Source organism: Streptomyces rhizoryzae (assembly GCF_023155275.1).
GTDB classification, from domain to species: domain Bacteria; phylum Actinomycetota; class Actinomycetes; order Streptomycetales; family Streptomycetaceae; genus Streptomyces; species Streptomyces rhizoryzae.
The window spans coordinates 1-55,499 of sequence record NZ_JALMUV010000017.1 but is presented as its reverse complement, the minus strand read 5'-3'; the positions used below and the strand labels follow the sequence as shown (position 1 = coordinate 55,499).

General features: G+C 74.1%; 54 protein-coding genes and 1 pseudogene (1 of these 55 running past the window's edge). 26 read left to right on the top strand and 29 right to left on the bottom strand.

All coding sequences use genetic code 11. The features are described from left to right. The 5 genes from MUU72_RS16000 to MUU72_RS15980 form a co-directional block, all read left to right on the top strand. A protein-coding gene (locus tag MUU72_RS16000) for an RsiG family protein (protein ID WP_248013922.1) crosses the window boundary here: on the top strand, nucleotides 1-423 show its 3' portion. Its footprint begins 123 nt before the window's first position; 423 of the gene's 546 nt are visible here — the last part of the coding sequence; its start codon lies off the left edge, out of view; its stop codon occupies nucleotides 421-423. 52 nt (nucleotides 424-475) lie between these two features. Next, nucleotides 476-1,498 carry an asparaginase gene (locus tag MUU72_RS15995; protein ID WP_372503120.1) on the top strand — a complete coding sequence of 341 codons (1,023 nt, stop codon included), beginning with the start codon at nucleotides 476-478 and terminating at the stop codon, nucleotides 1,496-1,498. Between the two features lie 142 nt (nucleotides 1,499-1,640). Beyond that, nucleotides 1,641-2,072 carry an ankyrin repeat domain-containing protein gene (locus MUU72_RS15990; protein ID WP_248013921.1) on the top strand — a complete coding sequence of 144 codons (432 nt, stop codon included), beginning with the start codon at nucleotides 1,641-1,643 and terminating at the stop codon, nucleotides 2,070-2,072. 176 nt (nucleotides 2,073-2,248) lie between these two features. Then, nucleotides 2,249-2,818 (top strand): NADPH-dependent FMN reductase, encoded by a 570-nt coding sequence (locus tag MUU72_RS15985; protein ID WP_248013920.1) that lies wholly within the window; start codon nucleotides 2,249-2,251, stop codon nucleotides 2,816-2,818. A gap of 155 nt (nucleotides 2,819-2,973) precedes the next feature. After that, nucleotides 2,974-3,420, top strand: coding sequence for a winged helix-turn-helix transcriptional regulator (locus tag MUU72_RS15980; RefSeq protein ID WP_248013919.1), 447 nt, complete (start codon nucleotides 2,974-2,976; stop codon nucleotides 3,418-3,420). On the opposite strand, the pseudogene MUU72_RS15975 reads toward MUU72_RS15980, so the two are convergent. Further along, a pseudogene (locus MUU72_RS15975) lies at nucleotides 3,371-3,775 on the bottom strand (VOC family protein); the annotation flags it as partial. The gene MUU72_RS15980 and the pseudogene MUU72_RS15975 sit on opposite strands and share 50 nt — an antisense overlap. 494 nt (nucleotides 3,776-4,269) lie before the next feature. Here MUU72_RS15975 and MUU72_RS15970 point away from each other — a divergent pair. Beyond that, the gene (locus MUU72_RS15970; RefSeq protein WP_248014002.1) at nucleotides 4,270-4,866 is read left to right on the top strand and encodes a TetR/AcrR family transcriptional regulator; all 597 of its coding nucleotides are present in this window, start codon (nucleotides 4,270-4,272) and stop codon (nucleotides 4,864-4,866) included. Then, entirely contained in the window at nucleotides 4,866-5,240 is a 375-nt protein-coding gene (locus MUU72_RS15965) for a VOC family protein (RefSeq protein WP_248013918.1), read from the top strand. The genes MUU72_RS15970 and MUU72_RS15965 overlap by 1 nt, the downstream gene beginning before the upstream one ends. An 83-nt stretch (nucleotides 5,241-5,323) precedes the next feature. Here the strand turns inward: MUU72_RS15965 and MUU72_RS15960 are convergent, their stop codons facing one another. From MUU72_RS15960 to MUU72_RS15950, 3 genes are all read right to left on the bottom strand, one after another. Continuing rightward, on the bottom strand, nucleotides 5,324-6,310 hold the full coding sequence (locus MUU72_RS15960) for an aldo/keto reductase (RefSeq protein WP_248013917.1): 987 nt from the start codon (nucleotides 6,308-6,310) through the stop codon (nucleotides 5,324-5,326). 160 nt (nucleotides 6,311-6,470) lie between these two features. Further along, nucleotides 6,471-6,803 carry a winged helix-turn-helix domain-containing protein gene (locus MUU72_RS15955; RefSeq protein WP_248013916.1) on the bottom strand — a complete coding sequence of 111 codons (333 nt, stop codon included), beginning with the start codon at nucleotides 6,801-6,803 and terminating at the stop codon, nucleotides 6,471-6,473. Then, nucleotides 6,800-7,219, bottom strand: a complete 420-nt coding sequence (locus MUU72_RS15950) for a hypothetical protein (protein WP_248013915.1) — start codon at nucleotides 7,217-7,219, stop codon at nucleotides 6,800-6,802. The genes MUU72_RS15955 and MUU72_RS15950 overlap by 4 nt, the downstream gene beginning before the upstream one ends. A 375-nt stretch (nucleotides 7,220-7,594) precedes the next feature. Between MUU72_RS15950 and MUU72_RS15945 the strand changes: the two genes are divergently transcribed. Together MUU72_RS15945 and MUU72_RS15940 are read left to right on the top strand one after the other, a co-directional pair. Beyond that, the gene (locus MUU72_RS15945) at nucleotides 7,595-8,524 is read left to right on the top strand and encodes a putative protein N(5)-glutamine methyltransferase (RefSeq protein WP_248013914.1); all 930 of its coding nucleotides are present in this window, start codon (nucleotides 7,595-7,597) and stop codon (nucleotides 8,522-8,524) included. 32 nt (nucleotides 8,525-8,556) lie between these two features. Next, nucleotides 8,557-9,435 (top strand): maleylpyruvate isomerase N-terminal domain-containing protein, encoded by an 879-nt coding sequence (locus MUU72_RS15940; protein WP_248013913.1) that lies wholly within the window; start codon nucleotides 8,557-8,559, stop codon nucleotides 9,433-9,435. A gap of 39 nt (nucleotides 9,436-9,474) precedes the next feature. On the opposite strand, the gene thrS is transcribed toward MUU72_RS15940, so the two are convergent. The 3 genes from thrS to MUU72_RS15925 form a co-directional block, all read right to left on the bottom strand. Further along, nucleotides 9,475-10,731, bottom strand: coding sequence for a threonine--tRNA ligase (thrS, locus tag MUU72_RS15935; protein WP_308403826.1), 1,257 nt, complete (start codon nucleotides 10,729-10,731; stop codon nucleotides 9,475-9,477). Between the two features lie 286 nt (nucleotides 10,732-11,017). Beyond that, nucleotides 11,018-12,202, bottom strand: coding sequence for a glutathionylspermidine synthase family protein (locus MUU72_RS15930; protein ID WP_248013912.1), 1,185 nt, complete (start codon nucleotides 12,200-12,202; stop codon nucleotides 11,018-11,020). Between the two features lie 5 nt (nucleotides 12,203-12,207). Continuing rightward, nucleotides 12,208-12,480: a hypothetical protein gene (locus MUU72_RS15925; protein WP_248014000.1), complete on the bottom strand. Its 273-nt coding sequence runs from the start codon at nucleotides 12,478-12,480 to the stop codon at nucleotides 12,208-12,210. Between the two features lie 377 nt (nucleotides 12,481-12,857). Between MUU72_RS15925 and MUU72_RS15920 the strand changes: the two genes are divergently transcribed. From MUU72_RS15920 to MUU72_RS15910, 3 genes are all read left to right on the top strand, one after another. After that, nucleotides 12,858-13,313, top strand: a complete 456-nt coding sequence (locus MUU72_RS15920) for a helix-turn-helix domain-containing protein (RefSeq protein WP_248013911.1) — start codon at nucleotides 12,858-12,860, stop codon at nucleotides 13,311-13,313. Between the two features lie 32 nt (nucleotides 13,314-13,345). Beyond that, entirely contained in the window at nucleotides 13,346-13,984 is a 639-nt protein-coding gene (locus MUU72_RS15915; protein WP_248013910.1) for a hypothetical protein, read from the top strand. Between the two features lie 145 nt (nucleotides 13,985-14,129). After that, nucleotides 14,130-14,474 (top strand): DUF2516 family protein, encoded by a 345-nt coding sequence (locus tag MUU72_RS15910; RefSeq protein WP_248013909.1) that lies wholly within the window; start codon nucleotides 14,130-14,132, stop codon nucleotides 14,472-14,474. Nucleotides 14,475-14,504: 30 nt separating this feature from the next. Here the strand turns inward: MUU72_RS15910 and MUU72_RS15905 are convergent, their stop codons facing one another. Next, nucleotides 14,505-16,016 carry a PP2C family protein-serine/threonine phosphatase gene (locus MUU72_RS15905; RefSeq protein WP_248013908.1) on the bottom strand — a complete coding sequence of 504 codons (1,512 nt, stop codon included), beginning with the start codon at nucleotides 16,014-16,016 and terminating at the stop codon, nucleotides 14,505-14,507. Nucleotides 16,017-16,400: 384 nt separating this feature from the next. After that, entirely contained in the window at nucleotides 16,401-17,426 is a 1,026-nt protein-coding gene (locus tag MUU72_RS15900) for a C40 family peptidase (RefSeq protein ID WP_248013907.1), read from the bottom strand. A gap of 438 nt (nucleotides 17,427-17,864) precedes the next feature. Here MUU72_RS15900 and pstS point away from each other — a divergent pair, with 438 nt between their 5' ends. The 4 genes from pstS to pstB all read left to right on the top strand — a co-directional run bounded on the left by pstS (nucleotide 17,865) and on the right by pstB (nucleotide 21,965). Continuing rightward, nucleotides 17,865-18,992, top strand: a complete 1,128-nt coding sequence (gene pstS, locus MUU72_RS15895) for a phosphate ABC transporter substrate-binding protein PstS (protein WP_248013906.1) — start codon at nucleotides 17,865-17,867, stop codon at nucleotides 18,990-18,992. Between the two features lie 95 nt (nucleotides 18,993-19,087). Then, a complete protein-coding gene (pstC, locus tag MUU72_RS15890; protein WP_248013905.1) occupies nucleotides 19,088-20,077 on the top strand; it encodes a phosphate ABC transporter permease subunit PstC in 990 nt (329 codons plus the stop codon). Continuing rightward, on the top strand, nucleotides 20,074-21,153 hold the full coding sequence (pstA, locus tag MUU72_RS15885) for a phosphate ABC transporter permease PstA (protein ID WP_248013904.1): 1,080 nt from the start codon (nucleotides 20,074-20,076) through the stop codon (nucleotides 21,151-21,153). Before pstC ends, pstA begins: the two co-directional genes overlap by 4 nt. Before the next feature lie 35 nt (nucleotides 21,154-21,188). After that, nucleotides 21,189-21,965 (top strand): phosphate ABC transporter ATP-binding protein PstB, encoded by a 777-nt coding sequence (gene pstB, locus MUU72_RS15880; protein WP_248013903.1) that lies wholly within the window; start codon nucleotides 21,189-21,191, stop codon nucleotides 21,963-21,965. 134 nt (nucleotides 21,966-22,099) lie between these two features. Here the strand turns inward: pstB and MUU72_RS15875 are convergent, their stop codons facing one another. After that, the gene (locus MUU72_RS15875) at nucleotides 22,100-23,098 is read right to left on the bottom strand and encodes an inorganic phosphate transporter (RefSeq protein ID WP_248013902.1); all 999 of its coding nucleotides are present in this window, start codon (nucleotides 23,096-23,098) and stop codon (nucleotides 22,100-22,102) included. A gap of 9 nt (nucleotides 23,099-23,107) precedes the next feature. Then, entirely contained in the window at nucleotides 23,108-23,728 is a 621-nt protein-coding gene (locus tag MUU72_RS15870; RefSeq protein ID WP_248013901.1) for a DUF47 domain-containing protein, read from the bottom strand. Between the two features lie 203 nt (nucleotides 23,729-23,931). On the opposite strand from MUU72_RS15870, the gene MUU72_RS15865 reads away from it, so the two are divergent. Further along, a complete protein-coding gene (locus tag MUU72_RS15865; RefSeq protein WP_248013900.1) occupies nucleotides 23,932-24,348 on the top strand; it encodes a metal-sensitive transcriptional regulator in 417 nt (138 codons plus the stop codon). A gap of 30 nt (nucleotides 24,349-24,378) precedes the next feature. Here the strand turns inward: MUU72_RS15865 and MUU72_RS15860 are convergent, their stop codons facing one another. Together MUU72_RS15860 and MUU72_RS15855 are read right to left on the bottom strand one after the other, a co-directional pair. Beyond that, nucleotides 24,379-24,591, bottom strand: a complete 213-nt coding sequence (locus MUU72_RS15860; RefSeq protein WP_372503119.1) for a hypothetical protein — start codon at nucleotides 24,589-24,591, stop codon at nucleotides 24,379-24,381. A 153-nt stretch (nucleotides 24,592-24,744) separates the two neighbouring features. Next, a complete protein-coding gene (locus tag MUU72_RS15855) occupies nucleotides 24,745-25,602 on the bottom strand; it encodes an SCO4651 family lipoprotein (protein ID WP_248013899.1) in 858 nt (285 codons plus the stop codon). A gap of 171 nt (nucleotides 25,603-25,773) precedes the next feature. Between MUU72_RS15855 and MUU72_RS15850 the strand changes: the two genes are divergently transcribed. Both MUU72_RS15850 and MUU72_RS15845 read left to right on the top strand, forming a co-directional pair. Continuing rightward, nucleotides 25,774-25,983 carry a hypothetical protein gene (locus MUU72_RS15850; RefSeq protein WP_248013898.1) on the top strand — a complete coding sequence of 70 codons (210 nt, stop codon included), beginning with the start codon at nucleotides 25,774-25,776 and terminating at the stop codon, nucleotides 25,981-25,983. Between the two features lie 225 nt (nucleotides 25,984-26,208). Continuing rightward, nucleotides 26,209-27,795 (top strand): FAD-binding oxidoreductase, encoded by a 1,587-nt coding sequence (locus tag MUU72_RS15845; protein ID WP_248013897.1) that lies wholly within the window; start codon nucleotides 26,209-26,211, stop codon nucleotides 27,793-27,795. A gap of 97 nt (nucleotides 27,796-27,892) precedes the next feature. Here MUU72_RS15845 and MUU72_RS15840 read toward each other — a convergent pair whose 3' ends face one another. After that, nucleotides 27,893-28,618 carry a phosphatase PAP2 family protein gene (locus tag MUU72_RS15840; protein WP_248013896.1) on the bottom strand — a complete coding sequence of 242 codons (726 nt, stop codon included), beginning with the start codon at nucleotides 28,616-28,618 and terminating at the stop codon, nucleotides 27,893-27,895. Between the two features lie 223 nt (nucleotides 28,619-28,841). Then, on the bottom strand, nucleotides 28,842-29,843 hold the full coding sequence (locus MUU72_RS15835; protein WP_308403825.1) for a C40 family peptidase: 1,002 nt from the start codon (nucleotides 29,841-29,843) through the stop codon (nucleotides 28,842-28,844). Nucleotides 29,844-30,232: 389 nt separating this feature from the next. Between MUU72_RS15835 and MUU72_RS15830 the strand changes: the two genes are divergently transcribed. From MUU72_RS15830 to MUU72_RS15805, 6 genes are all read left to right on the top strand, one after another. Further along, complete coding sequence (locus tag MUU72_RS15830; protein ID WP_248013895.1) at nucleotides 30,233-30,541, top strand: DUF8827 family protein; 309 nt, start codon at nucleotides 30,233-30,235, stop codon at nucleotides 30,539-30,541. A 583-nt stretch (nucleotides 30,542-31,124) separates the two neighbouring features. Further along, nucleotides 31,125-31,979 carry a DUF8175 domain-containg protein gene (locus MUU72_RS15825; RefSeq protein ID WP_248013894.1) on the top strand — a complete coding sequence of 285 codons (855 nt, stop codon included), beginning with the start codon at nucleotides 31,125-31,127 and terminating at the stop codon, nucleotides 31,977-31,979. Beyond that, nucleotides 31,969-33,240, top strand: coding sequence for a hypothetical protein (locus tag MUU72_RS15820; RefSeq protein ID WP_248013893.1), 1,272 nt, complete (start codon nucleotides 31,969-31,971; stop codon nucleotides 33,238-33,240). Before MUU72_RS15825 ends, MUU72_RS15820 begins: the two co-directional genes overlap by 11 nt. Continuing rightward, nucleotides 33,237-34,802: an SCO6880 family protein gene (locus MUU72_RS15815; protein ID WP_248013892.1), complete on the top strand. Its 1,566-nt coding sequence runs from the start codon at nucleotides 33,237-33,239 to the stop codon at nucleotides 34,800-34,802. The genes MUU72_RS15820 and MUU72_RS15815 overlap by 4 nt, the downstream gene beginning before the upstream one ends. Nucleotides 34,803-34,856: 54 nt before the next feature. Next, nucleotides 34,857-36,350, top strand: a complete 1,494-nt coding sequence (locus MUU72_RS15810) for a putative type IV secretion/conjugal transfer ATPase (protein WP_248013997.1) — start codon at nucleotides 34,857-34,859, stop codon at nucleotides 36,348-36,350. Then, nucleotides 36,347-38,074, top strand: a complete 1,728-nt coding sequence (locus tag MUU72_RS15805; RefSeq protein ID WP_372503118.1) for a type IV secretory system conjugative DNA transfer family protein — start codon at nucleotides 36,347-36,349, stop codon at nucleotides 38,072-38,074. Before MUU72_RS15810 ends, MUU72_RS15805 begins: the two co-directional genes overlap by 4 nt. A gap of 60 nt (nucleotides 38,075-38,134) precedes the next feature. On the opposite strand, the gene MUU72_RS15800 is transcribed toward MUU72_RS15805, so the two are convergent. The 14 genes from MUU72_RS15800 to MUU72_RS15735 all read right to left on the bottom strand — a co-directional run bounded on the left by MUU72_RS15800 (nucleotide 38,135) and on the right by MUU72_RS15735 (nucleotide 54,571). After that, a complete protein-coding gene (locus MUU72_RS15800; protein WP_248013891.1) occupies nucleotides 38,135-38,986 on the bottom strand; it encodes a thioesterase II family protein in 852 nt (283 codons plus the stop codon). Next, complete coding sequence (locus tag MUU72_RS15795) at nucleotides 38,976-39,785, bottom strand: SDR family NAD(P)-dependent oxidoreductase (protein WP_248013890.1); 810 nt, start codon at nucleotides 39,783-39,785, stop codon at nucleotides 38,976-38,978. Before MUU72_RS15795 ends, MUU72_RS15800 begins: the two co-directional genes overlap by 11 nt. 11 nt (nucleotides 39,786-39,796) lie before the next feature. Beyond that, a complete protein-coding gene (locus MUU72_RS15790; RefSeq protein ID WP_248013889.1) occupies nucleotides 39,797-40,543 on the bottom strand; it encodes a 3-oxoacyl-ACP reductase family protein in 747 nt (248 codons plus the stop codon). 105 nt (nucleotides 40,544-40,648) lie between these two features. Beyond that, on the bottom strand, nucleotides 40,649-43,543 hold the full coding sequence (locus MUU72_RS15785; protein ID WP_248013888.1) for an aminotransferase class III-fold pyridoxal phosphate-dependent enzyme: 2,895 nt from the start codon (nucleotides 43,541-43,543) through the stop codon (nucleotides 40,649-40,651). A 1-nt stretch (nucleotide 43,544) separates the two neighbouring features. Next, nucleotides 43,545-44,897, bottom strand: a complete 1,353-nt coding sequence (locus MUU72_RS15780) for a beta-ketoacyl synthase N-terminal-like domain-containing protein (RefSeq protein WP_248013887.1) — start codon at nucleotides 44,895-44,897, stop codon at nucleotides 43,545-43,547. Further along, nucleotides 44,887-46,176 (bottom strand): beta-ketoacyl-[acyl-carrier-protein] synthase family protein, encoded by a 1,290-nt coding sequence (locus MUU72_RS15775; RefSeq protein WP_248013886.1) that lies wholly within the window; start codon nucleotides 46,174-46,176, stop codon nucleotides 44,887-44,889. Before MUU72_RS15775 ends, MUU72_RS15780 begins: the two co-directional genes overlap by 11 nt. Continuing rightward, nucleotides 46,173-47,345: a beta-ketoacyl synthase N-terminal-like domain-containing protein gene (locus MUU72_RS15770; protein ID WP_248013885.1), complete on the bottom strand. Its 1,173-nt coding sequence runs from the start codon at nucleotides 47,343-47,345 to the stop codon at nucleotides 46,173-46,175. The genes MUU72_RS15775 and MUU72_RS15770 overlap by 4 nt, the downstream gene beginning before the upstream one ends. Further along, nucleotides 47,342-48,673 carry a beta-ketoacyl-[acyl-carrier-protein] synthase family protein gene (locus tag MUU72_RS35620; RefSeq protein WP_248013884.1) on the bottom strand — a complete coding sequence of 444 codons (1,332 nt, stop codon included), beginning with the start codon at nucleotides 48,671-48,673 and terminating at the stop codon, nucleotides 47,342-47,344. The genes MUU72_RS15770 and MUU72_RS35620 overlap by 4 nt, the downstream gene beginning before the upstream one ends. A gap of 61 nt (nucleotides 48,674-48,734) precedes the next feature. Next, nucleotides 48,735-49,313, bottom strand: coding sequence for an acyl carrier protein (locus tag MUU72_RS15760; protein ID WP_248013883.1), 579 nt, complete (start codon nucleotides 49,311-49,313; stop codon nucleotides 48,735-48,737). A gap of 689 nt (nucleotides 49,314-50,002) precedes the next feature. After that, the gene (locus MUU72_RS15755) at nucleotides 50,003-51,256 is read right to left on the bottom strand and encodes an NAD(P)/FAD-dependent oxidoreductase (protein WP_248013882.1); all 1,254 of its coding nucleotides are present in this window, start codon (nucleotides 51,254-51,256) and stop codon (nucleotides 50,003-50,005) included. A gap of 3 nt (nucleotides 51,257-51,259) precedes the next feature. After that, entirely contained in the window at nucleotides 51,260-51,451 is a 192-nt protein-coding gene (locus MUU72_RS15750) for a ferredoxin (protein ID WP_248013881.1), read from the bottom strand. A gap of 119 nt (nucleotides 51,452-51,570) precedes the next feature. Continuing rightward, complete coding sequence (locus MUU72_RS35300; protein ID WP_282504142.1) at nucleotides 51,571-52,758, bottom strand: cytochrome P450 family protein; 1,188 nt, start codon at nucleotides 52,756-52,758, stop codon at nucleotides 51,571-51,573. A gap of 146 nt (nucleotides 52,759-52,904) precedes the next feature. After that, a complete protein-coding gene (locus MUU72_RS15740) occupies nucleotides 52,905-53,549 on the bottom strand; it encodes a TetR/AcrR family transcriptional regulator (protein ID WP_248013880.1) in 645 nt (214 codons plus the stop codon). Then, nucleotides 53,546-54,571, bottom strand: coding sequence for a saccharopine dehydrogenase family protein (locus tag MUU72_RS15735; protein ID WP_372503124.1), 1,026 nt, complete (start codon nucleotides 54,569-54,571; stop codon nucleotides 53,546-53,548). The genes MUU72_RS15740 and MUU72_RS15735 overlap by 4 nt, the downstream gene beginning before the upstream one ends. A 157-nt stretch (nucleotides 54,572-54,728) precedes the next feature. Between MUU72_RS15735 and MUU72_RS15730 the strand changes: the two genes are divergently transcribed. Then, on the top strand, nucleotides 54,729-55,394 hold the full coding sequence (locus MUU72_RS15730) for a 4'-phosphopantetheinyl transferase family protein (protein ID WP_248013878.1): 666 nt from the start codon (nucleotides 54,729-54,731) through the stop codon (nucleotides 55,392-55,394). Nucleotides 55,395-55,499 lie beyond the last annotated feature (105 nt).

Here is a 55,499-nt window from a genome sequence, read left to right as displayed (position 1 = left end):
TGCCAGCAGGAGGAGGCCGACCTCAGCTACCTGCGGCGGCTCCTGCAAGGCCGGATCGACATCCTGCGCGCCGAGATCGCCCGCCGCACCGGGCCGCACTCGCCGCTGCTGGACCGGCTGCCGGAGATCCTCACCGACCTGCCGTCCCGCCAGCGCTCGTCCGCCCGGCACGTGACGCTGGGCACCCCGCACAGCGAGGAGTACCGCCGGCTGGCCGACGAGATGCTCGGCGACGTCGAGCTGTCCGACCTCACGGCCCGTACGGACCGGGAGCTGGACGACGCGATGGCCCGGCTGATCCGCTACGAGCGGCAGATCTCGCAGCGCCGCCAGTCCCTCCAGCGCACCACCGACGATTGCAGTGCGGAAATCGCGCGCAGGTACCGTGAAGGTGAAGCGCAAGTAGACGACCTGCTGTCCTGACCGGCCACAAGCCGCCTCCGGGGCCGCGGGTCCCGTCCCCCGGAGGCCGGCCGTGACCTCGACGAAGACCTCGTCCTCACCCACCCCGATACCGAAGCAGCCGTCGTCCGCGGCGGCCGGCCCGGCGGCCGGCGAGCCGTCGCCGGTGCTCGCCGAGGTCGTCCGCTCGGGGTTCGTCGAGGGCCGGCACCGGGGCTCGCTGGTCGTCCTGGCCGCCGACGGCAGCGTGGAGCTGGCCATGGGCGACGTCGCCGCCCCGGTCTTCCCGCGCTCGACCAACAAGCCGATGCAGGCCGCGGCGATCCTGCGGGCCGGCCTGGACCTCTCCGGCGAACGGCTGGCGCTCGCCGCGGCCAGCCACTCCGGCGAACGGTTCCACCTCGACCTGGTCCGGACCATGCTCACCGAGCACGGCCTCGCCCCCGAGCAGCTCCAGACCCCGCCGGACCTGCCGCTGGACCCGGAGGAGGCGGAGCACTACCTCGCCGCCGGCCGGGTCCGCGACCCGCTCACCATGAACTGCTCCGGCAAGCACACCGCGATGCTGGCCGCCTGCGCGCGCAACGGCTGGTCCCTGGAGACGTACCTCGCGGCGGACCACCCGCTCCAGCAGCTGGTCCTGGAGGACGTCCGCACGGCGGGCGGCGAGGAGGTCGCGCACATCGGTACGGACGGCTGCGGCGCGCCCCTGATGTCGCTGTCCCTGACCGGCCTGGCGCGCGCCTACCGCCACTTCGTGCTGGCCGCCCCGGGCACGCCGGAGCGCCGGGTCGCCGATGCGATGCGCGCCCACCCCGAGTACGTCGCGGGCACCCGCCGCCCCGACACCTGGCTGATGCGGGCGCTGCCCGGCACGCTGTCGAAGATGGGCGCCGAGGCGGTGCAGGCGCTGGCGCTGCCGGACGGCCGGGCGCTCGCCTTCAAGATCGACGACGGGGCCACCCGCACCCTCGGCCCGGTCCTGGCCCGGGTCCTGCGCGGTCTCGGCATCGACGACCCGGTCCTCGCGCGGATCGAGGACGTGCCGCTGCACGGCGGCGGCAGCCGGGTGGGGGAGATCCGGGCGGCGTTCTGAGGGCCCCGCGGGCCCGTCCGGCCGGGCGGGCCCGCCGGACTCGCGGACCGGCCGCCACCAGGGCGCGGGCGGTCCGGCAAACCTGCATAAGGTGGCGGTGACCCGCAACACACATCCCGACCACAGCAGGAGGCCGGCGACCATGAGCGACGCGAATTCCCAGCCGCAGGGACCCGAGGCGATCGAGCACGCGCACGACCCCGAGGTGCTCCAGCTCGCGGCCAAGGTGTTCGACCTGGCGCGGCACGGTGACACCGACACCGTCGCCGCCTACGTGGACGCGGGCGTGCCCGCCAACCTCACCAACGACAAGGGCGACTCCCTCGTCATGCTCGCCGCCTACCACGGCCATGCCGCCACCGTGGAGGCGCTGCTCCAGCGCGGCGGCGACGCCGACCGGGCCAACGACCGGGGCCAGACGCCGCTGGCCGGCGCGGTCTTCAAGGGCGCGGACGAGGTGGTCAAGGTCCTGCTGGCGCACGGTGCCGACCCGGCGGCCGGGGCGCCGTCGGCGGTGGAGACGGCCCGGATGTTCCAGAAGACGGAGCTGCTGAAGCTGTTCGGCGCCCAGTGAGCACGGGGCCCGCCCCGGGCCCGTGACGCGCGGCGGCGGGCACCGGGGCGGGCCGTGGCGGCCCGCCCCGCCCCGCTCTCACTTGACCTCAACTTTAGTTGAGGTCCTAGCGTCTGCGGATGTCAGGGATCACCCGTCCCGCCGACTCCACCGCAGCACGCCACGAAGGGGCCCCCATGTCCGCAGAGCGCTACACCCTCGCCGTCCTCGTCGGCAGCACCCGCGAGGGCCGCTTCGCCCCGGTCATCACCGACTGGTTCACCCGGCACGTCGCCGCGTCCCACCCGCACCTCTCCCTCGACGTGATCGACCTGGACACCGTCCGCCCGTACGAACTCCGGCCCGGCAGCGAGGAGTTCCTCGCCTACGCCAAGCGCGTCGAGCAGGCCGACGCGTTCGTCGTGATCACGCCGGAGTACAACCACTCGTTCCCCGCGCCGCTCAAGCACGCGCTGGACCTGCTGCGCGCGGAGTGGCAGGCCAAGCCGGTCGGCTTCGTGTCGTACGGCGGGATCTCCGGCGGCCTGCGCGCGGTGGAGCAACTGCGACTGGTCTTCGCGGAGTTGCACGCCACCACGATCCGCGAGACGGTCAGCTTCGCGCTGCCGGCCGGACCCTTCGACGGCGAGGGCCGGCTGCACGACCCGGAACCGCCGGCCCGGGCCGCCGACGCGCTGCTCCAGCAGCTGACCTGGTGGGCGGTGACCCTGCGCGACGCCCGCCGGGACCGGCCGTACGGCGGCTGACCGGGGCCCGGCCGCCCGCTCTCCCGTCCCGGCCCGGCATGCTCGCCGATCACCGATACTGGGGTCCCGGGGGCGCGGGGCCGCGTGCGGTGCGGCGCGCCCCCCGGCCGCCACCGGGCGGCCGGGACTCCGGGGCAGAGGGGGAGGGAACGCCGATGGGCGGACGCAAGGGCTTCTACACGTGCGGGCTGGACGCCGCCGTGGACGTCATCGGCGGCAAGTGGAAGGTCCTGCTCCTGTGGGCGCTCGCCCAGGGCCCCCAGCGGTTCGGGCAGCTCCGCCGGGAGCTGCCGAAGATCAGCGAGAAGGTGCTCACCCAGCAGCTCCGCGAACTGGAGGCGGACGGGATCGTGCACCGCGAGGTGTACGCCGAGGTGCCGCCGCGGGTGGAGTATTCGCTGACCGGGCGCGGCGCCTCCCTCAACGAGGCCCTGGCTCCGCTGGGCGCCTGGGGCCGTCTGCACATGGCCCATCTGGAGGCCACGTACCCGTGCCGGCATCCGGACGAGGACGGCGCGGCGGCTCCGGCTCCGGCTCCGGCTCCGGCTCCGGCTCCGGAGGACCCTGCTGCACGGCCCAGCCGTTCCCGTCCGGGTCGCTGAAGTAGAGGAACGAGTTCCAGGCGCCGCCGGGTCCGTCGGCCAGCTCGCCGTTCTCCACATGCTGGACCGGCCCGACCGGGACGCCGCGGGCGAGCAGTTCCCCGTGCGCCGCCACCACGTCGGACACCACCAGCTGCACCCCCTGCACCGAGCCGGGCGGCACCGGCAGCACCCCGTCGCCGGTGCCGAGCACGATGGAGCAGCCCGAGCCGGGCGGGGTCAGCTGCACGATGCGGACGCCGCCGCCGAGCCGGATGTCCTGGTCGACGGCGAACCCCACCTGCTCGTTGTAGAACCGCTTGGCGCGGTCCACGTCGGTCACCGGAATCGGCACCAGTTCGAGCTTCCATTCCATGGCGCGCCGCCCTCGGGTCCCGGTCGACTTCCGGTCCGGCGCCCGGTCCGGTGGCCTGGCCCGTCGTCTCCCCCGGTCGCCGGCCCCGGCCGTCGTTCCCGTGGCCTGGGGTCCGCCGCGCCGGGGGCCCTCGGCCGGGCCGGCGGCCGGGCCACGGGTGCGGGCCGTGGTGGGGGCCGCGGGTGCGGGCCGTGGTGACGGGCCCACGGTGTCTGCCGGGCCGTGGTGGCGCCTCTTCCGAAAGTCTAGGGAGGCGGCCCGCGGAGCGCCTCCCGTGCCGGTCCGGCCGCCGGTCGGGACCGGCACGGGAGCCCGTGGGGCCGCGTAACCATTGACGGAGTGAGCACTCACTCCGTACCGTACGGAGCATGACGACTCCGTCACCTCCCCACGGGGACCACGGGAACCACGACAAGCACGAGAACCCCGACCACCACGGGAGCCGCCCCGCCCGGCGCCGGGCGCCCGGTATGAGCGCCGAGCAGCGCCGCGCCATGATCGTCGCCGCCACGCTGCCCCTGGTCGCCGAGCACGGGGCGGCCGTCACCACCAGCCGGATCGCCCGCGCCGCGGGGATCGGCGAGGGCACGATCTTCCGGGTCTTCAAGGACAAGGACGAGCTGCTGGACGCCTGTGTGGCCGAAGCGGTGGGCGTCGACCACGTCCTGCGCGAGATCGCGTCGGTCCCCCTCGACGAACCGCTGGCCGTCCGGCTCACCGAGGCCGCCGAGGCCGTCTGCGCCCATATGGAGCGCATGGGCACCGTCGTGACCAGCCTCCACGCCACCGGGCACCGCCGCGGCCGGGAACAGCCGCCGGACCGGCCGCGGACGGACGGCGAACCGCCGCAGGACGGGCGCACCCGCTCCTTCCTGGCGCTGCGGGACGCCGTGGTGGAGCTGCTCGAACCGGACCGGGCGGCGCTGCGGCTGAGCCCCGAGCGGGTCGCCGCCGCCTTCCTGGGCCTGCTCTTCAGCCGGCTGCCCACCCCGGCCGCCGGCGCGGCCCACGACCCGCTCAGCCCCGAGGAACTGATCTCCGTCCTGCTGCACGGCAGCCTCACCGACCCCGCCGACCCCGGGAGCGCCTGATGCCCGTCACCCTCAACCACACGCTCGTACCGGCCACCGACCACCGTGCGGCGGCCCGCTTCTTCGCCTCGGTGATGGGCCTGGCGGAGCTGCCGCCGGCCGGCCGCGACGGCCACTTCGCCCCGGTGCGGGTCAACGACACGCTCACCCTGGACTTCATGGCCGTCCCCGAGCCGGAGGGCCACCACCTGGCCTTCGACGTCGATCCGGAGACCTTCGGTGCGATCCTCGGCCGCCTCCGGTCGGCGGGGATCCCGTACGGCAACGACCCGCGCCGGCCGGACAACGGCCGCACCGACCACCCGCTGTGCGCCCGCGGGCTGTTCTTCCTCGACCCGGACCGCAATCTGTACGAGGTGATGTCGCCGGCGTGAGACCGGTGGGCGCGGCCGGTGGCGGGGCCGGTGGCGGGGCGCCGCGACCCGGCCGCCGGGCGCCGGCCCGGCCCGCTTCCGTGTCACCTGTTGACGAACGTCAGGCTCACCTCGTCGTAGCGGGTGCCGGCGACCTGGCCGGCCGGGGCCGCGGCGTCGATGGCGGCCAGCTCCTCGGCCGAGAGCGCCACCTCCAGGGCGGCGAGGTTCTCCTCCAGGTACTTCTGGCGGCGGGTGCCGGGGATCGGCACCACATCGTCGCCGCGGTGCTGCACCCAGGCCAGCGCCAGCTGGCCGGTCGTGACCCCCTTGGCCGCGGCGAGTTCGTCGAGCTCGGCCACGATGGCGAGGTTGCGCTCCAGATTGCCGTCGGCGAAACGCGGCTGGGTGCGGCGCACATCGGTCTCCGCCAGGCCCTCGACGGAGGTGTACCGGCCGGTCAGGAAGCCGCGGCCGAGCGGGGAGAACGGCACCAGGCCGATGCCCAGTTCCCGGCAGACCGGGGCGACCTCCTGCTCCGGATCGCGGGTCCACAGCGACCACTCGCTCTGTAGCGCGGCGATCGGGTGGACCGCGTGGGCCCGCCGGATGGTCTCCGCGCCGGCCTCGGAGAGGCCGAGGTGGCGGACCTTGCCCGCGGCGACCAGTTCAGCCATCGCGCCGACGGTCTCCTCGATCGGTACGTCGGGGTCGACCCGGTGCTGGTAGTAGAGGTCGATGTGGTCGACGCCGAGGCGGCGCAGCGAGGCGTCGCACGCCTGGCGGACGTAGGCGGCGTCGCCGCGGATCCGCGTCGGCTCGCCGAGGCGGTTGGCGAAGCCGAACTTGGTGGCCAGCACGACCTCGTCGCGCCGCCCGGCGATGGCCCGGCCGATCAGCTCCTCGTTGTGGCCCGCCCCGTAGAAGTCGGCGGTGTCCAGCAGGGTGACGCCGAGGTCGAGCGCGCGGTGGAGGGTGGCGATCGACCGGTCGTCGTCCGAGGCGCCGTAACCGTGGCTCATCCCCATGCAGCCGAGCCCCTGCGCGGACACCGCGAGCCCCCCGAGGTGGCGGGTGGGAATCTGCGTCATGCTGCTACCTCCTGGCACGTGCTCCGGATGAACGGGCCGGGGAGGGGCCGCCGGGCTGCCGGCCGGGCCCTTCTCCCCTCGACCCGTGCACGACGGTAGGAGTTGGAGCGCTCTCCAAGTCAACCGGCGCCACCGGCGGCACCCCGTCCCCGCCCCGGTGTCAGCCGGGGCCGCCCGCTATGGCGCGCAGGGCCCGGCAGTGGGCGGCGAACACCTCCCGCCCGTGCGGGGTGAGGGAGAGCCAGGTGCGCGGGCGCTTGCCGACGTACCCCTTGGTGACCGCGACATAGCCGGCCTTCTCCAGGGTGGCGGCCTGCCGGGACAGGACCGAGTCGCTGACCTCGACGGTGTCGCGGACGAAGGCGAACTCCGCCTTGTCCGCGGCCGCCAGGGCCGCCACGATGGAGAAGCGGACCGGGGCGTGGATGACCTCGTCCAGTCCGTGGCGCGGATGGCTCCCGGACCCTGCGGCGGTCTCCTGTGCTTCCGTCACCGCCTGGCCTCCAGAAAGCCGCCTATCAGCCCGGGCAGGGCCACCGCCACGGCTCCCGCCACCCACCAGGCGGCGACACCGGGGAAGAAGATGAGCCCGAGGCTGAGCACCACCCCGTAGAGCACCCCCCAGCTGGCGACCAGGACGGCGTGCCACCGGCCGAAACCCCGCCGGGCGACGCGCTGCCGGGCCGCGTAGAGCGAGAGCCCGGCGATCACGGCGGCCCAGAACGTGCCGCCGAACGCCGTCCCCCACGGCGCCTTCACCAGCCCGATGGCGAGCACCATCAGTCCGGCGGCGACGCCGAAGACGAGCTGATACCACACGTACCACCGGGTGCTCTTGCGCACCGTGATCCCCAGCTCTTCGGCGCGGGTCAGCGCCGCCGCCGCGTCGCCGGCCGCGAACTCCCCCATGACATCCCCCTCTCGTTGCGTGCCGTCAGGCGCCCTCGCGCAGATCGCGCGGCACCGCACGGCATCGCTCACGCTTTCGACACCCACCATGCTGACAAGAACTTTCCGAACTGACAAGTACTTTCCGGCCATTGGGCGGAGCGGCCGCGCCATGACCGGGTCCGGCGGGTCGGGTACTGTTGCCCCGGCCACCGGCGCGCACCGCCGCACCGGTACGCAGGCCGTCCGTGCAGTCCGCGCCCGTAGGAGGTGAGACCGATTCCCCGCCAGTCCAGGCAGGTGCTCCCGTCTCCCGTCCGGGCGTCCACCGGATCCAGGTGACCGTCCGACATCCGTGACCGGGGAGCGCCGTCGGCGCCCCGAAAGGTTCACCCCATGTCGTCGTCCCTCTCTGCGCGTTCCGCGCGCACCGCACCCTCCCCGCACGCCCCCGTCCCGGGCCCCGGTACGTCCGCCGTCGTCGCCAGGCTCCGCGCCGCCGGGTGCGTCTTCGCCGAGGACGAGGCCGCCCTGCTCCTCGCCACCGCCCGCACCCCCGGCGACCTCGCCGCCATGGTGGAGCGCCGGGTGGCCGGCCAACCCCTGGAACACGTCCTGGGCTGGGCCGAGTTCGGGGGTCTGCGGGTCGCCGTGGACCCGGGGGTGTTCGTGCCCCGGCGGCGTACCGAGTTCCTGCTCGGCGAGGCCGTCGCCCTCGGCCGCCGGGCCGCCGAACGGGCCGGACAGGCCGGACCGGACGGACCGGACGGACCGGCCCGGCGGCCCGTCGTGGTGGTCGATCTGTGCTGCGGTTCCGGGGCCGTGGGGGCCGCGCTCGCCGGTGCGCTCGCGGGGGCGCCGGGCGGTGTCGAGCTGCACGCCGCCGATATCGAACCGGCCGCGGTCCGCTGCGCCCGCCGCAATGTGGCCGCGGCCGGCGGGCGGGTCCACGAGGGCGACCTGTTCGCGCCGCTGCCCGTCCGCCTCCGGGGCCGCATCGACGTGCTGACGGCCAACGTGCCCTACGTCCCCACCGAGGAGGTGGGCCTGCTGCCCCCGGAGGCCCGGGAGTTCGAACCGCTGGTGGCGCTCGACGGCGGGGCGGACGGGCTCGACGTGCTGCGCCGGGTGGCGGCGGCGGCCCCGCGGTGGCTGGCGCCCGGCGGCCACCTGCTGGTCGAGACCGGCGAACGCCAGGCCGCGCGGGCCGTCGAGACGTTCCGGCACAGCGGTCTGCGGCCCCGGGTGGCCACCTGCGGCGAACGGTCCGCGACCGTCGTGATCGGGACCCGGCCGCCCGCCCCGGCACGGCCCGAAAGCCGCTGAGCATTGTCCGTGGCGCGCCGTACCGTTGGGACATGGCTTCGTTGAGCTACGAACGTCACTGTGCCGAAATCGTCGCCCAGACCGCCCTGTTGCGGACCCGCATCGAGGGTGCGGACGTCTCGGTGCCGGTGCCCACCTGCCCCGGCTGGTCCCTCGCCCGGCTGGTGCGCCACCTCGGGGAGGCGCACCGCACGGCCGAGGCGGCCGTCCGGAACGGGGCGCCCGACCCGGCCGGCGGCCCCCCGGCCGCCGGCGCCCCCGGCTACGACCACGCGGACGCCGCCACGCTCGGCGCCTGGCTGACCGAGGGCGCCGGCCGGCTGGCCGAGACGCTGCGCGCCGCCGGCCCGGACGCCGTGGCGGGGGCGGCTCCGGAGGGGACGGCCCCGGTCGGGACGGCCGCCTTCTGGGCGCGGCGGATGGCGCACGAGACGGTGGTCCACCGCGCGGACGCCACCTTCGCGACCGCGCAGGCCCCGGGCGGGACGGCCGCGGCCGAGCGCCCGTTCGCCGTCGTGGAGGACGTCGCGGTGGACGCCCTCGACGAGTGGCTGACCTTCGCCACGCGGCCCGAGGTGGTGGCGCGCCTACCGCGGCCGGCCGACGTCCTCGGCCCCGGCCGCACCCTGCGCCTCCAGGCCGACGACGGCACCCCGGAGGCCGCGCCGGACTGGCTGGTGGTCCTGGCGCCCGACGGCGTCACCTGGCAGCGGCCGCCCGCCCCCGCCGGGCCCGCCACCACCACCGTCCGCGGCCCGCTGAGCGAACTCCTGCTGCTGGTCTACGGCCGGCTGCCGCTGCTGGGCGCCGCCCCCGGCCCGGTGGGCGGCACCGGCGCGGTCGTCGTCCACGGGGAGATACCCCCGCTGCACGCCTGGCTGGCGGCCGCCGGCCGCTGGCACCGGGAGTGAGGCCCGCCGCCCGGTACGGCCGCGCCGGGCCCCGCCGTCCTAGGAGTGCGCACCCTCCGGCCACAGTTCCCGCCCCCGGCCGGCCACCACCGCGGCGATACGGGCCAGCGCCTCGCCGGCCGGCAGCGGCGGCAGCCGGCGGCCGTCCCGGAGGCGGAGCGCGAGGTGCCCGGCGGACGCCTCGCGGGGGCCGATGACGGCCTGGTAGGGGACGCGGCGGGCGTCGTGGATCCGGGCGCCGAGGCTGCCCAGGGCCGGGTCGGCGAGTTCGGCCCGCAGCCCGCGGTCGCGGCAGCGCCGTACGAGGTCCTCGGCCGGCGCCAGTTCGCCCGGGGAGACCGGCAGGACCGCGAGCTGGACGGGGGCGAGCCAGGCCGGGAAGGCGCCGCCGTGCTCCTCGATGAGGTGGGCGACGACCCTCTCCAGGCTGCCGAGGACGGCCCGGTGGACCATCACGGGCCGGTGCCGGGCGCCGTCCGCGCCGGTGTAGGACAGGTCGAAGCGGCGCGGCTGGTAGAGGTCGACCTGGAGGGTGGACAGGGTGGCCTCGCGGCCGGCCCGGTCGGCGATCTGCACGTCGATCTTCGGCCCGTAGAAGGCGGCCTCCCCCTCCGCGGCCTCGTAGGCCACGCCCGCGCCGTCCAGCACGTCGGTGAGCAGGGCCGCCGCGCGCCGCCACATCGCCGGGTCGTCGACGTACTTGCCGCCGTCCCCGGGGAGCGAGAGCCGGTAGCGGGCGGGCCGGATGCCGAGGTCGGCGTAGGTGCGGCGGATCAGCTCCAGGGCCGCGCGGGCCTCGTCGGCGACCTGGTCGAGGGTGCAGAAGATGTGCGCATCGTTGAGCTGGATGGCCCGTACGCGGGTGAGGCCGCCGAGCACTCCGGAGAGTTCGGCGCGGAACATCCCGCCCAGTTCGGCCAGGCGCAGCGGGAGTTCGCGGTAGCTGTGCGCCCGGGAGCGGTAGATCAGGGCGTGGTGCGGGCACAGGCTGGGGCGCAGGACGACCTGTTCGCCGCCGAGGTCCATGGGCGGGAACATGTCCTCGCGGTAGTGGTCCCAGTGGCCGGACAGCTCGTACAGCGCGCGTTTGCCGAGGACCGGCGAGTGGACGTGCCGGTAGCCGGCGCGGGCCTCGGCGTCGCGGATGTACTCCTCCAGGACGTGCCGTACGGCCGCGCCGTCCGGCAGCCAGTAGGGCAGCCCGGCGCCCATCAGCGGGTCGGTGTCGAACAGGTCCAGCTCGCGGCCGAGCCGGCGGTGGTCGGGGGCGGGAGCGGGGGCGGGTACGGGGTTCACGGTGGTCTCCTCGCGGTGGCGCGGGCCGCCTCTCGTGGAGTGCGGGCCGCGGTTCGGCCCGGCGAGGCGGGTGACCACACGGCGAAAGCCCCGGGGCACTCGCCCCGGGGCTTTCGGATGACGTCAGGTGTCAGCGCGCCGGGACGGGGTCCGGCGTCGTCGTGGACAGATCAGCGCGCTGCATGCGGGAGACGGTAGCACCGGCCCGGCGGATCCCACCACCGGTTTTCCGTCCGCGGCCGGACCGGCCCAGCGGGACAGCGGAAACCCCTGCTCTGACGGCACGTCACTCGATCACGTGGGGCAGGAACCGCGCGTACTCGTCCGTGATCAGCCCCGTCGACTCCCGGATGCCGAGCCCGGCCGCCTCGTCCTCCACGACCCAGGTGCCGAGCACCACGCGGTTGCCGTCGAAGTCGGGCAGCGGCGCCAACTCCTGGTAGCAGCACGCCTCCTCGCGCCGTACGGCGGCGGAGCCCGCCGGGTGGACGGTGACCCCTTCGCCCTCTCTGCCCAGCAGCGGCTTGGCGACGTAACCGGGGCCGGCGGCCAGCTCGCGGGGGCCGTCCAGGTAGGCGGGCAGGAGGTTGGGGTGGCCGGGGTAGAGCTCCCAGAGGACGGCCAGCAGCGCCTTGTTGGACAGCAGCATCTTCCAGGCGGGCTCGATCCACAGGGTGGTGCCGCTGGAGCCGCCGTTGTCGAGGGTGTCCAGGACGTGCGGGCCGAACGCGTCGGTGGCCAGCCACTCCCAGGGGTAGAGCTTGAAGCAGGCCCGGATGAAACGCAGCCGCTGGTCGACGAAGCGGCCGGAGAGCCGGTCCCAGCCGATCTCCTCCATGCTGATCGCCTCGGTCGCCAGGCCCGCCTGTTCGGCCGTCTCGCGCAGGTAGGCGACGGTCATCAGGTCCTCGCCGAGCTCGTCGGCGGCGGAGTGCGCGAAGTGCAGCGGGGCGCCGGGCGGCAGCAGCCCGGCCTGGCGCTTCCAGGCGGCCACCAGCCGTTCGTGCAGCGAGTTCCACTGGTCGGCACCGGGGAACCGCTCCTCCATCCAGAACCACTGGGGGCTGGCGGCCTCCACCAGGGAGGTGGGGGTGTCGGCGTTGTACTCCAGCAGCTTGGCCGGTCCGGTGCCGTCGTAGCGCAGGTCGAACCGCCCGTAGAGGGAGGGGAGTTCGGCGCGCCGGTGCCAGGCTTCGGTGACCCGGGCGGCCAGCCGCGGGTCGGTCAGGCCGAGGTCGGCGAACCGGTCGCGGGTGACGATGTGCCCGGCGGCGGCCAGGCACATGGCGTGCAGCTCCTCGACGGTCTCCTCCAGGGCGTCGATCTCGGGGGCCGTGAAGGAGTAGTAGGCGCTCTCGTCCCAGTAGGGGCGCAGGGAGTCGTCGGGGTAGCGGGTCAGCGGGTAGATCAGGCCCTGGGCCTCGACGGTGGCCTGCCAGCCGGGGCGGGGTTCGAGGGTGTGGCGGCGCACCGGCGTCAGCCGCCGGACGTGCCGTGGCCGGAGCAGCCGAAACCGCCGCGGTCCACCGCCTGGTTCCTGCTGAACGTGCCGCCCTCGGCGTAGCGCCCGGAGACCTTGGCGCCGTAGTACCAGCGGCCGGACGCGGTGCTGCCGGTGGTGGTGGTCCCCGAGCACCGGGCGGCGCTGAGGACGCGGTACCCCAGGAGGCTGTCGTAGCTCTTCGGGTCCACGCAGCGCTTGTCCGGCTCCGCCCCGCAGGAGGTGAGGGCGGCGGCGAGCGCCCCCATCGAACCGAGGATCACGGTGCTGGAGCGCAGCCGCCGCCGCACCGGTTCCCCTTCCGTCTTCCGAGCCACAGTTGGCCACCCCCGTATGTCCGAAAATGCTCTGTCGGTACGCGAACAACGTCTGCTCACCCTAGGGGCCCTGGCCCGCGGGGTACACGGGTGGGGGCCGACCTGACCGGCGGACCGGGGCTCCCGGGCCCGCTCAGCCGGTGTGCAGGACCCGGAAGCGCCCGGGCCGGGCCGGGTCCCGGTCGGCGACAGGCCGAGGGCGTCGGCCCGCAGCGCGGCGGCGCGGGCGGCAGGGCGCCGTGGCCGAGATACGCCACTCCAGCTAGCACTTGCTTGCAATAGTTAGCACTACCGTGCAGTATCGAGGCATGGCATCTCTCAACGTCGGCAATCTCGGCGAGTTCCTGCGGGAGCAGCGGCGCACCGCGCAGCTGAGCCTGCGGCAGCTGGCGGATGCCGCAGGGGTGTCCAACCCGTACCTCAGCCAGATCGAGCGCGGGCTGCGCAAGCCGAGCGCGGAGATCCTCCAGCAGCTGGCCAAGGCGCTGCGGATATCCGCCGAGACCCTCTACGTCCAGGCCGGGATCCTCGACGAGCGGCGCGGCCCGGACGCGGTCGGCGTCCACTCGGCGATACTCACCGACCCGTCGCTGAACGAGCGGCAGAAGCAGGTGCTGCTCCAGATCTACGAGTCCTTCCGCAAGGAGAACGGACTCGGCGGCGACGGCCCGGACGGCGCCGCCGCCCGGCGGCCCGCCGGCGGGTCCGGGGACGGGGAGCACCCCCATGAGGCAGAGGCCGACGGCGGCCCGCACGCCACCTGAGCAACCACGAACGTTCCAGGAGGAACCACGGCATGGCCATCACCGATGACGTCCGCAAGGCGCTGACCGACCCGACCCCGCTGTACGCCCTGGCCGGTACCGCCGACCTGGCCGCCGAGAAGCTGGGCGAGGTGCCGCAGCTGGTCGAGCGGATCCGCACCGAGGCGCCCAAGGCCCTGGAGTCGGTCCGCACCGACCCCAAGGACCTCCAGGCCCTGGTCACCAAGCAGGCCAAGGAGGCCCAGGAGAAGCTCGCCGAGCTGCTGGGCTCGCTGGACGGGGACCTGAAGAAGTTCCGCGACCAGGCGCAGGAGCTGGCGCTGCGCGGCGTCGGCCGGGCGGCCGAGGTCGCCGTGCAGGCCCGGGAGACCTACGACGGGCTGGCCGAGCGCGGCCGCGGCGCGGTGCAGAACTGGCGGGGCGGCGCCGCCGAGCAGGTCGAGGAGCTGGCGGTGGCGATCGAGCCGGAGCCGGAGCCGAAGTCCGCGCCGGCCGGCGGCGCGGAGACCGGCGGCCGCGCCAGGACGGTGCCGGCCAACGGGACCCGCCCCGAGGCCCAGGCCACCGCGTCGACCCAGCCGAAGAGCTCCGGGGCGAAGAAGCCGGCCGCGCCGCGCAAGCCCGCCGCGGACCAGGCGAAGAAGAGCACCCCGCCGTCGTCCTCGAAGTGAGCCGCCGGTGAGCGGATCTCCGCACGGGCCGGGCACGGGTGACGTGTCCGGCCCGTTGTCCGGGTACGGTGGGCCGCGAGAGGCCGCACAGACCGAGATGACAGACCGAGTTTCCTGGCCGAACGGCTAACGGGTGGTGGACGGCGTGCTGATTTACGGGTTCCAGAGCATTCTGAGCTGGGTGCAGCTCGCCCTCGGCGTGTATGCCGCCGTGATGCTGATCGACGCGGCCACCCGCCGCGAGGACGCCTACCGCGCGGCGGACAAGCAGAACAAGGCAATGTGGCTGATCTTCCTCGGTGCCGCCACGGCCCTGCTCTTCCTGCTGCCGATGCTCTCGTTCCTGCCGATCATCGGCGTGATCGCGGTGATCGTCTACACCGTCGACGTCCGCCCGGCGCTGCGCGCGGTGGCCGGCGGCGGACGCGGCCCGTACCGCCGCGGCTCCAGCTCCGACGGCCCGTACGGCCCGTACAACGGCGGCCGCTGAGCCCGCCCGGGCCGCCCGGGCCGCCCGGTCCTAGCGGCGGTCCAGCAGCAGGACCGCCACGTCGTCGGTCAGCTCCCCGCCGTTGAGGGCGCGGACCTCGCGCACCGACGCCTCCAGCAGTTCCTCACCGCGCAGGCCGTCCGCCATCTGGCGGCTGACCAGCGCGGTCATGCCGTCCTGGCCCAGTCGGCGGGTGCCCTCGCCGATCCGGCCCTCGATCAGACCGTCGGTGTACATCAGCAGGCTCCAGGCGGTGCCCAGCTCGACCTGGCGGCGCGGCCAGCGGGCGTCCGGCAGCAGGCCGAGCGCCGGGCCGCCGAACTCGTACGGCAGCAGTTCCGGCCGCTCCCCGGCGCGGGCCAGCAGCGGCGCGGGGTGACCGGCCAGGCACACCCCGGCGCGGTGACCGTCCTCGGAGATGTCGACGGTGCACAGCGTCGCGAAGATCTCGTCGTCGGCGCGCTCGTGCTCCAGCACCTTCTGGAGAGTGGCCAGCAGCTCGTCGCCGTAGAGCCCGGCGAAGGTCAACGCCCGCCAGGCGATGCGGAGTTCGACGCCGAGGGCGGCCTCGTCGGGGCCGTGCCCGCAGACGTCGCCGATCATCGCGTGGACGGTGCCGTCCGGGGTGCGGACGGTGTCGTAGAAGTCGCCGCCCAGCAGGGCGCGGCTGCGGCCGGGGCGGTAGCAGGCCGCGAAGCGGAGTTCCGAACCGTCGAGCAGCGGGGTGGGCAGCAGGCCGCGCTCCAGGCGGGCGTTCTCCTGGGCGCGCAGCCGGGACTCGGTGAGCTGGCGCTGGGCGAGGTCGGCGCGCTTGCGTTCCACCGCGTAGCGCACCGCGCGGCTGAGCACCTTGCCGTCCAGCTCGTCGCGGAAGAGGTAGTCCTGGGCGCCGACCCGCACCGCGTCGGCGGCCCGCTCGGCGTCCGTCTCGCAGGTCAGTACGAGCACGGCCTGGCCGGGGGCCATCCGCAGCACGGCCCGCAGGGCGGCCAGCTCGTCGCCGGGGGCGGCCGCGCGGCCCTCGCGGGCGGCCGGCTCGGCGGGCGTGAGGTCGAGCAGGATGCAGTCGACGTCATGGGTGAGCAGCCGCTCGGCCTCGGTGAGGTTGCGGGCGGTGCGCACCCGGACCTTGCGGCCGGCCCAGTCCCACATCTCCGGGACGTGGCTGTTGGGGTCCTCGCCGATCAGGAGGAGGGTCAGGCCCTGGGCGGGCGGTTCGGGGGCCGGCTCGGGCGCGTCGGCGGGCCCGGGGGCACCCGCCGCCGCGGAGGCCGCGGGGCCGGCGCCGTCGGGCGCCGGGCGGGCGGCGGTGCGGTCGGCCGGCCGCCGCGGGCCGGCGGGCGGCTGCGGGTGCCGGGCCTCCGGGAGGTCCCGGGGCAGCGGCGCGGGCCCGCCGGGCGGGGCGGTGGCCGTCCCGGGGCAGCCCCCGTGCGCCGGCGTGCCGGCGGCGGCCGCGCGGGCGGTTTCCGCGCAGCCGTGGTCCACCGGTCCTGCCTGGTGCGGCAGCACGGCCGTCCGCGGGTGCGGTACGGGTACGGGCATGGGTCTGCTTCCTTCCCTCCCCCCCGAGGGGTGCGGCGGGTGCCGACCGGCACACCGCCGTGCCCGGCGCGACCTCCGCTCGTCGGTCGGTCGATCGGGGCGGTTCCGGGCATCCGAAGGGCGACGATAGCGCCACCACCGCGGGGCGCGGAATGACCTTCGGCACGCGGCCTTCGTCATATGCCGGGGTGGGAACGCCATTTCACCTGGGGCGTCCCGGAACGGGAATGACGAACATCACCCCGGACAGCCGCATTCCGCTACCGGCACGTCACGGAAAGGCACCTTTTCGCGGTGCCGATTTCCGGCCGCCACGGGGCGCCGGGCAGCTGCGGAATATGTCCGGAACCACTCCCCGGTACGCGGCGGCCGCGCGCGTACCGGTCAGCCGGAATTCTCCCCGTCCGGGCGGACCACGCCGAGGATCGGCATCGTGCCGGCGCCGGTGACCGTCACCTGCCGGCCGGGCCGCGGCGCGTGCACGATCGCGCCGTCGCCGAGGTACATCCCGACATGGCTGGCGTCGGAGAAATAGATGATGAGGTCGCCGGGGCGGAGGTCCTTGAGCGCCACCCGGGGCAGCTGCCGCCACTGCTCCTGCGAGGTCCGCGGAATGGTCCGGCCGGCCGCCTGCCAGGCCCGCAGGGTCAGCCCGGAGCAGTCGAAGGTGTCCGGGCCGGTCGCGCCCCAGACGTAATCCTTGCCGATCTGTGAAGTGGCGTACGAAATCGCCTTCTTGCCCTGCTCGGAGGCTTTGCCGGTGATCTCCTTCAGGACGCCGGAATCCAGCCATTTCTGCTGGGCCAGGAGTGCCTGGTCCTCCTCCAGTTTCCGCAGCCGGTCCTTTTCCTTGGCCGCCAGCCGGGATTCCAGCTCTTTCGCCGCGTCGATCTTGTCGTTGATCTCTTTCCGCGCGGCGTCCTTCTTCTTGCGGTTGGCCTCCAGCTCCTCCCAGCGGTGGCTGGCGTCCTGTGCGTACCCCTCCAAGTCCGTTTTCAGCTGCGTGAGTTGACCGATCACGCCCTTGACGGCCTGCTGGCCCTTGCGGACCAGATCGGCGTTGGCGAGAAAGGACTCCGGATCCTTGCTGAGCGCCAGCTGCGCCCCGGGCGGGATGCCGCCGGCGCGGTACTGGGCGCTGGCCAGCGCCCCGGCCCGGCGCTTGAGGGCGGCCAGCCGGCGCTGCTCCCCGTCGATGGTGCGGGCCAGCTCGACGATCTTCTTCTGCTGGAGCTGGACCTGCTCCTCGGCGGCGTTGTACTCGTCGGTGGCCCGCTCCGCGGTGCGGTAGAGGCCCTCGATCTCCTTGCGCACCTCCTCCAGCGGCCGCGCCCCGCCACCGGGCGGCGGGGCCGGCGCGCGCTGCGCCGCCGTCGCCGGGCCGGCCAGCAGCCCGGTCGCGCACAGCACGACCGCGGTGCAGACCGCCAGTCTGCCGCCCCGTACGCCGCGTCCGCCCCGTCCCTCACCCGTGTCCCGAACGCCCTGCCGTGCCCCCTGGCTCCCCACCAGTCACCTCCGGTCGTTCCGCACCGATTCGTGCGCACCTTCGCGCGGATGCTGCCATACCGACCGGTAATGCGACAGGGCGACGGGCCGTTTCGCGGCGGCGAAGAGCGCCCGTCCGCCGGAACCGGGCACTCCCCCGGCGCACGGCCCCGCCTCCGCCGCCCCACAGCCGACGGCCGAGGTTCACCGTGCGTTCACTCCGCTCCATCGGCCGCTTCACCTGATCTGCCTAATTTCGGCCGTACCGAGTGCGCGGAACGCCGGAACGAGCCGGCACCGCCATCCCGTCACCCGCCGCACGCCGAGGAACGGCGCGCGCCCAGGAAGGAACTCTCGACAGTGAAGCTTCAGCGCAAGAACCGGGTTCGCGCCCTCGCCGTTGGCGCTCTCGCCGTCTCCGGTGCCCTGGCCCTTTCCGCGTGCGGCTCCGACAACACCAGCGGTGGCAGCGGCGGCGCCGGAAGCTCCGCGAAGGCCGCCAACATCAAGTGCGACGGCAAGGGCAAGCTGCTCGCCTCCGGTTCGTCGGCGCAGAAGAACGCCATGGACGTCTGGGTGCAGAGCTACGCGGGCGCCTGCCAGGGCACCGAGATCAACTACCAGCCCACCGGCTCCGGCGCCGGCGTCACCACCTTCCTCCAGGGCCAGACCGCCTTCGCGGGCTCCGACTCGGCGCTCAAGCCGGAGGAGATCACCAAGTCCAAGACGGTCTGCAAGGGCGGCCAGGCGATCGACCTGCCGATGGTCGGCGGCCCGATCGCGGTCGGCTACAACGTCCCCGGCGTGGACAGCCTGGTCCTCGACGCGCCCACGCTGGCCAAGATCTTCGACTCCCAGATCACCAACTGGAACGACGCCGCGATCAAGAAGCTCAACCCGGGCGCCAAGCTGCCCGACCTGAAGATCCAGGCGTTCCACCGCTCCGACGACTCCGGCACCACCGACAACTTCACCAAGTACCTCAAGGCGGCCTCCGGCGGCGCCTGGAAGCACGAGCCGGCCAAGAAGTGGGAGGGCACCGGCGGGCAGGCGGCGTCCGGTTCGGCCGGCGTCTCCTCGCAGGTCAAGCAGACCGCCGGCGCGATCTCCTACTTCGAGCTGTCCTACGCCACCTCCGGCAAGATCCCGACGGTCAAGATCGACACGGGTGCCCAGGCCCCGGTCGAGGCCACCGTCGACAACGCCTCCAAGGCGATCGCCGAGGCCCAGCCGGCCGGCCAGGGCAACGACCTGGCGCTGAAGCTGAACTACACCACCAAGGCCGCGGGCGCGTACCCGATCACCCTGGTCACGTACGAGATCGCCTGCGACAAGGGCAACAAGGCCGAGACCCTGCCGGCCACCAAGTCCTTCCTCACCTACATCTCCGGCAAGGACGGCCAGGACGCCCTGAAGGCCCTCGGCTACGCCCCCCTCCCCACCGAGATCGCCGACAAGGTCCGCAAGACCGTCGCCACGCTCTCCTGACCCGCCGGCGGCGGCCCCGGTCCGGCACCGGGGCCGCCGCCCATCCGGTGCACCGCCGCGCAGGAGCCCCGCTCGCTCCGCAGACCGGAGAAACCATGGACTTCACGACCTCGATATCCGACACACCCCCGCCACCGGCGACCCGATCGGTCTCCGGCAAGGCGGTCCGCCCCGGCGACCGGATCTTCCTCGGCCTCTCCCGGGGCTCCGGGATCATCCTCCTGGTGGTCATGGCCGCGATCGCGGCCTTCCTCACCTACCGCTCGGTGCTCGCCATCTCCGGCGACCGGGCCAACTTCCTCACCACCCTGGACTGGAACGCCACCGGCACCGAGCCGAAGTTCGGCATCGCGGTGCTGGCCTTCGGTACCGTCGTCAGCTCGGTCATCGCGATGCTCATCGCGGTCCCGGTCGCGGTCGGCATCGCGCTGTTCATCTCGCACTACGCGCCCCGGAAGCTGGCCTCGCCGCTGGGCTACGTCATCGACCTGCTGGCCGCCGTCCCCAGCATCGTCTACGGCCTGTGGGGCGCGCTCTTCCTCGTCCCGCACCTCGGCGGCCTCTACGGCTGGCTGAACGACTACCTCGGCTGGACCGGGATCCTCAGCTACGGCGGCGGGGCCGCCCGCTCGCTGTTCACCGTCGGGATCCTGCTGGCGATCATGGTGCTGCCGATCGTGACCAGCGTCAGCCGGGAGGTCTTCCTCCAGGTGCCGCGGATGCACGAGGAGGCGGCGCTGGCGCTCGGCGCCACCCGCTGGGAGGTGATCCGGATGTCGGTGCTGCCCTTCGGCCGCTCCGGCGTCATCAGCGCCTCCATGCTCGGCCTGGGCCGGGCGCTGGGCGAGACGATGGCGGTCGCCACGGTCCTCTCCCCGAACTTCCTGATCGGCGCCAGCCTGCTGGACCCGGGCGGCGGCACCTTCGCCCAGAACATCGCCAGCAAGTTCAGCGAGGCCGACACCTTCGGCCAGGACGCCCTGATCGCCTCCGGTCTCGTCCTCTTCGTGATCACCCTGCTCGTCAACGGCGCGGCCCGGCTCATCATCGCCCGCCGCAAGGAGTACTCGGGGGCCAACTCATGAGCGTCGCCACCAGCCACCGCCACCGCAAGGTCACCGAGCCCCGGACCCCGCTGGCGCTGAAGCAGTCGCGGCTCCCCCGCTGGGCGCTGCCGGCGCTGGCCGCCGCCGCCCTCGCGGCCGGCTGCGGCACCGGCCTGGCCGCCGGCCTGGACTCCACCGTCCAGTGGGGCCTGATCGCCGCGCTGCTCTTCGTCGCCGGGACGTTCGCGCTGACCGCGGCCGTCGAGGGCGTCCGGCAGGCCAAGGACCGGCTCGCCACCAGCGTCGTGTGGATCGCCTTCCTGCTCGCGGTGGTCCCGCTCGCCTCGCTGCTGTGGGAGACCGTGGCCCGCGGCAGCAAGGTCCTGGACGGCTACTTCCTGTCCCACTCGATGGGCACCCTGCCGGACGCGATGCCCGGCGGCGGCGTCTACCACGCGATCATCGGCACCCTGGAGCAGGTCGGCCTGGCGACCCTGATCGCCGCCCCGCTCGGCCTGCTGACCGCGATCTACCTCGTCGAGTACGGCCGCGGCCGGCTCGCCCGGACCGTCACCTTCTTCGTCGACGTGATGACCGGCATCCCCTCCATCGTCGCCGGCCTCTTCGTCCTGTCGGTGTGGATCCTGATCCTCGGCTTCGGCCCGTCCGGCTTCGCCGGCGCGATGGCGCTGGCGATCCTGATGATGCCGGTGGTGGTCCGCTCCACCGAGGAGATGCTCAAGCTCGTCCCCAACGAGCTGCGCGAGGCGTCGCTGGCCCTCGGCGTGCCGAAGTGGCGCACCATCCTCCGGATCGTCCTGCCCACCTCGCTCGGCGGCATCACCACCGGCGTGATGCTGGCCATCGCCCGGATCACCGGCGAGACCGCCCCGGTGCTGCTGCTGGTCTGGGGCGCCAAGACGATCAACAACAACCCCTTCGACGGCGCCCAGCAGTCCCTGCCGCTCTACGTCTTCCAGCAGTGGCAGCAGGGCTCCGACGCCTCCTACGACCGGGCCTGGGCCGCGGCACTCGTGCTGATCGCCTTCGTCATGGTCCTGAACCTGGTCGCCCGCGGCATCGCCCGCTGGAAGGCCCCCAAGGCCGGCCGCTGACCGCCCGCGGCCGACAGAAAGAAGCAGTGATCCCCATGGCCAAGCGAATCGACGTCAGCGGCCTGAACGCGTACTACGGCGCCCACAAGGCCATCGACGACATCTCCATGAGCATCGAGCCGCGCTCGGTGACCGCCTTCATCGGCCCGTCCGGCTGCGGCAAGTCCACGTTCCTGCGCACCCTGAACCGCATGCACGAGGTCACCCCCGGCGGCCGCGTCGACGGCAAGGTGCTGCTGGACGACGAGGACCTCTACGGCCCCGGCGTCGACCCGGTCGCGGTCCGCCGCACCGTCGGCATGGTCTTCCAGCGCCCGAACCCGTTCCCCACCATGTCGATCTTCGACAACGTCGCGGCCGGCCTGCGGCTCAACGGCAGCCACAAGAAGAGCCGGCTCAAGGACGTCGTCGAGAAGTCGCTGCGCGGCGCGAACCTCTGGAACGAGGTCAAGGACCGGCTGAACAAGCCCGGCTCCGGCCTCTCCGGCGGCCAGCAGCAGCGGCTGTGCATCGCCCGCGCCATCGCCGTCGAACCGCAGGTGCTGCTGATGGACGAGCCGTGCTCGGCGCTCGACCCGATCTCCACCCTCGCCATCGAGGACCTGATCGGGGAGCTGAAGGAGCGCTTCACGATCGTCATCGTCACCCACAACATGCAGCAGGCCGCGCGGGTCTCGGACCGCACCGCGTTCTTCAACCTCGCGGCGGTCGGCAAGCCCGGCAAGCTGATCGAGATCGACGAGACCGAGCGGATCTTCTCCAACCCGTCGGTCCAGGCCACCGAGGACTACATCTCCGGCCGCTTCGGCTAGGGGCCGCGCACGATCCCGGCGGCCGCTCCCGGTGTCCTGCGGTGCTGCATGGCGGTGCCACCGCAGGACGAAGGGCCCGCCCCCGCAACCCGGGGGCGGGCCCTTTCACCGTCGTGCGCGCCGGCTTCCGGCCGTCAGCCGAAGGCCAGCTTGATCAGCCAGAACGCCAGGGCGGCGACCAGCGCGGCGGCCGGCATGGTGATGAACCAGCCCATCACGATGTTCTTGGCGACGCCCCAGCGCACCGCGCGCGGCCGCTTGGTCGAGCCGACGCCCATGATCGAGGCGGTGATCACGTGGGTGGTGGAGATCGGCGCGTGGAAGAGGAACGACGCCACGTACATCACCGAGGCCGAGGTGGTCTCGGCGGCGAAGCCCTGCGGCGGGTCCAGTTCGATGATCCGCCGGCCCAGCGTCCGCATGATCCGCCAGCCGCCCGCGTACGTACCGAGCGACATGGTGATCGCGCAGGCCAGCTTCACCCACAGCGGAATGGCGTCGTCGGCCTTCTCGACGTCCGCGATGACCAGGGCCATCACCACGACGCCCATGGTCTTCTGGGCGTCCTGGAGGCCGTGCCCGAGCGCCATGCCCGCCGCGGAGACGGTCTGGGCTATGCGGAATCCCCGCTTCGCCTTGTGCGGATTGGCCTTCCGGAACAGCCAGAGGATGGCGACCATGACGAGGTAGCCGAGCACCAGCCCGATGACGGGCGAGATGAACATCGGCAGGACGACCTTCCCCACCACCCCGGACCAGATCACCTGCGTCCCGCCGGCCAGCGCCGCGCCGACCATGCCGCCGAACAGCGCGTGCGAGGACGACGACGGCAGCCCGAAGTACCAGGTGACGAGGTTCCAGACGACCGCGCCGAGCAGGGCGGCGAAGAGGATGCCCATCCCCTTGTCGCCGTGCGGGGTCGCGATCAGCCCCTCGCTGACCGTCTTGGCCACGCCGCTGCCGAGGAAGGCGCCGGCGAGGTTCATCACGGCCGCCATCGCCAGCGCGGCGCGCGGGGTCAGCGCCCGCGTCGAGACCGAGGTCGCGATCGCGTTCGCCGAGTCGTGGAAACCGTTGGTGTAGGTGAAACCGAGCGCGACCCCAATGGTCACGATGAGCGCGACAGTGTCCATGGCCGGCGCTCAGGACTCCTTGACCGCGATGGTCTCGACGGTGTTGGCGACGTGCTCGAAGGCGTCCGCCGCCTCCTCCAGGATGTCCACGATCTGCTTGAGCTTGAGCACCTCGATGGCGTCGTACTTGCCGTTGAACAGGTGCGCCAGCAGCTTCCGGTGGATCTGGTCGGCCTGGTTCTCCAGGCGGTTGACCTCGATCCAGTACTCGGTGAGGTTGGCCATCGTGCGGAGGTTCGGCATCGCCTCGGCGGTCAGCTCGGCCGCCCGCGCCAGCACCTCGATCTGCTGCTCGATGCCCTTCGGCAGCTCCTCGATCTTGTAGAGGACGACCAGGTCGACGGCCTCCTCCATGAAGTCCATGATGTCGTCGAGCGACGAGGCGAGGGCGTAGATGTCCTCGCGGTCGAACGGCGTGATGAACGAGGAGTTCAGCTGGTGGAAGATCGCGTGGGTCGCGTCGTCCCCGGCGTGCTCCGCCGCCCGCATGCGTTCGGCGATCTCGGCCCGTGCGGAGGCGTCCGCCCCGAGCAGTTCCATCAGGAGTTTGGAGCCGGTGACGATGTTGTCGGCAGACGCCGCGAACATGTCGTAGAAGCTCGTCTCCCTGGGGGTCAGACGAAAGCGCACGTGAAATCCTCGGGGTACATCGGATTCGGTCGAGTTGATGCTAGGCGCATCATCCGGCCACAGCTAACCCGGCTAACCGGCATTCCTTCAGTGTCGCCCATCGGGCAGCATGCTCTGCACGGGGTACCGCGAGTGCCCGCCACTTTCGGTACGATATACCCGCCGGGGGTATACGGATCGCCTCAATACCACGGGAGATGGCCATGACGACCACGGATGCGGACACCGGCGGCACCACCGCGGCCGCCGCGGCCTGCCACGGCCCGCGGCCGGAGACCGGCGCCCCCGGCGAGGCCGGCGCTGTGACCGATACCGCTGCGGAGAATCCGGCGCCGGGCGCCCACGGCTACGCCAAGCAAAAGGACGCGCACATCAAGCGACTGCGCCGGATCGAGGGCCAGATCCGCGGCCTCCAGCGGATGCTGGAGGAGGACGTCTACTGCATCGACATACTCACCCAGGTCTCGGCCAGCACCAAGGGCCTCCAGTCCTTCGGCCTCCAGCTGCTGGAGGAGCACCTGCGGCACTGCGTGGCGGACGCCGCCGCCAAGGGGCCGGACGCGATCGACGCCAAGGTCCAGGAGGCGACCAAGGCCATCGAGCGGATGCTCCGCAGCTGACACCGGGCGCCGGTCGCCGGGCCCGGCCGGTCAGGACGGATCCGCCGGCTCCCCGCCGGCCCCGTCCCCCCGGCCCTCCCGCCGGTCCCCGCACGGTGCCCCGGTGACGTGCAGCAGCTCGTCGATCCGGTCCGTGCTGAGCCGGTCCTCGCTCGCCGCCGCCGCGATCATCAGCTCCCCGGTGAGGTCGATCTCGGCGAGCGCCACCTGGTCCTGGAGCGCCGGTTGGCGATGGGCGGCCACGTCCGACACCTCCTCCTTCGAACGCCTCCCCACGCCGCGTGGTTAACGCCAGGGTAGGGACGGGCGCCCGCCGCGCACATGGCACGGAAGGACCATTTCCGCGCCGGGGCGCCGCCGCCGCGCACCCGGACCGCCCGGCCCGCGCCGGCGCACTCAGGTGGGCGGGGCGGCGATCTTCCCGGTGTAGAGGGACTCCCGCGCCGGCAGCCGCACCGCCACCGGCGTCCCGAACCCGTACAGCTCGGTCGTGGAGGTCACCGACGCGCCCTGGGGACGGCCGTTGGCGAACCGGAACCGCTCGCGGACCTTGCGCAGCCGCCCGGCGTCGTCCAGATACGCGTCGAACGGCACCACCCCGGTGGTGAACCCTTTTTCCGCCGCCACCAGCGCGGGGCCGGTCCGCGCCGTCGCCGCCCGGGCGGCCACCGCCAGGTCCGTCGTCCCCCGGTAGTGCCGCACCACCACCCCGCGCAGCCGCTCCTCCCCCTGGAACGTCACCTGCCGGGCCCCGCGGAGGAGTTCGGCGGCGGCCAGCGGATCGGTGGCGCCGCCGGTGACGAGATTGCCGTCCGGCAGCGCCGCGGTGTCCACCCGCACCCACTTGCCGGCCGGCACCCCCGCCCCGCGGTTCTTCATGAACAGCGCACCGGGCGCGAGGATTTCGGTGATCGGCTGGTCGCCGCCGCTGGGCCGGCCCGTCAGATCCGGCAGCACCACCCGCAACTGCCCGGTGCCGGCCGCGAAGTCGTAGCCCCCGGTGCCCCGGATCGCGACCCGGGTGCCGCCGCTGACCGTCTCCATCACCGTGCGCACCTTCGCGGTGCCGGCCCGCAGCAGCGCGTCGGCGCTGCGCCGCAGTTCCACCGCGGCCGCCGCCCGCCCGGGCGCCGCCTGGTCGTCCGCCGCCGCGCCGTCCGGCGAACAGCCCGTCGCCAGCAGTCCCGCCATCAGCCCCGTCCCGCACGCCACGGCCGCGGCGACCGCGCCGCCTCGCCTGTCCTGCACCACCATGCGTACGAGCCCCCTCGGCCGCTGTGCTCGGGACCGCCTGGGCCGGCCGGTCCGCTCGGGACGGTCACACGGCCCGCCGCCGGCTCGTCCGACGGGGCGTCGACCGATCCGTTCAACGACCGCACCGGAGCCTCGTCACGCAACGCCACCTGGGGCGCGTAGCGTGGCCCGGTGCCCGAAGACGACCCGCACCGCACCTTCACCACCGAGCGTGGTTCCTTCTGCCTGGCCCGCTGCGCCTGCGGCTGGACCGGGATGGCCCGCCGGGCGCGCTCGCAGGCGCGCACCGACGCCGAACGCCATCTGACCGCCGCCCGGGGCGCCCCGGGCACCACTTCCGGCACCGCTGACGGCACCGCCGCGGACCGCCCCGTGGAATGACGCCGTCCGTTCCGGGAACCCCGCACCCCCCGCGCCGCATCTGGAGAGTGAGGGCCACAACAGCATCGCGGGGCAACGGACTTCACCCGCGGCACCGGGCGACACGGGGGACGGGGCGCACCCGGCCGGACCGCCCGCGCTCCGGGGCCCCGCACGCCCCGGCGGCCGGTCCGACACCGCCGGCCGGGGCCCGGACCGTACGACACCCAAGGGGGAACCATCCCAGTGAAGCGGCGCACACTCCTGACGGCCGGCGGCGGACTCGCGGCCACCTCCCTGGCCTGGGCCACCGGCTGCGACGGCGCCTCGGGGGGCGCCGCCGCACGCGCCGGCGGTTCCGCCCCGGCCGGCGCCATGACCTCCGCGGCCGCCGCCCGGAGCACGGCCGGCCAGGCGGCCTGGACCGCGCTGGGCAAGGGCCTGGACGGCGCTCTGATACGCCCCTCCGACGCCGCCTACGCCACCGCCCGCCGGCTCTACAACACCCGTTTCGACGGCCTGAAGCCGTCCGCCGTCGCCTACGTCCGCCACCCCGGCGACATCGCCGAGTGCCTGGCCTTCGCCCGCCGCTACGACGCCCCGGTCGCCATCCGCAGCGGCGGCCACTCCTACGCCGGCTTCTCCAGCGGCAACGGCAAGCTCGTCATCGACGTCTCCGCGCTGAACAAGGTCGGCGCGCCGTCCGGCGGCATCACCCGGATCGGCGCCGGCGCCAAACTCATCGACGTCTACGAGGGGCTGGCCCCGCACGGCGTCACGCTCCCGGGCGGGTCCTGCCCCACCGTCGGGATATCCGGCCTGACCCTCGGCGGCGGCCACGGCGTGGTCTCCCGGGCGTACGGGCTGACCTGCGACAGCCTGGTCGGCGCCACCGTCGTCACGGCCGACGGCAAGACCGTCGACTGCGACGCCGGCCACCACCCGGACCTGTTCTGGGCGCTGCGCGGCGCCGGCAACGGCAACTTCGGCGTGGTCACCGAGCTCCGCTTCCGCACCCACCCGGCGCCGCGCGCCGTGATGGCGTACCTGACCTGGCCGTGGGCGAAGGCGGCGGCGGTGCTGGGGTCCTGGCAGCAGTGGGGCCCGGACCAGGCCGACGAGATATGGTCCACCGCGCACTTCGACGCCCGCCCGGGCGGCACCCCGGGCGTCTCCGTCGCGGCGTTCTCCCTGGGCGGCTACCGCGAGCTCCAGAACGCCGTGGACCGGCTCGCCGACCAACCCGGCGGCCCCGGCCCGGCCAGCCGCGTCAAGCTCACCCCGACCGGCTACCTGGACGCCATGGAGGCGTACGCGGGCTGCTCGGCCAAGTCCACCGCGCAGTGCCACATGCCGGGCACGCTGCCGGGCCACACCGGATCCGGCACCCTGGGCCGGGAGACCTACGCGGCCCGCTCGCACTTCTTCGACCGCTCGCTGTCCCCGGCCGGTATCCAGACCCTGCTGGCGCAGATCGAGACCGGCGGCCGCAAGGGCGTCACCGGCAACGTGGCGCTGACCGCGCTGGGCGGCGCCATCAACCGCGTGGGCACCGGCGCCACCGCGTTCGTCCACCGCCGGTCCCGGTTCCTCGCGCAGTACCTGGCGTCCTGGCCGGCCGGCGGCTCCGGCGCCGCCCGCACCGCGTGGCTGGACTCCTTCCACGGCGCGATGCGCCGCCACTCCTCGGGCGCGGCGTACCAGAACTACACCGACGCGGCGCTGACCGACTGGAAGTCGGCCTACTACGGTGCGGCCGCCGCCCGCCTGGACCAGGTCAAGCGGACCTACGACCCGCAGCGGCTGTTCAGCACCTTCGCCCAGGCCCTGTGACGCGGCGTGCCGGGCCGGGCGCCTGACGCCCGCCCGGGAACGCCGAGGGCCCGGCTCCCCGTCGGGAGCCGGGCCCTGGCCTGTGCGTCCGCGGCTGTCAGGCCGCCAGGTCCTTGTCCCGTTCGGCATGGTGACGCAGCGCCGGCTCGGCGGCCACCACCGGGCCGTGCTCCGGGCCGCGGCCGCCCGCCGCGGGCTCCGCGCCGCGGCCCGGGGCCTGCACCAGCCACCGCAGCGGCGACCGGCCGACCGCCGTCATCAGCGGCACCAGCGCCGCCTGCGCGAGCGGCGCCAGCAGCAGCGCCACGGCCGTCCCCAGGGCGAACCCGCCGATCACGTCGGTCGGGTAGTGGACGCCCATGTAGACCCGGCAGAACCCTTCGAGCAGCGCCAGTCCGATCCCGATCAGGCCGTAGCGGCGGTGCGCGAGGAAGAGGCCGACGCCGACCGCCATGGTGAGCGTGGCGTGGTCGCTGACGAAGGAGAAGTCGCTCTTCCCGGGGATCAGCACCGCCAGCCCCGCGTGGTCCTTGAACGGCCGGGGCCGCTCGACGAACCCGCGGATCGGGATGTTGGCCAGCAGCGCCAGCCCGGCGGCCAGCGGCGCCCACACCGGCCCGGCGACCGCGGCCGGGCCGTCCGGCCGCCGGCGGGCGGTCCACCAGGCGATCAGGCACAGCACTCCGAGGGCGGCGACGATGCCGTACTCACCGATGAACTCCATCGCGTGGTTCACCCACCGCGGGGCGTCCTTCGCGAGGCCGTTGATGCCGTCGAGTACGTCGACGTCGGGGTTCGGCCCCTCGAGTGCGAGTCCAGCCATCTGCGGTGGCCCCTTGTCTTCCGCGCGCGCGAGCGCCGTCGTGTGCTGCCTGCCCCCGTTGCCGATCCGTGTGGTCGCCGAGCGTGTACCGCCGTGAGCGCGGGCGCTGCCGTGTCCCCACGCCAGGGGAACGCGCCGCCCACCCCCGGCGTTCCACTCTCCACGGGATGATCACCAGGACGTTATCGAAGCTTGACCCGTCCTCGCAGTTCAGGACTTATGTTCACCCGCCGTTCCCGGAGGGGAGCGCTTTCGCGCCATCGGACGTCACCCGCGTGGCGCCGATGTAGTCCGGCGTATCGATCTTGTCGAACCGGATCACCGCCCCCGTGTAGGGCGCGTTGATCATGTAGCCGCCGCCCACGTAGATCCCCACGTGGTGGATGGAGCGCGGGTCGTTCAGGTCGTAGGCGAAGAACACCAGATCGCCGGGGAGCAGCTCGTTCCGCTTGGGGTGCGGGCCGGCGTTCCACTGGTCGTTGGCGACCCGGGGCAGCTCGATGCCCACCGAGTGGTACGCGGCCTTGGTCAGCCCGGAGCAGTCGAACCGGCCGCCCTGGTCGGCCGTGCCGTTGCCGCCCCACAGATAGGGCGTGCCGAGCTTGCCCTGGGCGTAGTAGATGGCCGCCGCGGCCTGCCGGGAGGGCGCCACCGGGGCGGTCGGCGCCGCGAAGCTCTTGGCCAGCGTGGTGATGGTCTTGACGTAATTCTGGGTCTCGCGGTACGGGGGGACGCCGTGGTATTGGATGACCCGGTACGCGCCCGCGTTGTACGCCGCGAGCATGTTGGCGGTGGCGTCGCCCGGCGCGCCCTTGACGTAGCGGGCCAGTTCGCAGTCGTACGAGGCGGCCGACGGAATGGCGTCCTCCGGGTCCCAGATGTCCTTCGTGCCGTCGCCGTTGCCGTCGATGCCGTGGGTCGCCCAGGTGCCGGGGATGAACTGCGCTATCCCGCGGGCGTCCGCCGGGCTCTGCGCGCGGGCGTTCCAGCCGCTCTCCTGGTAGAGCTGGGCCGCCAGCAGCGCCGGGCTGATCTCCGGGCAGAGCGTGCCCCACTTCTGCACCAGCGACTGGTAGGCGGCCGGCACCGCGCCCTTGGCCAGCCCGACCGCCCGGCCGGCCGCCCCGAGCCCGGCCGCCGCCCCGTACGTCCCGATCACAAGCAGCCCGACCAGGCAGAGCATCAGCCCCGCCCCGAGCCCGCCGGCCACCCAGAATTTCCGCACGCCCCAACCCTCCCCTATTCAGGCGCGGTTCACAGCCCTTTCTTCGGCCTCCGCGCGCGTTGCCGCCGCACCGCGGCGCACGGGACGGCGCAGGGGGCGCTTCGAACGGTGTGCGATTCCCGTCACATCCGCGCCCCGCCCCGGGCCGGGCCGCCCGCGCCGCCCCGGCAGTCATTGCTCAGCGTTATCCCCCGTGATACACACGGTGAGACAATGGGGTCCGGCGGACGGCGGGCGGCGCCACGCACCCGGCGCGCCCACCGGATCCGCCGAAGAAAGCCGCCGAGTCGACATCCGATGGCGTCTTCGTCGGAGAAGATAGAGACTGACGGTGCCGTGCGGTGCGGCGCGTTCCGGCAACTTCCCATAAAGGGGCGGTGAGTTCACACATGTACATTGCGGCCGAAAAGGGCGACATCACCACCATCATCGGCGGAATCGCCCCGGACTGGGGCCCGTTCGGCAGCCTGGGCAACGAGGCCCGTGTGATGGTCGAGGTCATCATGGCGGTGGCGATCCTGCTCTGCCTCGGCATCGCCATCTGGGGCGCCGCCAAGCAGCGGATCGGCGCGACCGCGCTCCGCGACACCTTCAGCGCCGAGCAGGGCAAGGGCCTGATCGTGGCCGGCCTCACCGGCGTCTTCATCATCGGCTCCCTGGGCACCCTGTTCACCATCGTCTACGGGATGGCCGTCTAGGGCCGGCCCGCACCGGGCCCGCCCGCGCGAGCCCCGTCCGGCGGCCGGCACCCCGGCCGCCGGACGCTCCGCGGTGCCGCGGGCGGCACCACCCCCCGCGCCCTGCCCGCCGCCCCGCCCGCCACCCCCGCGCACCCCGGCATCCGCCCGTCCCGGTGCCGCCCCCCGTGCGCCCCCGCCCGGCCCCGTGCCGCCGTCCCGTGCCCTGCCGTACGCCCCTTCGCCCCCCTCCCCGCCCGAGGCCCCATGCTGACGCCCCCTCACCCCGTTCCGCGGGGCCCTGCGCCGCGCCCTGACCACGCCCGCCACCAGCGGGCCGATTGGGCTGCCCGCGGCGCGGGGACAGGTGGTTCCGACAGCCCCGCAGGCCGCGGCGGGCGCACGGTGGACCAGGGAACATACCGCCCGAAGTCCCCCATTCGCCTCTGCCGCCCAGCAACTGAGGAACCGTCACGGTGAGATGTACTCGTACCACTTCACCCGAGCCGCCGCCCGCGCGGCTACGGTCATATGAAGGCGGCACACCAACGGCACGGACGGCGAGGGCGGCAGCGGCGATGGCGGCTAAGGGGGCACAGGCGCGATGAGTATCGGCGACGACGGGGGCTACGGCGACGGCCGCGGCTCCGGCACGGGCCAGACCCGGACCAGACTTCCCGACGGCGAGAGCGACACCTACGGCGCGCCCCGCCGCGCCCGGACCGGCCTGTCCAGCCGCAACCTCGTCACGGTGGTCGGCGTGGTCGTGCTGCTGATCGCGGCCATCGCGTTCGCCAACCGCGGCGGCAGCGGCAACAGCGAGACCGGCGCGGACTCCGCCGGCACCGCCAAGGACCCCGCGGCGGCCCGCCCCACGGCCCCCACCGGCACCAAGCCGGTCACCGGCAGCACCGCCGGCATCGCCTCCGGCTTCCCGCAGACCGAGCAGGGGGCGCAGTCGGCGGCGGCTAATTATGTGGTGGCGCTGAACAGCGACGGGATGTACAACGCCGCCCGGCGCCAGGAGATCGTGAACGCGGTCTACGCCCCGTCCGTCGCGGCCGCGCGCAGGAGCGAACTGGACAAGGCGTACGGCAATGCGGCCTTCCTGGCGCGGATCGGCCTCAAGCCGGACGGCACCGCGCCCCAGGGCATGACCTTCGTCTCCCGTGCCACTCCCGCCGGCACGAAGACCGAGTCGTTCAAGGACGGCACGGCCAAGGTCTCGGTCTGGTATTCCGCGCTCTTCGGCCTCGCGGGGACGACCTCGCAGAAGCCGGTCACCGAGAGCTGGTACACCACCACGTTCGACATGGCCTGGCAGGGCGGGGACTGGAAGGTCACCCGGTTCACGCAGAAGAACGGGCCCGCCCCCATCGGGCGGGACCAAGCGGCAGCGTCGGCGGAGGACATGGCCAAGGCCGTGCAAGGCTACGGAGGTTTCACCTATGCCCGGTAAGCCCGAGCACCGCCGTGTGTTCTCGGTCGCCGCCGCTCTGGCGGGCGTGCAGGCCCTTGCCGTCCTGCTGGCGACGCGGGCGGTGGCCGCGCCCCCGGACCCCTGCGACGGCTTCAGCGGCCCTGCGCTGCAGGACTGCCAGCAGCAGGGCCGGACCGGAGGGGGCTCGCTGCCCGGCAACCCCCTCGACAACAACCCCCTCGACCCCCTCGGGTCGCTGGCCAAGGGTTGCGCCAAAGCCGCTGCCTGGATTGTCGATAAATTGTCGGAGGCGGTGAAGGCGACGTCGCAGGTGGACTTCACCAATGCGGCGTTCCTGCGGCAGTACGCGGTGGTGTTCGCCGCGTCCACGGTGCTGACGCTGGTGCTGTGGCTGCTCGCCGTCGCCAAGCGGGCGGTGCGCGGGGTGCGGCTGACGGAGGCGATCAGCGAGGCGATCGGGTTCCTCTGGCTGACCGTGCTGGCGTCCGCGTTCACCCCGCTGATCCTCTACACGGTGGTGTCGGCGACCGACGGGGTCACCGAGATCATCGCGAAGGGGACGGGGGCCCAGACCGACACGTTCTTCGGGGCGTTCTCGCAGGCGCTGACCAAGGGGTCGGACATCGGCGGCGGCCCGATCATGCTGATCGTGGTGTCGCTGGTGTCCGTGCTGGCCGCCGGTGTGCTGTGGCTGGAGCTGGTGATCCGGGCCGCGCTGCTGTACGTCGGGGCGCTGCTGGGCACGGTGGTCTACGCCGGGCTGGTCGACAAGAACATGTGGGGGCACGTCCGCCGCTGGGCGGGGATCATGATCGCGGTGATCCTGGTCAAACCGGTGATCGTCATCGTGCTGGGGGTCGCCGGCGCGCTGTCCGGGGACAAGGGCCCGAACGCGTTCTCCGCGGTGGTGTCCGGTCTGGCCATCATCATCCTGGCGATCTTCGCCAGCGCGGTGATCTACCGCTTCGTCCCCGGCTTCGGCGACGAGATGATCTCGGCGCGGACGAGCAAGGGGCGGGCCACCGACGGCAGCCAGGCGGCCGCCATGATCTCCTCGCCGGCGGCGCTGGTCTCGCAGGGCATCAAGACGCACAGTTCCCGCCGGTCGGGCGGCGACGGCGGCGGCGCGCAGGGCGGTCCGTCCCGGCCGGCCGACGCGGTGGCCGGCGGTGTCGCCGCCCACGGCTCCCGCGGGACCCCGGCGGCCCCGGCCCCCCGCACGAACCCCGGTACCGGCGGCGCCCGCACCGGCAAGGCACCAGGAGGTGACGGGCGTTGAGCACGCCGTCCCAGCCGATCGCACCGCGGCGCACGTATCTGATCGGCCGCGCCCGGCCGAACGCCGTCATCGGCAAGAACCGGGAGACCGGCGAGGTCGCACTGATCATCGCCGGGGCGTTCCTGGGGATGATGTGCGGGCTGCTGGTGCCCTCGCTGCCGCTGCGGATCGCCTCCCTGACCGGCTTCCCGATGCTGGGGCTGGCCATGGTGTACGTGCCGTACAAGGGGCGGACGTACTACAAGTGGTTCGAGATCCGGCGGAGTTTCCGGCGTACGGTGCGCAAGGGAGGGGCGGTGTACCGCTCCGGGGCCATGGAAGCCGGCGTACGGCTGGACGGGAGGGAAGTGGAGATCGGGCCTCCGCCCGGGATCGGGCGGATCAACTGGCTGTCGGCGCCGTTCGGGCCGGACGAGATCGCGGTGCTGCTGCACGCGGACCGGCGCACGGTGACCGCGGCGATCGAGATCGAGGGGCCGGGCGTCGGGCTGCGGGACAGCGAGGACCAGGAGGCGCTGGTCGACCGGTTCGGCACGCTGCTCAAGCACGTCGCCAACGGCGACGGGTTCGTCACGCGGCTCCAGATGCTGGCGCGGACGCTGCCCGCCGACCCGGACGCGCACGCCAAGGACGTCGCCCAGCGCGGCGACGCGGGCGCGCCGCAGTGGCTGCGGGACTCCTACGACCAGCTCCAGTCGATGGTGTCCACCTCCTCCGAGCAGCACCGGGCCTATCTGGTCGCGTGCATGCACTACACCCGGGAGCTGGCCGCCGAGGCGGTCACCATGGCGCGGGCGGCGGCCGCCCAGCGCGGCGGGCTGCTGCGCCGGAAGCTGGACCGGGACGCCGGGCTGGCGGTGGTGATGGCCCGTGAGCTGACGGACATCTGCGCCCGGCTGACGGAGGCGGACATCCGGGTGCGGCAGCCCCTGGGGCAGGCCCGGCTGGCGTCGCTGGTGCACTCGATGTACGACCCGGACCACCCGATCGACCACATCCAGGCGATGAGCAAGCGCAACGCCTGGCCGGCCGAGCTGGACGCGACCGAGCCGACGTACCTCCAGGCCAAGACGCGGGAGTCGTCGACCCGGGCGCCGTGGTGCCACGCCACCGCCTGGGTGAAGGAGTGGCCGCTGACCCCGGTGGGCGTCAACTTCCTGGCGCCGCTGCTGGTGCACACCCCGGACGTGATCCGCACGGTCGCGGTCTGCATGGACCTGGAGCCCACCGAGGTGGCCATCGAGCGGATGCTGACGGAGAAGACCAACGACGACGCGGAGGCGAGCCGGGCCGCGAAGATGAACCGGGTCGTGGACCCGCGGGACGTCGCGCACCACGGGCGGGTGGACCAGCGCGGCGAGGACCTGGCGTCCGGCGCGGCCGGCGTCAACCTCGTCGGGTACCTCACGGTCTCGTCCCGTTCCCCGGAGGCGCTGGCCCGCGACAAGCGGACCATCCGCGCCTCGGCGGGCAAGTCCTACCTCAAGCTGGAGTGGTGCGACCGGGAGCACCACCGGGCGTTCGTGAACACCCTGCCGTTCGCGACCGGTATCCGCCGCTAGCCCGGTATCCGCCGCACGCCGCGAAAAGCCCTGGGAGGCGCGTACGTCATGGCCATGTTCGATCCGCTCGGTGCCCTCACCGAAGCCTTCACCAGCTTCCTGTTCGGGAAGGTGGAGACGACACGGCTGCCCGTACGCACCTCCACCGGCCAGGCACAGGCGGTCTACCTGCCGACCGCGGCGCCGGGGCTGGGCGACTCGGGCGTGATCATCGGGCGGGAGGTGTACTCCGGCAAGGGGTACATCTACGACCCGTTCCAGCTGTACGGCCAGCAGCTGCCGGCGCCGCACTGGCTGGTCCTCGGCGAGTCCGGCAACGGCAAGTCGGCGCTGGAGAAGACGTACGTCCTGCGCCAGCTGCGGTTCCGGGACCGGCAGGTGGTGGTGCTGGACGCGCAGGGCGAGGACGGCGTCGGCGAGTGGAACCTCATCGCGCAGGAGCTGGGGATAACGCCCATCCGGCTGGACCCGGCGGCCGCCCTGAACGGCGGGATCCGGCTCAATCCGCTCGACCCGTCGATCACCACCACCGGCCAGCTGGCCCTGCTGCGGACCATCATCGAGGTGGCCATGGGGCACGGCCTGGACGAGCGTTCCGGCTTCGCGCTGAAGGTCGCGCACGCGGCGGTGACCGGCCAGTACGCGGACGGGGAGCCGGACGGTGCGCGGGAGGAGGCGGCGGACGGCGGGTCCGGCGGCGGGGCGGCCCGGCGCGGGCGGCAGCCGGTGCTCTCCGACATCGTCGAGCAGCTGCGGCACCCCGAGCCGGCGTCGGCGGAGGCGATGAACGTCGACATAGACGATGTCCGCGCCTGGGGCCTGGACGTGGCGCTGGTGCTGGACCGGCTGGTCGACGGCGACCTGCGCGGGATGTTCGACGGGCCGACCACGGCCGGTATCGACCTGGACGCGCCGCTGATCGTCTTCGACCTGTCGCACATCGACCGGAACTCCATCGCCATGCCGATCCTGATGGCGATCGTCGGCGTCTGGCTGGAGCACACCTGGATCCGCCCGGACCGCAAGAAGCGGATCTTCCTGGTCGAGGAAGCCTGGCACATCATCAACTCGCCGTTCGTGGCGCAGCTGTTCCAGCGGCTGCTGAAGTTCGGGCGGCGGCTGGGCCTGTCGTTCGTGGCCGTCGTCCACCACCTCAGCGACGTGGTGGACGGGGCGGCCGCCCGGGAGGCCGCGGCGATCCTGAAGATGGCGTCCACCCGGACCATCTACGCCCAGAAGGCCGACGAGGCGCGCGCCACCGGGCAGGTGCTGGGGCTGCCGCGCTGGGCGGTGGAGATCATTCCGACGCTGACCCCGGGCATCGCCGTCTGGGACGTCAACGGCAACGTCCAGGTCGTCAAGCACCTCATCACCGAGGCCGAGCGCCCGCTGGTCTACACCGACCGGGCGATGACCGAGTCGGCGTCCCTGCCGACGGACGAGGCCCGGTCGCTGGCGCTGGCGGCGGACGCCGAGGCGGAGGCCCGGGCCGAGGCCATCGCGATGGAACGGCAGTTGCGCAACGAGTCGAGCGAGACGGTGGCGTGAGGCGCGGATACGACGAGGACGGGTACGGGCCCGGCTACGGTCCGGGGCACGGCGGCGGCTACGGGCGCGGGGCCGGCCCCGGGGACGGGCGCCCCAGGGGCCGGGGCATCCCCGACGCCCTGCTGGTGGGCCTGATCGGCTTCCTGCTCGGGCTGACCGTGGTGGTGTGGACGGCGACCGGCCTGGCCGGGCTGTTCGCGCACGGGGCCTGGCCGTCGGGGGTGACGTACACCGGGACGCCGCTGGCGCTGCGGCACCTGGTGTCCGCGCCGCACGACATCGCGGCGGCCTGGCCGGACACGCCGAAGGCCGAACTGCCCGGTTACGGGCTGTTCTGGGGCCTGTTCGTGGGGCAGCTGATGGTGCTGCTGGTGCTGACGATCTTCGTGCTGGGCACGGTCGCGCGCTACCGGGCCGTCCGGGCGACCCGCCGGGACCGGCGCCGGGCGGAGGCCGCCGCGGCGCGGGCGGCGCGTCCCGGTCCGGCGGCGGAGGCTGCGGTTCCGGCGCCGGCTGCCGGGGCGGCGGTGGCGGAGCCGGTGGCGGCGCAGCGCGCGGGGGCGGCGGCCGCCCCGGGCGGCACGGCGCAGGCCGCGGCCCCGGCTGCCCCACCTGCCCCGGCCGTTCCGTCTGTTGCCGCCGCTCCGGCTGTCCCGGCCGCCCCGCAGGCCGCGGCGGAAGCGGCCCCGCCGCCCGTCCCCGCCCCCTCCCCCGTCCCGGTCGGGCCCGCCGCCGCGGTCCCGCCCGTCCCGCCCGCCGAGGCCGCCGGGGCCGCCGGGGAGGACGACGCGGCGCTGCCCCGCGTGCGGTTCGGCAGCGAGCGGGCCGGCCACCGTGCCGCCGCGCTGGCCGCGGCCGCCGCCGCCCCCGGTCCGCTGGTCCTCGCCACCACCGACCCGTCCCTGTGGGCCGAGACCAAGGACGCCCGCGCCAAACTGGGCCCGGTGCTGGCCTACGACCCCACGCACCGCCTGGACACCCCGGCCCGGCTGCGCTGGTCGCCGACGGCCGGGTGCGAGGAGATCGGGACGGCCGCGGCCCGGGCCGCCGCGCTGCTGGCGCCGGTGCGGCCGGCCAGCGCCCTGGACTCGGCGGTCGCGGACGCCGCGCAGACCCTGCTGCGCTGCTGGCTGCACGCCGCCGCGCTGGACGGCCGCCCGTTCCGCCAGCTGCACCGCTGGGCGCACGCCGCGGGCGCCGCGCAGGAACCGGTCCGGATCCTGCGCACCAGCGCCAAGGCGTCGCCGGGGCAGGCCGGGGAGCTGGAGTCGGTGCTCACCGCGTACACCGAACGGCGGGAGCTGGCCAAGGAGCTGGTGGGCCGGGCGCTGACCGCGCTGTCCTCGGTCCACATCCGGGACGCCAGCACGCCGCTCCGCGCGGATTCGCTCGGCCTCGAATCATTCGCGGCCGAGGGGGGAACGCTCTACGTGGTGGGCGAGTCCATCGAGGACCCGCGCACCGACCCGGGTGCGATGCCGCTGGTCACCGCACTCCTCTCGCACGTGGTCGAGCACGGCCGCCGCATGGCCGAACGGTCATCCGCCGGCCGGCTCGACCCACCACTCACCCTCGTCCTGGACGACATCGCCGCGCTCGCCCCGCTGCCCGGCCTGCCGGCGCTGCTGGCGACGGGCCGGGAGCGCGGGCTGCTGACCCTGGCGACGATGCGCTCCCGGGAGCAGGCCCGCGCCCGCTGGCCGCAGGGCTTCCCCCCGGCCTGACGCCCGTACGCCGCCCCGGCGCCCCGGCTCCGGCCCGGCGCGGCCCGGCCCGGCGACCGGTCAGCCGGCCGCCGCCAGGGCCGCCGCGGCCCCGGCCGGCCGCGGCGGGGGCGCGACCAGGTGGCCGGCCAGCTCGGCCCAGTGCGCGGTCAGGTAGAAGTGGTCGCCGCCGGGCACGACGCGCAGCCGGAAGCCGCCGCCGGTGTGGTCCCGCCAGGCGGCCACGTCCCCCACGGGCACCAGCGGGTCCCGGTCGCCGGTGACCGCGGTGACCGGCGCGGCCAGCGGCGGTCCCGGCCGGTGCCGGTAGGTCTCCACGGCCGCGTAGTCGCTGCGGACCACCGGCAGCGCCAGGGCCAGGATGTCCGGGTTGGCCAGCAGGCGGGCGTCGGTGCCGCTGGTGCGCCGCAGCTCCGCGATCACCCCGGCGTCGTCCCGCAGGTGGACCGTGCCGCCGGGCACCCGGGACGGCGCCCAGGCGCTGGAGACGACCAGGTGCACGGGGCCGGTGCCGGCCCGTTCCAGCAGGCGGGCCACCTCGTAGGCGACCAGGGCGCCCATGCTGTGCCCGAGCAGGACCAGCGGCCGGTCGGTGAGCGCGGCCACCGCCCCGAAGGCGCCGGCCGCCAGCTCCCGGAGGTCCTCCACCCGGGACTCCCGGATCCGGTCGTTCCGGCCCGGGTACTGGACGGCCAGCACCTCGTACGGGCTCGGGCCGGCGGTGCGGGCGGCGACCGCGGTGGCCAGCGGCCGGTAGGCGCCGGCGCCGCCGCCCGCGTGCGGGAAGCAGACGATCCGCGCGGCCGCGGCCCCGGGGTGCGCCGGGCCGGGGCGCAGCCGGCGCAGCCAGGGATCCGGTGCGCGGGCCGGCCGGGGCCGCGGGAGGAGGGCCGCCGGTGCGTCACATCCCACGGGTGTAGCCCCCGTCGACGGTGAGCGACTGGGCCGTGACGGCCGCCGCCCGGTCGGACACCAGGAAGCCGATCAGCTCGGCCGCCTCCCGGGCCTCCACCAGCCGCCGCAGCGGGATGGACTTGCGGGCCTGGCGCAGCATCCGTGCCGGGTCGGCGCCGATCTCCTCCGCCGAGGCGGCGATCTCGCGGCGCAGCATCGGGGTGTCGATCCAGCCCGGCAGCACGGCGTTGACGGTGATGCCGCGGGACGCCAGGTCCAGGGCGAGGCCCTTGGTGTAGCCGATCAGGCCGTGCTTGGAGGCGCAGTAGGCGGTGTTGCGCATCTTGCCGGCCTTGCCGAGGATCGACGAGACGTTGACGATCCGGCCGTGGTCGGTGAGGTGTTCCAGGCAGGCGGCGGTGACCGCGAAGGTGCCGTGCAGGTTGATGTCCAGCACCCGCAGCCAGGTCTCCTCGTCGTCCGGGCCGTTCTCGTCCGCGACCCCGGCGTTGTTGACCAGGATGTGCAGCGGCCCGGCGGCGCGCAGCGCGGTGCGCAGGGCGCCGCGCACGGCGTCCCGTTCGCGCAGGTCGACGGCGAGCGGGACGGTCTCGGCGCCCAGGTCGCCGGTCTCCTTGGTGACGGCCTGGAGCCGGTCGGCGTCCCGGTCGAGCAGGATCAGCCGGGCGGCGCCGGCCCGGGCCAGCAGCAGGGCCGTCTCGCGGCCGATGCCCTGGGCGGCGCCGGTGACCACCGCGGTCCGGCCGGCGAGTTCGCCCGCCGCGGGGGCCGGTGCGGGGGTGTCGAGTGCGTTCATGGCCGGCCCCTTCACGCCATCTTCAGGCCGCCGTCGACGTGCAGTACCTCGCCCGTGGTGTAGGTGTTGCGCGGGCCTGCGAGGTACGCCACGGCGTCGGCGATCGTCTCGGGTTCGGCGTACTTCTTCAGCAGCAGGCGGCTCATGATCTCGTCCTCGCCGTGGCTGCGGATGGTCTCGGTCATGTCGGTGGTGATCACGCCGGGGGCGACCGCGTTGACGAGGATGCCGCGCGGGGCCAGCTCGACCGCCATGGCCTTGGTGAACGCCTCCAGACCGCCCTTGGCGGCCGCGTAGTTGGACTGCCCGCGGCCCGGCTTGGAGGCGGCGGAGGAGGAGATGTTGACGATCCGGCCGTAGCGCTGCCGCAGCATGGCGGGCGCGACGGCCCGGACGGTGAGCATCGGGCCGACGAGGTTGGTGCGCAGCACGTCCTCGATGTCCGCCAGGCTCTGGTTGACCAGCAGCTCGTCGCGGGTGATCCCGGCGTTGTTGACCAGGACGTCGATGCGTCCGAAGGCGGCGCGGACGGCGGTCACCAGGGCCTGCGGCACCTCGGGGTCGGAGATGTCGCCCTGGTACAGCTCGACCTTCCGGCCCAGCTTGCCGATCTGCTCGGCGACCTGCTCGGCCTCCGCGGTCGCGCTGCGGTAGGTGAGCGCGATATCGCACCCCTCCTCCGCCAGTTTGAGGGCGATGGCGCGGCCGATGCCCCGGCTGCCGCCGGTCACCAGTGCCACCTGGCCTGCGAATTCCATGACGCTGTGGGTCCTCTCGGGGGGAGTCGTGGTGCGGGGCGGTGCGGTGGGGGCCGGGCGCCGCCCGCGGCGGGGCTGCGACGGGTCGCGGGCGGCGCCCGGGGCTCACACCGAGTGGGCGCTCTTGTAGTCGGCCAGCCGCAGCCCGTGGGCGTCGGCCAGCGCGGCGATGTCGAGGACCTGGCGGCGGGTGATGTTCCCGTAGGAGTAGTGCCGGTCGAGGCCGGCCAGGCCCATCAGCGCGGTCTCCGCCATGCAGGCGAAGAGCTGGCCGGCCTCCAGGAAGGCGCGGGCCGACGGGTGCAGGCTCTCGCCGTTCGGCGTGGCGACGATGCCGCCGAGCATGTACGCCAGGTCGGGCCGCCGCTCGGCCAGGTCCGGCACGGCGTTGTTCGGCACCGCGATGTCGCAGACCACCGCATCCGGCGCGAAGTGCTCGCCGGTCAGGAACGGTTCGGGGCTGTTGGAGGCGCACAGCACCAGCCCGGCGTCGCGCAGCGCCCCGGTGTCCTGGGTGACGGTCAGGAACGGGTCGGTCCCGTACCGCTCCTCCAGGTGGGCGGCGATGGCCTTGCCGCGCTCGGCGCCGTCCGCGCCCGGGCCGTCCGCCAGCCACTTGGCGATCAGCGGCTCCTCGGCCAGCCGGGCCGGGATGCCGGTCAGTTCGCCGCCCTCCGCGATCCGCTCCCAGCAGGCGTCGTAGATGCCGTGCACGGTGGTGCGCAGCCGGCGCGCCGAGCCGTCCCGGCGGCTGCCGACCAGCACGATCCGGCTGAGCTTCTCCGCGAACAGCTGGCTGTAGACGGAGGCGATGTTGCCGGCCGCGCCGACCACGGCCAGCGTGGCGTCGGCGACGGTGCGGCCGCGGTCGCGGGCGCCGCGCTCCATGGCCTGCACGCCCATCGCGACGGTCAGCGCGTTGCCGGAGGTCAGCGCGATGCCGGGGACGTCGAGGGAGGTGCAGTTGTGGGTGACGATGGAGGTGTACATCCCCAGGCCGGCGACCGTGCAGCCGTCCTCGCGGGCGGCCCGCACCCGCTCCTCGACGTCCGCCCGGATGCCGGTGACGTCGCCGGAGGCCAGGTAGCCGCCCATCTGCTCGGAGCCCACCATCAGCGGGTAGAGCGCGAACTCCACGGCGCTGCCCAGCGGGGAGTCGATCCGCACGCCCGGGTAGGGCGCGGCCTTCTTCACCGGGTCCATGCCGAGGACGAACGCGCGCAGCGCGGCGTCGCTGAGGTCGGCCAGCGCCGGGTCGACCTGCCGCAGGTGGGCCGGGGTGATCAGGTGGTTGATGAACGCCACCTTGCGGACCGGTCCGGTCACCGGCCGCGGCGCGGGCTGCTCGTAGCCCTCGATCGCGCCGCGGAAGTCGCGGATCTCGGCGCGCGGCTTGGGGATCGTCCGGTCGCTGGCCGGGTGGACGAGGTGCAGGGTGTCCTCGTAGCGCAGGATGCGGCAGAGCCGGTCCAGGGCGCCGCGCAGCCGCTCGATCTCCTGGTCGGTGAGGAACGCGGAGGGCTGGATGCGCAGGACGTTGCCGGCGCTGCCGGTGGGCGCGATCCGGATGCCCTCCTGGCGCAGGAGGTAGCCGGAGAGGAGGTAGCCCAGCGCGCCGGTGTAGGCGCTGCCGCGCAGCACCATCGAGCGGGCCTCGCCCTGGTCGCGCAGCTGGACGCCGATGAACAGGCCCTTGCCGCGGATGTCCTCGATGACGTCGGGGTAGGCCGACTTGAGGTCGGCGAGCATCTCCACCAGCCGCTCACCGCGCTCGGTGACCTGCCGGTAGAGCTTCCCGTCGTCGGCCTCCAGCATCCGCACGACCTTGTGGGCGATGGACGAGGAGAAGTCGTCCATGGCGAAGGTGGAGCTGTGGATGAGGTCGAAGGCGCCCTGGTAGAGCGAGCGGCGCACCAGCATCGCGGAGATCTTGGCCAGGCCGCCGCCCAGCGACTTCGACAGGGTGTAGTAGTCGCCGCGCAGCCCGATCAGCGAGCTGGCGAGGAAGGCCCCGCAGCGGCCCATGCCGCTCTGCACCTCGTCGATGATCAGGGCGGTGCCGGCCTTGTTGCAGAACAGCCGGATGGCGCGGCCCTGTTCGGCGGTGAGCGCGTGGATGCCGCCCTCGCCCTGCACCGGCTCGACCAGGAACGCGGTGATGACCGGGAACTCCCGCTCCACGACCCGCACCACGCCGTCCGCGGTCTCGGTGTCGAGCAGCACCACCCGCTCGTCCCGCGCGATCCGGTCCAGCACCTCCGGCCGGTCCATCGGGACGAACCGGACCCGGGTGCCGAGGTTCTGGAACGGTGCGCGGAAGCCGGCGTTGTAGGTGAGCTGGACGCTGCCGACGAGCTTGCCGTGGAAGGAGCGCTCCAGCGCCAGGAACAGCGGCCTGGTGGCCAGCGCGGCGGCGTTGTGCGCGCCGATCGCGGCCAGCAGCCCGTCGATGCCCTCGGCCGGGGCGGCCCGGCCCTGGAGGGCGGGCAGCAGGTAGGCGTCCGGGTCGACGGTGGCGGTGCCGCCCCGGACCGCGTCCCCGGCGGCCGCCAGGTGCGCGGCGGTCTCCTCGGCCAGCGCCTGCGCCCGGGTCACCCGGACCAGCTCGGCGTGCTTGACGGCCGCCTCGACGGCCTCGGCGCCGCTGTTGCCGAAGGTGGCCAGGTACGGCTCCTTGACGCCGGTCTCCCGGCGGACGACGTCGCTGAGCGCGGCGCCGAGCCGGCCGGCCTCGCCGCGCAGCGAGAACTGGGCGTGCACGGCGCGGTTCTGGTCCAGCAGCTCCTTGGCGTGCCCGACGATCTCCGGGTGGTTGTGGCCCAGGATCAGCGAGCCGTAGCCGCCCATGAGGTCCAGGACCGGCACCGTTTCGCCGGACTCGTCGCGGTGGTAGAGGGTGTTGCCCTCGGCCCGCTCGTACTCCACGTCCAGTCCCAGGGCGGTGAACACCCGCCCCATCTGCGGCTGGACGTACTCGGTGAACGCTGACGTAGCTGACATGTCAGGTGGTCTCCTCGGCGAGGTGCGGCCGCTTGGCGAGCAGGGCGCCCGCGAACCCGTTGAAACTGCTGTGCAGGCTGAGGACGGAGTCGATCCGCCGCTTGCGTGCGGTGCCGGTGACGAAGTCGGTGCCGTCGTCCGGCGGCGCCGCCAGGTGGGCGATCGGCGGCAGCTCCCCGGCGGCGAACAGACTGGGCGCGAGGGCGAGTTCGGCCAGCGGGCCGGCGGCCCCCAGGGTGCCGGTGACCGGCCGGACGGAGCTGACCGGGACGCCGCTGTCCTTCAGCAGCGCGCGCAGCAGTTCGGCCTCGGCGGCGTCGTGCCGGACAGTGCCCTTGCCGTCGGCCAGTACCGCGCCCAGCGTGTCCGGGGTCATCCCGTGCGCGGCCATCAGCCCGCGGGCGCTCTCGGCCAGCGCGGCCGGGCCCAGGCCGCTGTCCACGGCGGGCCGCAGCGCCGCGCCCGCCACCGTGACCAGCGGGCGGGCGCCGCGCGCCGCGGCGTCCCCGGCCCGCTCCAGGACCAGGGCCACCGCGCCCTCGGCCAGGACGGTGCCGTCCCGCCCGGCGTCGAAGCTGCGCAGCGGCGCGGTGCCGGGGGCGCCGGCGGTGAGGTGGCCCGCGCGGTAGTGGGCGGCCAGTTTCAGCGGCTCGTTGAAGCTGCCGGCGCCGACCACCAGGGCGGTGTCGCAGTCCCGGTGGCGGAGGCTGAACGCGGCCCGCTGGAGGGCGCCCAGGGCGGCCCCGGCGTCCTGCACGAAGGCCGCGCAGTCGCCGCGGAACCGCTCGGCGATGCTGACCAGCGCCAGGGTGTTGTTGTTCAGCGCCCGGATGACGGTGAACGGGTTGAACGTCGCGGCGTTGCCGAACGCCTCCGCCACCACCCGGGTCAGGTCCGCGCCGACCTGCGGCGAGGTGTCCGTACGGGCCCGGTCCAGGGCCTTGTGGAAGGCGGCCACGCTCAGCTCGGTCGAGTCGTCCTGGGCGACGTAGAGCCCGCGGCGCTCCTCGGGGATGGCCTGCCAGCTCTCACCGGCCTGCCGCATGGCGTCCTCGGCGGCGAGCACCGCGTTGAAGGTGAACGCGGTGCCGAACTTGCGGAGCTTGTGGGGCACGCTGTCCCGGCTGAGCTGCTGGAGCTCGGCGGGTACGTGCCCGAAGTGGGTGATCTTCTCGGTCCGGACGTAGCCGTCCCGGTACGGCGTCAGCGCGGACCGGGACTCCCGCCACGCCGTCCACAGCGCCTCGGGCCCGCGCCCGGTGGGCAGCACCGCGCCGATACCGGTGACGACGATCGCGTCGGGGTCGAAGGCGCCGGGGCGGGCCCCGGCGCTTCGGACGATGTCAGTGCTCATAACCACGCACCACCAGACTGGCGTTGAGGCCGCCGAAGCCGAAGGAATTGCTCACCGCCACCGACACCTCCTGGTAGCGCGCCTTCTCCGGCACGTAGTCCAGGTCGCAGGCCGGATCCGGGTTCTCCAGATTCAGCGTCGGGGGCACGATGCCGTCCCGTACGGACAGCACGGTGGCGATCAGCTCGGGCGCACCGGCGGCGGCGATCAGATGGCCCAGCATGGTCTTGTTGGCGGTGACCGCCAGCTTCCGGTAGTGCTCGCCGGCGGCGAACACGTCCTTGATGGCCCGGGTCTCGATCGGGTCGTTCAGGGGGGTGGAGGTGCCGTGCGCGTTGATGGAGTCCACCTCGTGCGGAGCCACCCCGCCGTCGGCCAGCGCCCGGCTCATGGCGAGCGCGGCGCCGTGGCCCTCCGGGTGCGGGGCGGTGACCTGGTAGGCGTCCAGCGAGCTGCCGAAACCGGCGAGTTCGGCGTAGACCGGCGCGCCGCGGCGCCGGGCGCTCTCCTCGCTCTCCAGCACCACCATCGCCGCGCCCTCGGCGGCCACCAGGCCGCTGCGGTCCCGGTCGAAGGCCCGGCACAGCCGGTCCCCGAACAGCTCCGAGGTGGACGGCGCGCCCAGCAGGTGCAGCCCGGTCATGGTCGGCAGGTTGAGCACCGAGTCGGCGCCGCCCACCACCATCGCGTCCACCTCGCCGCGCCGGATCATCCGGAAGCCGTGGCCGATGGCGTGGGTGGCGCCGGCGCAGGCGGTGGAGAAGTTCAGCGCCGGGCCGCGCAGCCGGTGGCGGGCCGCGATCCCGGCGGCCAGCGCGTCGTTGGTGCAGAACAGGCCGCTGGCGCGGTTCAGCCGGTCGCGGCGGTCCAGCAGCGTCGGCCAGCCGGGCCGCCCGTCCGCGCCGACCGCGTGCAGCAGCTCGTAGGGGTCGCGCTCGGGGACGCCGGAGCCGACGGCGGTGCCGATCCGGCCCACCGCGCCCGCACCCGCCGCCCCGGCCTCCAGGCCGGCGTCGGCCAGCGCCTGCGCGGCGGCGGCCAGCCCGAAGCGGGTGCGCCGCTCCAGCGGCTCGTCCGCGCCGCCCCCGTCGCCGTACCGCGCGGTGAACGCGGCGTCGTCCACGGGGGCCGCGTAGCGCACCGGGAAGTCGTCCACGCCGGGCAGCTGCCAGGCGCGGATCGCCGACCGGCCCGCGGTCAGGCCCTCCCACACGGTCTGCCAGTCGAGCCCCAGTCCGCAGACGGCGCCCAGTCCGGTCACCACCACGCGGCGGCTCATGTCCCGGCTCCTTCCAGTACGGCGGCGCACACCTGGCCGCGTGCGCCGCAGGCCAGCACCAGTGCCCGGGGGGCGGGCAGGGGCTCCTCGCGGACCGCGTCCCCGTCGGCGGCCAGCCGCCGCCCGGTGGCCAGCCCGTGGAGCGCCAGCAGGGTGTGCGCCAGCGGGTGGGCGGGGCCGAGCACCCCGGTGGCCCGCTCGGCGGTGAACGGGGCGGGCCGCTCGGCGACCCCCGCGAACACCCGGTCCAGCGCGGCCTCCTGGGCCCGCGCCGCGTCCGCCGACCAGGCGGCGTCGGGCAGCACCCAGCCGATGCCGCCGGCGTCCGTCCCGGCCGCCGCAAGGGCCGCGTGGACGGCCTCGGCGACCGCCTCGACCCGGTCCTCCCCGGCGGCCCCGAAGGCCCGCCCGTAGCCGGCCAGCCGCGCCGCGGGCCCGTCCGCCGCACCGGCGCCGTCCGCGGCCCGGCGGGCGAGCAGGAAGGCCGCGCCCTCGCCGGGCACCGCCCCGTTCCACCCCAGCTCCTCGTACTGGACGTAGAGCAGCGGGTGCGCCTTGGGGCTGACCGCGCCGATCAGCGCGGCGTCGTTCTCGCCCTCGGCGACCGACAGCACCCCGTCGATCAGCGCGGTCAGGCCGGCGTCGGAGAACGGCGAGTACGCGGCCATCGCGCCGGTCAGTCCGCACACCGCCGAGATGTGCGCGGCGGCGGTGCTGTTGAGGTGCGACAGCCCGCTGAACGGCGGCACCTCGCGGCCGTAGAGGGCGGCGACCTCGCCCGGCGACCCGGCGGCCTTGTGCAGCCGCTCCAGGGCCTCGAAGCGCAGTAACTCCTCGTCCACCGTGGGCAGTCCGAGGTACAGGCCCCAGCCGGGTCCACCCACCGGGCCGTGCCCGGACGGGCCGGCCAGCGCCAGCCGCGCCCCGTACAGCGCCATCCGGGCCTGCTTCTCCGAGGTGCGCAGCACCCTGCGGTGCACCCCGAGGGTGGCCGCGTCCGGGTCGTCGACCAGGTACGCGGTGCCGGACTCCGGCCACGGCCCGGTCAGCGCCTCGACCGGCCGCCGGGTGTCCTTGCCGGCGACCAGGGCCGCCCACAGGTCGTCCGGGCCGGTGCCGGCCGCGGTGTACAGGCCGGGCGCGGTCAGCCGCACGTCATGGGTGGTCATCGGCGCGCGCCCCCCGCCTCGGCCAGGATCAGCGAGCAGTTCTGGCCGCCGAAGCCGAAGGAGTTGGACAGCACCGCGGTCACCCGCGCCGGGCGCCGCTCGGTGACGACGTCCAGCCCGGCGGTCACCTCGTCCGGCTCGGTGAAGTTGAGCGTGGGCAGCAGGGTCTGCCGCTGGAGGCTGAGCACCGACAGCACCGCCTCGGCGGCGCCGCTGTTCGCCAGCGAGTGGCCCAGGGCGGACTTGTTGCCGGTGACCGGCAGGTGGGCCGCCCGCTCCCCGAAGACGGTGTGCAGCGCCGCCGCCTCGCAGGTGTCGTTGGCCTGGGTGGCGGTGCCGTGCGCGTTGATGTGGTCGATGGCGTCCGGGGTGAGTCCGGCGTCGGCCAGCGCGGCCCGCATGCACTCCGCGTAGTCCGCGCCGTCCCGCGAGCTGGACGTCATCTTCACCGCCTCGGTCACCCCGGCGTACCCGGCGACGGTCGCCAGGATCCGGGCGCCGCGCGCCTCGGCGTGCGCCCGGGACTCCAGGACGAGGAAGGCCGCGCCGTCCCCGATGACGAAGCCGTTGCGGTCCTTGTCGAACGGGCGGCTGATCTCCGCGGGGTCGCGGCCCTCGGCCGGCGCGAGCGCGCCCACCTGGTGGAAGGCGGTGACCGCGGCCAGGGTGGTCAGGCTCTCGGCGCCACCGGCGAGCGCCACGTCGAGGGCACCGCTGCGGATGTACCGGTAGGCGCTGCCGACCGCCATCCCGCCGGCGGCGCAGGCGTCCGCGTGGGTCTCCAGGACGCCGGCCGCGCCGAAGTAGTCGGCCAGCGCGGCGGTGGCGGTGTCCGGCTGGACCCGCTCGTGGCGCCGCGCCTCGCCGTCCGGCCCGTCCGCGCCGGGCCGCTCCAGGTAGCCGTCCAGGTCCAGGACGCCGGCCTCGTGGTCCACGTGGGCGGCCAGCGCGGTGAGTTCCTCCGGCTCCATCAGCATCCGGTTGCAGGCCAGGAACACGCCGCCGCGGTCGGTCTCCAGCCGCCGCGGCAGGCCGCTGCGCTCCCACGCCTGGGCGGCGGCGTGCCAGGCGAGGACTCCGGCCGGCCCCAGCGGCCCGGCCTCGGCCGGCAGCGCCTCGGTGAGCCGCTGCCACACCTGCGGGTCGATGTGCGCCGAGACGGCGCAGGGGACGCCCCACTCCGCGTGGCGCGGGTGCTCGGTGATGAGCGTGCGCCCTTCCGCGAGGTGGTCGAACAGGGCCTCCGGGTCGGTCAGGTGCCCGGCCACCAGACCGACACCGGTCACCACGACCTCGTGTCCGGCCCCGTTGGGTATAAGGGGTGTCACGTGCTTTCCTTTCGCACTACGCGTACGACGAGCGACGCCTTCCGCACCGGCCGCGGCGCGGTCAGCCGACCGGCTGCGCCTCCCCGAGGGCGGCGAGCGCGGCCCGGACGCCCTCGGCCATCACCTCGTCGCCGGTGGCCGCCTCCAGCGCGGCCCCGCAGCCGGCGCAGACCGCCTTGCCGGACACCGCCAGTTCGGCCTTGTCGGCGCCGCACTCGGTGCAGTTCTCGGGCAGGTGGTCGAAGATCGCGTGGGTGAAGGCGGCCCAGTGCGCGCTGGTGGCGGCCGCGGCGACCTCGTACGGCCGCAGCCCGGCGTGCACCTGCTCCGGGGAGTAGCCGAACGCGCTGCGGCGCAGCACCTCGGCGGCCAGTTCGGTGATCCCGCCGCGCTCGTCGTAGAGCCGCTCGGAGCCGCCGAGCGCGGTGGCGAGCTGGTCCAGGACATTCGACTTGGGCAGCGCCACGCCGAGCTTCGTCTCCATCTCGAAGCGGAATTCGACGAGGTCGAGGGATTCCGCGCCGAGGTCGCCGACCAGGGTGGCGTCCGGCGTGATCTCGTCGGCGTCGGTGCCCAGGACCTGCGCGAGCCCTTCCCGGACGATGTCGTGGATCTGCTCGGCCTCGTAGGGGTTCTGCATCTTTCTCTCCTCGTTTCTGAGCACTGCGAACACCACCATCGTCGGGATATGCGAATTCCCGGAAAACGGCAGCAGAAATTACCCGGAGGGTCTGGCACGCCGCCCGCCGAGCGTCCCGGAAAAGCCCTCAGGACAGTGAATACACGGCATGGCGCGCCATATTCGGCAAGCCTCGATGACGTCGCGCGGAATTCAGATAGCGTTCGTCAACGCCGGCCGCCGCTCGGTGAATACGTTGATGGAATGCCCGATCAAGGCAGGAAAAGTCACCCTCGGAACGACTGACTCAGCCCGTGGGCACAAGAGAAGGGGTGTACTTCCGTAATGCGGGAGTCCCCGGCTTCAGACACCTTTGAAGGCGCTACACATGACCATTCCCCCGTGGCAAAAGAATCCCCCGAAACGTGCTGGCACAAGCACAGGCCGTTCTCGTCGGCGAGCACTTCGTCGTGCCGCCCGCAAGCCCGTCCGCCTCAACCGGAGGCGCGATAAAAACGTTACCAGAGCCGTCCGGGAGCGTCACTCGTTTGTGCGATAGGTCACGTGACCCAGAGAGCGCAAGAAAGGGTCAGCCATAAATGTTCCGTGGTAATGGCAAAATTAACGTGGTATTCACACGGGCCCGGTCCGGTGTCCCGACGCAGGACAGCAGGGGTTACCGCGCGTAAACGCCGGCCCGGGCGCCACTTCTATTCGGCCACGGGCATCGGAATTCGGCCATCACCGGCCGGCTCCGGCCGGTCCCGCTCCTCCTGGAGCCGCCGCGCGTACTCCACCAGCCGCTTGCCCAGATTCACACTCACCGCACCGACCAGCCGGCCGTCCCGGTAGTGGGCCTCCACCACCTTCTCCGACCCCGGCTCCCCCTCCTCGGCGACCACCCGGCCCCCGGTCCCCGGCAGCCCCACCGACTTGATCCGCAGCCCGAACGCCGACGTCCAGAACGACGGCACGTGCTCGTACCCATCGGCCGCCGCCGGCCCCGCCAGCAGATTCCCCGCCGCCAGCTCGCCCTGCGCCGCCGCATTGCTCCAGTGCTCCAGCGGAACCGGCCCGTCCGCCGACCGCACCGCCTCGCACCACGCCACGTCCCCGGCCACCACGATCCGCGGATCGACCGCCCCGGCCGTCCCGTCCGCCGCCGCGGTCCGCGCGAACAGCCGCGCGTCGCAGTGCACCCGCCCGGACGGCAGCGCCAGCCCCGCCCCCGCCAGCCACCCGGTCGCCGGCACCATCCCGATGGCCACCACCACCAGCTCGGCCGGCAGGTCGCTCCCGTCCGCCGGCACCACCCCGGCGACCCGTTCCCCGGCCGTACGGAACCCGCTCACCGCGGTGCCCAGCCGCAGCCCGACCCCAGCCCGGCGCGCCGCCGCCGCGACCACGTCCGGCACCGTTCCGCCCAGCGCCCGCAGCGGCCGCCGAAACGGCTCCACCAGCGTCACCCGCACCCCGAGCCCCAGCCCGACCAGCGACGACGCCAGCTCCACCCCGACGAACCCGGCCCCGACGATGACCACCTCGCGGGCCCCGCCGCCGACCGCCGCCCGCAGCGCCCGGACATCGGCCAGCCCGCGCACCGTCAGCACCCCGGCCGGCACCTGCCCGGGCCAGGGCCGCGCCTGCGCCCCGGTCGCCAGCACCAGCCCGTCGTAGGGGAGTTCCGCGCCCCCGGCCAGCCGCACCCGGCGCCGTACGCGGTCCAGCCCGACGGCCGCCGTGCCCCGGATCCAGCGGGCGCCGAAGTCCTCGGCGCCCGCCAGCCGGATATCGGCCTCCGTGAGGGTCCCGGCCACCACCTGCTTGGTCAGCGGCGGCCGGTCGTACGGGAGGTCCGGCTCGTCCGACACCACCGTCAGGGTGCCGCCGAACCCGCGCGCCCGCAGCGACTCGCACGCCCGGACACCCGCCAGGCCCGCGCCCACCACGACGACCTCGCGCACCGCTCAGGCCCCCTCGACCGAGATCGCCCGCACCGGGCACGCCCGCGCCGCGGCGGCCACCTTGCCCGCCAGCTCCGGCGCCGGGTCCGGCGCCACCACCAGCTGCTCGTCGTCGTCCAGCGCGAAGACCTCCGGCGCCACCAGGGCGCACTGCCCCAGCCCGTCGCACAGCCCGTAATCCACCGTGATCCGCACAGCCCTCTCCCCCAACTCACCCATGGAACAACCCGGTTGCGCGGCGGCCCGGCGGCCGCCGCGGTCCTGCCCGGCCGGGCACCGGCACCCGCCGGCGCCCGGACCTCCCGCGCCGCGCCCTACGACGCCTGGCGCGCGTACCGCAGCGGCAGCTCCTCCAGCCCCCGGATCGCGTCCGAGGCCAGCCACCGCACCTCCCCGGCCGGCACCGCCAGCTCCAGCACCGGGAACCGGTCCAGGATCTCCGCCAGCGCGATCGTCGCCTCCTGCCGGGCCAGCCGCTGCCCCAGGCAGAAGTGCGGCCCCATCCCGAACGCCACGTGCTGCGCGGTGGCCCGCCCGATGTCGAAGGTGTGGCCGTCCGCCCGCACCTCCGGGTCCCGGTTGGCCGCGTTCAGCAGGAACCGCACCAGCTCGCCCTTGCGGATGGTGACCCCGCCGGCCTCGATGTCCTCCAGCGCCACCCGGTTCACGGTGGTCATCGCCGACCCCCGGAACCGCAGCGCCTCCTCCACCGCCTTGCCCACCAGCGACCGGTCCGCCCGCAGCGCGGCCAGCTGCTCCGGGTGCGTCAGCAGCTCGTGCAACGCGTTGGCCAGCAGGTTCGTCACCGTGTCATGGCCGGCTATGAGCAGCACCGCGGCGAACGACGACAGCTCCTCGTCGCTCAGCCCGGTCCCGTCCTCGAACCGCGCCGCGATCAGCTCGCTGAGCAGGTCCTCCGTCGGCCGCTCCCGCTTCGCCCCGATCAGCCCGATGCAGTACGCGAACAGCTCGCCCGCCGAGGTCTGCATCGCCTCCAGCGACGGCGCCGCGGAGATGTCCATCGCCCACTTCCGGAACGGGTCCCGGTCCGCGCCCGGCACCCCCAGCAGATCGCAGATCACCTCCAGCGGCATCGGGTAGGTGAACGCGTCGATGAAGTCGGCCGTCCCGCTCTCCCCCAGCTTGTCCAGCAGCTCCCGGGTGATCTCGGTGATCCGCGGCTCCAGCTGCCGCACCGCCTTCGACGCGAACGCCGCGGTCACCAGCCGCCGGTAGCGGGCGTGCCCCGGGTCGTCCTGCTCCAGCAGCATCACCTGGAGCCCGGGGACCAGCGCCCCGTGCGGCGCGTGCGTGTGCACGTCGTTGGACAGCCGCGGATCGCTCAGCAGCTCCCGGGTCAGCGCCGCCCCCAGGACCGTCCAGGTCTCCTGCTCGTTCAGCTGCCGGGTGCGGATGATCTCGTGCCGGGCGGCCAGCCGGGCCAACTCCTGCTCCAGCTCCGCCGACGACGCCAGCGCGGCCAGATCGATGATCTCGGACATGACGAACTCCCCCTAGATGTACCGCAGATGGCGGGCCGCCGGCCCACCCGCGGCAGCGCACCACGATCTGGGCCGGCCGGCCCGGAGAAAACCGCCCCGGACCCCAGCGGCCGGCGAACGGACCACGAACGCCCCGTACGGACCTCTCAGTCCCGGAGCAACTGCACGGCCTGCTGGGCGAGTTGGCTGTCCATCGCCCCCGACCGGCTCCCGGCGATCCCCGACCTCAGCAGGGCCGCCCCCTCGACCAGTGCCACGAATGTCTCGGCCCGCGCCCGGCAGAACTCGGCGGACCACTCCGGCCGCCCCTGCTGCACGAACGCCTCCACATGGGCCACGTACTTCCGGTAGAACGCGCGGACCACCGCGGCGATCTCATCGTCCCGCGCCGCCAGCGCCCACACCTCGACGTACAGCCGGACCAGCTGCGGGTCCTCCTGCTCGGCCAGCACCACGGCGACCACCTCGGCGGGGTCCGCCTGACCGCCCTCCGGCGCCTCGATGACCGACGGGTCCGCACGGTTGAGCCGCAGCCCCGTGGTCTCCGCCAGCCGCTCCAGCGAACGGTCCAGCGCCCGCTCCAGCACGGCCTTTATCAGGTCCGCCCGGGTCGGGAAGTAGTGCTGGAGATGCCCGACCCGCACGCCCGCCTCACCGGCGATGGCCCGCAGCGAGGCGTCCGCGTTGCCCTTGGCGACCAGGACGGTCTCGGCGGCGTCCAGCAGACTCGTCCGCCGCAGGTTCCCCTGCCGCGTCAGCTGCGGCTTGCCGCCGCCCTTCTCCTCACTCATGACACCGTGACCTCGACCCCTGCCTTCTCCAGCGCGGAGACCACATCCTGCGGCACCGGCGTCATCTCCGGGAAGGCCAGCCCGGACGGCGCCGCGGCACCGTCCTCGCCCAGCACCCGGCGCAGCCCCAGCAGCCCGCCCAGCGCGGTCAGATGCGCCTGCCCGGCGGCATCCTTGACCACCGCCGTACGGCGCTCCCCGCCCCGCCCGCGGACATCGATCCGCAGCAGCGCGCTACCGCCCTCGCCCGGCGAGTACAGCATCGACCTGCGGGTCTTCTCGAACGAGTCGCCCCGGCCCCACCGGAAGAACCCGGTCTTCTTCAGCGCCAGCAGCGTGGACGTCGAGGAGTTGGCGCTGAACCCGATCCGGGTGATCGCCGTGTCCACCCCCAGCACCAGCGGCAGCGTGAACTGCTCGGGCGTGTCGATCCGCGCCACCTTCGTCCGGTACCCGCCGATGTCCACGAACCCGGCCTCGCTCAGCGGCATGATCGTCCGCCGCCGGCCGTCCTCCACGACCTCGTAGTCCAGCCCCAGCCGGTCCATGAACTCCACCGAGTCCGTACCGGCCCGGTCCTTCAGGTCGTACCGGATGGCGATCCGCACCGCGGACGCACCGCCCAGCTCGGCGGCCAGCGCCGCGGTGACCAGCGCGGACACCCCGCCCATCCAGCTGGACGACAGCAGCACCGGCGCCTTCGGCGGGGTCACCGCGGCCACCGCCGTGGCCCGCTGGAGCCGCGCCGTCCACCGCGTGATGTCCACGTACGGCACCCCGCCCCGCAGGGCGGCCAGCAGCACCCGGTCGTCCGGGTCGTTCACCGTGCTGATCACCGCCCGGACCTTCGCCGAGAACGGCTCCGGATCGCTCAGGTCCCAGCGCCGCACCTCCGCCCCGACCTCGTCGGCCAGGGCCTGCCCGCGCTCGGGCGTCCGCCCGGTGAGCAGCAGCGGCCAGGAGGGGGCGGCGAGCCGGGTCAGATCGCCGCCGACGGTGCCGTAACCGCCGACCACGAGCACCGGACCATTCACATCAAGCTGGAGGTCATCGTCCACACCGCAGACACTAGGTCACGTGACCTAGAAACTCAACGACGGTCTCTGTCGCCCGCGTCACATACAGTCGTCCCCCGACCCCCCGTCTCCTTCCGTACGCCCCCGAGGAGTTGAGCCCCGCATGCTCATCGAGCACGTCCTCCCCCCGCACGCCGTAGGTGAGGACGCCCTCGGTGACCCGCCCGCCGGTGAGCCCACCGGCCTCTTCCCGGCCGAGGAACGCGAGATCACGCACGCCGGCGACAAACGCCGCCGCGAGTTCACCACCGCCCGCCGGTGCGCCCACCGCGCCCTGTCCCGCCTGGGCCTCCCCCCGACCCCGGTCCTCCCGGACCCCACCGGCGCCCCCGCCTGGCCCCCGGGCATCACCGGCAGCATCACCCACTGCGACGGCTACCGCGCCGCCGCCGTGGCCCGCACCGCCGACCACCCCCACCTCGGCATCGACGCCGAACCCCACGCCCCGCTCCCGGCCGCCGTCCGCGCCGGCATCACCACCCCCGCCGAACGCGCCCACCTCCAGGCCCTCGACGCGGCCCACCCCGGCACCCCGTGGGACCGCCTCCTCTTCAGCGCCAAGGAGGCGGTCTACAAGACCTGCGCCCCGCTCGCCCCCCGCCCCCTCCAGTTCGACGACGCCGACATCACCTTCGACCCCACCGCCCGCACCTTCACCGCCCGCCTCCTCCTCCCCTGGCCGGCCGGCGTCCCCGCCCCGGTCCTCCCCGGTCGCTGGTACGCCGCCCACGGCATCCTCCTCACCGCCGCCACCCTCCCCCGCCCCTGAGCCGCCTCGGGAGGCACCCCGTCTTCGGAGGCACCACGCCAATGCGGAGGCACAACGCAAAAAAGCCTCGCCCCCCGAGTCGAAACTCGGGGAACGAGGCTTTAT

Excerpts from the sequence above, each read along its gene's own strand:
- MUU72_RS15990 (WP_248013921.1), top strand. The coding sequence starts at position 1,641 with ATGAGCGACGCGAATTCCCAGCCGCAGGGACCCGAGGCGATCGAGCAC.
- MUU72_RS15985 (WP_248013920.1), top strand. The coding sequence starts at position 2,249 with ATGTCCGCAGAGCGCTACACCCTCGCCGTCCTCGTCGGCAGCACCCGC.
- MUU72_RS15980 (WP_248013919.1), top strand. The coding sequence starts at position 2,974 with ATGGGCGGACGCAAGGGCTTCTACACGTGCGGGCTGGACGCCGCCGTG.
- MUU72_RS15970 (WP_248014002.1), top strand. The coding sequence starts at position 4,270 with ATGATCGTCGCCGCCACGCTGCCCCTGGTCGCCGAGCACGGGGCGGCC.
- MUU72_RS15965 (WP_248013918.1), top strand. The coding sequence starts at position 4,866 with ATGCCCGTCACCCTCAACCACACGCTCGTACCGGCCACCGACCACCGT.
- MUU72_RS15960 (WP_248013917.1), bottom strand. The coding sequence starts at position 6,310 with ATGACGCAGATTCCCACCCGCCACCTCGGGGGGCTCGCGGTGTCCGCG.
- MUU72_RS15950 (WP_248013915.1), bottom strand. The coding sequence starts at position 7,219 with ATGGGGGAGTTCGCGGCCGGCGACGCGGCGGCGGCGCTGACCCGCGCC.
- MUU72_RS15945 (WP_248013914.1), top strand. The coding sequence starts at position 7,595 with ATGTCGTCGTCCCTCTCTGCGCGTTCCGCGCGCACCGCACCCTCCCCG.
- MUU72_RS15940 (WP_248013913.1), top strand. The coding sequence starts at position 8,557 with ATGGCTTCGTTGAGCTACGAACGTCACTGTGCCGAAATCGTCGCCCAG.
- MUU72_RS15925 (WP_248014000.1), bottom strand. The coding sequence starts at position 12,480 with ATGGGGGCGCTCGCCGCCGCCCTCACCTCCTGCGGGGCGGAGCCGGAC.
- MUU72_RS15920 (WP_248013911.1), top strand. The coding sequence starts at position 12,858 with ATGGCATCTCTCAACGTCGGCAATCTCGGCGAGTTCCTGCGGGAGCAG.
- MUU72_RS15915 (WP_248013910.1), top strand. The coding sequence starts at position 13,346 with ATGGCCATCACCGATGACGTCCGCAAGGCGCTGACCGACCCGACCCCG.
- MUU72_RS15905 (WP_248013908.1), bottom strand. The coding sequence starts at position 16,016 with ATGCCCGTACCCGTACCGCACCCGCGGACGGCCGTGCTGCCGCACCAG.
- pstC (WP_248013905.1), top strand. The coding sequence starts at position 19,088 with ATGGACTTCACGACCTCGATATCCGACACACCCCCGCCACCGGCGACC.
- pstA (WP_248013904.1), top strand. The coding sequence starts at position 20,074 with ATGAGCGTCGCCACCAGCCACCGCCACCGCAAGGTCACCGAGCCCCGG.
- pstB (WP_248013903.1), top strand. The coding sequence starts at position 21,189 with ATGGCCAAGCGAATCGACGTCAGCGGCCTGAACGCGTACTACGGCGCC.
- MUU72_RS15875 (WP_248013902.1), bottom strand. The coding sequence starts at position 23,098 with ATGGACACTGTCGCGCTCATCGTGACCATTGGGGTCGCGCTCGGTTTC.
- MUU72_RS15865 (WP_248013900.1), top strand. The coding sequence starts at position 23,932 with ATGACGACCACGGATGCGGACACCGGCGGCACCACCGCGGCCGCCGCG.
- MUU72_RS15855 (WP_248013899.1), bottom strand. The coding sequence starts at position 25,602 with ATGGTGGTGCAGGACAGGCGAGGCGGCGCGGTCGCCGCGGCCGTGGCG.
- MUU72_RS15840 (WP_248013896.1), bottom strand. The coding sequence starts at position 28,618 with ATGGCTGGACTCGCACTCGAGGGGCCGAACCCCGACGTCGACGTACTC.
- MUU72_RS15830 (WP_248013895.1), top strand. The coding sequence starts at position 30,233 with ATGTACATTGCGGCCGAAAAGGGCGACATCACCACCATCATCGGCGGA.
- MUU72_RS15825 (WP_248013894.1), top strand. The coding sequence starts at position 31,125 with ATGAGTATCGGCGACGACGGGGGCTACGGCGACGGCCGCGGCTCCGGC.
- MUU72_RS15820 (WP_248013893.1), top strand. The coding sequence starts at position 31,969 with ATGCCCGGTAAGCCCGAGCACCGCCGTGTGTTCTCGGTCGCCGCCGCT.
- MUU72_RS15810 (WP_248013997.1), top strand. The coding sequence starts at position 34,857 with ATGTTCGATCCGCTCGGTGCCCTCACCGAAGCCTTCACCAGCTTCCTG.
- MUU72_RS15795 (WP_248013890.1), bottom strand. The coding sequence starts at position 39,785 with ATGAACGCACTCGACACCCCCGCACCGGCCCCCGCGGCGGGCGAACTC.
- MUU72_RS15790 (WP_248013889.1), bottom strand. The coding sequence starts at position 40,543 with ATGGAATTCGCAGGCCAGGTGGCACTGGTGACCGGCGGCAGCCGGGGC.
- MUU72_RS15785 (WP_248013888.1), bottom strand. The coding sequence starts at position 43,543 with ATGTCAGCTACGTCAGCGTTCACCGAGTACGTCCAGCCGCAGATGGGG.
- MUU72_RS15780 (WP_248013887.1), bottom strand. The coding sequence starts at position 44,897 with ATGAGCACTGACATCGTCCGAAGCGCCGGGGCCCGCCCCGGCGCCTTC.
- MUU72_RS15775 (WP_248013886.1), bottom strand. The coding sequence starts at position 46,176 with ATGAGCCGCCGCGTGGTGGTGACCGGACTGGGCGCCGTCTGCGGACTG.
- MUU72_RS15770 (WP_248013885.1), bottom strand. The coding sequence starts at position 47,345 with ATGACCACCCATGACGTGCGGCTGACCGCGCCCGGCCTGTACACCGCG.
- MUU72_RS15760 (WP_248013883.1), bottom strand. The coding sequence starts at position 49,313 with ATGCAGAACCCCTACGAGGCCGAGCAGATCCACGACATCGTCCGGGAA.
- MUU72_RS35300 (WP_282504142.1), bottom strand. The coding sequence starts at position 52,758 with ATGTCCGAGATCATCGATCTGGCCGCGCTGGCGTCGTCGGCGGAGCTG.
- MUU72_RS15740 (WP_248013880.1), bottom strand. The coding sequence starts at position 53,549 with ATGAGTGAGGAGAAGGGCGGCGGCAAGCCGCAGCTGACGCGGCAGGGG.
- MUU72_RS15730 (WP_248013878.1), top strand. The coding sequence starts at position 54,729 with ATGCTCATCGAGCACGTCCTCCCCCCGCACGCCGTAGGTGAGGACGCC.